General features: G+C 61.2%; 48 protein-coding genes and 2 pseudogenes (2 of these 50 only partly in view). 13 read left to right on the top strand and 37 right to left on the bottom strand.

Going from position 1 to position 57,671, the window contains the following annotated elements; translation table 11 throughout:
* The 11 genes from AC3ISG_RS23045 to hutC all read right to left on the bottom strand — a co-directional run.
* On the bottom strand, positions 1 to 368 hold the 5' portion of the coding sequence (locus AC3ISG_RS23045; protein ID WP_489298045.1) for an amino acid permease. It extends 1,027 nt beyond the left edge of the window; the window shows 368 of its 1,395 coding nt (coding positions 1-368); its start codon is at positions 366 to 368; the stop codon falls past the left edge of the window.
* Between the two features lie 102 nt (positions 369 to 470).
* Positions 471 to 2,021 carry a histidine ammonia-lyase gene (gene hutH / locus AC3ISG_RS23040; protein ID WP_489298044.1) on the bottom strand — a complete coding sequence of 517 codons (1,551 nt, stop codon included), beginning with the start codon at positions 2,019 to 2,021 and terminating at the stop codon, positions 471 to 473.
* Entirely contained in the window at positions 2,018 to 3,667 is a 1,650-nt protein-coding gene (gene hutH, locus AC3ISG_RS23035; protein ID WP_122625520.1) for a histidine ammonia-lyase, read from the bottom strand. The genes hutH (AC3ISG_RS23040) and hutH (AC3ISG_RS23035) overlap by 4 nt, the downstream gene beginning before the upstream one ends.
* A gap of 13 nt (positions 3,668 to 3,680) precedes the next feature.
* On the bottom strand, positions 3,681 to 4,556 hold the full coding sequence (locus AC3ISG_RS23030) for a quaternary amine ABC transporter ATP-binding protein (protein ID WP_489298043.1): 876 nt from the start codon (positions 4,554 to 4,556) through the stop codon (positions 3,681 to 3,683).
* Positions 4,553 to 5,404 carry an ABC transporter permease gene (locus tag AC3ISG_RS23025; RefSeq protein ID WP_074890829.1) on the bottom strand — a complete coding sequence of 284 codons (852 nt, stop codon included), beginning with the start codon at positions 5,402 to 5,404 and terminating at the stop codon, positions 4,553 to 4,555. Before AC3ISG_RS23025 ends, AC3ISG_RS23030 begins: the two co-directional genes overlap by 4 nt.
* A gap of 193 nt (positions 5,405 to 5,597) precedes the next feature.
* Entirely contained in the window at positions 5,598 to 6,563 is a 966-nt protein-coding gene (locus tag AC3ISG_RS23020) for an ABC transporter substrate-binding protein (protein WP_122533969.1), read from the bottom strand.
* Positions 6,564 to 6,702: 139 nt separating this feature from the next.
* On the bottom strand, positions 6,703 to 8,172 hold the full coding sequence (locus tag AC3ISG_RS23015; protein WP_489298042.1) for a purine-cytosine permease family protein: 1,470 nt from the start codon (positions 8,170 to 8,172) through the stop codon (positions 6,703 to 6,705).
* Between the two features lie 180 nt (positions 8,173 to 8,352).
* The gene (gene hutU / locus AC3ISG_RS23010; RefSeq protein ID WP_489298041.1) at positions 8,353 to 10,047 is read right to left on the bottom strand and encodes a urocanate hydratase; all 1,695 of its coding nucleotides are present in this window, start codon (positions 10,045 to 10,047) and stop codon (positions 8,353 to 8,355) included.
* 480 nt (positions 10,048 to 10,527) lie between these two features.
* Positions 10,528 to 11,706: a Na+/H+ antiporter NhaA gene (gene nhaA, locus AC3ISG_RS23005; RefSeq protein ID WP_489298040.1), complete on the bottom strand. Its 1,179-nt coding sequence runs from the start codon at positions 11,704 to 11,706 to the stop codon at positions 10,528 to 10,530.
* A gap of 55 nt (positions 11,707 to 11,761) precedes the next feature.
* The gene (locus AC3ISG_RS23000; protein ID WP_122625523.1) at positions 11,762 to 12,355 is read right to left on the bottom strand and encodes a HutD family protein; all 594 of its coding nucleotides are present in this window, start codon (positions 12,353 to 12,355) and stop codon (positions 11,762 to 11,764) included.
* The gene (gene hutC, locus AC3ISG_RS22995; RefSeq protein ID WP_163023033.1) at positions 12,352 to 13,062 is read right to left on the bottom strand and encodes a histidine utilization transcriptional repressor HutC; all 711 of its coding nucleotides are present in this window, start codon (positions 13,060 to 13,062) and stop codon (positions 12,352 to 12,354) included. Before hutC ends, AC3ISG_RS23000 begins: the two co-directional genes overlap by 4 nt.
* A 190-nt stretch (positions 13,063 to 13,252) precedes the next feature.
* On the opposite strand from hutC, the gene AC3ISG_RS22990 reads away from it, so the two are divergent.
* Complete coding sequence (locus AC3ISG_RS22990) at positions 13,253 to 14,617, top strand: formimidoylglutamate deiminase (protein ID WP_489298039.1); 1,365 nt, start codon at positions 13,253 to 13,255, stop codon at positions 14,615 to 14,617.
* 128 nt (positions 14,618 to 14,745) lie between these two features.
* Here AC3ISG_RS22990 and AC3ISG_RS22985 read toward each other — a convergent pair whose 3' ends face one another.
* Positions 14,746 to 15,243: a lipocalin family protein gene (locus AC3ISG_RS22985; protein ID WP_489299579.1), complete on the bottom strand. Its 498-nt coding sequence runs from the start codon at positions 15,241 to 15,243 to the stop codon at positions 14,746 to 14,748.
* Positions 15,244 to 15,329: 86 nt separating this feature from the next.
* On the bottom strand, positions 15,330 to 15,584 hold the full coding sequence (bamE, locus tag AC3ISG_RS22980; RefSeq protein WP_122533960.1) for an outer membrane protein assembly factor BamE domain-containing protein: 255 nt from the start codon (positions 15,582 to 15,584) through the stop codon (positions 15,330 to 15,332).
* Positions 15,585 to 15,805: 221 nt separating this feature from the next.
* Here bamE and AC3ISG_RS22975 point away from each other — a divergent pair, with 221 nt between their 5' ends.
* Positions 15,806 to 16,078: a type II toxin-antitoxin system Phd/YefM family antitoxin gene (locus AC3ISG_RS22975; RefSeq protein WP_065986686.1), complete on the top strand. Its 273-nt coding sequence runs from the start codon at positions 15,806 to 15,808 to the stop codon at positions 16,076 to 16,078.
* Positions 16,075 to 16,407, top strand: coding sequence for a type II toxin-antitoxin system RelE/ParE family toxin (locus tag AC3ISG_RS22970; protein ID WP_122533959.1), 333 nt, complete (start codon positions 16,075 to 16,077; stop codon positions 16,405 to 16,407). The genes AC3ISG_RS22975 and AC3ISG_RS22970 overlap by 4 nt, the downstream gene beginning before the upstream one ends.
* A gap of 113 nt (positions 16,408 to 16,520) precedes the next feature.
* Here the strand turns inward: AC3ISG_RS22970 and AC3ISG_RS22965 are convergent, their stop codons facing one another.
* The 3 genes from AC3ISG_RS22965 to AC3ISG_RS22955 all read right to left on the bottom strand — a co-directional run bounded on the left by AC3ISG_RS22965 (position 16,521) and on the right by AC3ISG_RS22955 (position 22,151).
* Entirely contained in the window at positions 16,521 to 17,531 is a 1,011-nt protein-coding gene (locus AC3ISG_RS22965; protein WP_037016107.1) for a class 1 fructose-bisphosphatase, read from the bottom strand.
* Between the two features lie 367 nt (positions 17,532 to 17,898).
* Complete coding sequence (locus AC3ISG_RS22960) at positions 17,899 to 19,299, bottom strand: DUF3999 domain-containing protein (RefSeq protein WP_489298038.1); 1,401 nt, start codon at positions 19,297 to 19,299, stop codon at positions 17,899 to 17,901.
* Complete coding sequence (locus AC3ISG_RS22955) at positions 19,296 to 22,151, bottom strand: DUF2339 domain-containing protein (protein WP_489298037.1); 2,856 nt, start codon at positions 22,149 to 22,151, stop codon at positions 19,296 to 19,298. The genes AC3ISG_RS22960 and AC3ISG_RS22955 overlap by 4 nt, the downstream gene beginning before the upstream one ends.
* Positions 22,152 to 22,584: 433 nt before the next feature.
* On the opposite strand from AC3ISG_RS22955, the gene AC3ISG_RS22950 reads away from it, so the two are divergent.
* A protein-coding gene (locus AC3ISG_RS22950; RefSeq protein ID WP_272635426.1) for an IS3 family transposase occupies positions 22,585 to 23,732 on the top strand; the annotation gives its coding sequence in 2 pieces (ribosomal slippage) (positions 22,585 to 22,840 and positions 22,840 to 23,732; 1,149 coding nt in all).
* A 190-nt stretch (positions 23,733 to 23,922) separates the two neighbouring features.
* Here AC3ISG_RS22950 and AC3ISG_RS22945 read toward each other — a convergent pair.
* A complete protein-coding gene (locus AC3ISG_RS22945) occupies positions 23,923 to 26,406 on the bottom strand; it encodes a glycogen/starch/alpha-glucan phosphorylase (protein ID WP_122533956.1) in 2,484 nt (827 codons plus the stop codon).
* A gap of 377 nt (positions 26,407 to 26,783) precedes the next feature.
* On the opposite strand from AC3ISG_RS22945, the gene pip reads away from it, so the two are divergent.
* The 4 genes from pip to mdoH all read left to right on the top strand — a co-directional run bounded on the left by pip (position 26,784) and on the right by mdoH (position 33,021).
* Positions 26,784 to 27,755, top strand: a complete 972-nt coding sequence (pip, locus tag AC3ISG_RS22940) for a prolyl aminopeptidase (protein WP_122533954.1) — start codon at positions 26,784 to 26,786, stop codon at positions 27,753 to 27,755.
* Positions 27,756 to 28,193, top strand: a complete 438-nt coding sequence (gene dtd, locus AC3ISG_RS22935) for a D-aminoacyl-tRNA deacylase (RefSeq protein ID WP_122533953.1) — start codon at positions 27,756 to 27,758, stop codon at positions 28,191 to 28,193.
* 264 nt (positions 28,194 to 28,457) lie between these two features.
* Positions 28,458 to 30,431, top strand: a complete 1,974-nt coding sequence (locus AC3ISG_RS22930; protein ID WP_122533952.1) for a glucan biosynthesis protein G — start codon at positions 28,458 to 28,460, stop codon at positions 30,429 to 30,431.
* Positions 30,424 to 33,021, top strand: a complete 2,598-nt coding sequence (mdoH, locus tag AC3ISG_RS22925; protein WP_122533951.1) for a glucans biosynthesis glucosyltransferase MdoH — start codon at positions 30,424 to 30,426, stop codon at positions 33,019 to 33,021. Before AC3ISG_RS22930 ends, mdoH begins: the two co-directional genes overlap by 8 nt.
* A 199-nt stretch (positions 33,022 to 33,220) precedes the next feature.
* Here the strand turns inward: mdoH and AC3ISG_RS22920 are convergent, their stop codons facing one another.
* The 13 genes and pseudogenes from AC3ISG_RS22920 to ubiE form a co-directional block, all read right to left on the bottom strand.
* Positions 33,221 to 34,087, bottom strand: a complete 867-nt coding sequence (locus AC3ISG_RS22920) for a methyl-accepting chemotaxis protein (protein ID WP_489299578.1) — start codon at positions 34,085 to 34,087, stop codon at positions 33,221 to 33,223.
* A pseudogene (locus AC3ISG_RS22915) lies at positions 34,079 to 35,038 on the bottom strand (methyl-accepting chemotaxis protein); the annotation flags it as partial. The gene AC3ISG_RS22920 and the pseudogene AC3ISG_RS22915, both read right to left, overlap by 9 nt.
* A 309-nt stretch (positions 35,039 to 35,347) precedes the next feature.
* Entirely contained in the window at positions 35,348 to 36,052 is a 705-nt protein-coding gene (locus AC3ISG_RS22910) for a methyl-accepting chemotaxis protein (RefSeq protein WP_489299577.1), read from the bottom strand.
* 198 nt (positions 36,053 to 36,250) lie between these two features.
* Positions 36,251 to 37,111 (bottom strand): annotated as a pseudogene (locus AC3ISG_RS22905) (methyl-accepting chemotaxis protein); the annotation flags it as partial.
* Positions 37,112 to 37,743: 632 nt separating this feature from the next.
* Positions 37,744 to 38,451 (bottom strand): 16S rRNA (uracil(1498)-N(3))-methyltransferase, encoded by a 708-nt coding sequence (locus AC3ISG_RS22900; protein WP_272633269.1) that lies wholly within the window; start codon positions 38,449 to 38,451, stop codon positions 37,744 to 37,746.
* The gene (tatC, locus tag AC3ISG_RS22895) at positions 38,448 to 39,242 is read right to left on the bottom strand and encodes a twin-arginine translocase subunit TatC (RefSeq protein WP_065986665.1); all 795 of its coding nucleotides are present in this window, start codon (positions 39,240 to 39,242) and stop codon (positions 38,448 to 38,450) included. The genes AC3ISG_RS22900 and tatC overlap by 4 nt, the downstream gene beginning before the upstream one ends.
* Entirely contained in the window at positions 39,239 to 39,820 is a 582-nt protein-coding gene (gene tatB, locus AC3ISG_RS22890) for a Sec-independent protein translocase protein TatB (RefSeq protein ID WP_489298036.1), read from the bottom strand. Before tatB ends, tatC begins: the two co-directional genes overlap by 4 nt.
* Before the next feature lie 10 nt (positions 39,821 to 39,830).
* The gene (locus AC3ISG_RS22885) at positions 39,831 to 40,115 is read right to left on the bottom strand and encodes a twin-arginine translocase TatA/TatE family subunit (protein WP_122533945.1); all 285 of its coding nucleotides are present in this window, start codon (positions 40,113 to 40,115) and stop codon (positions 39,831 to 39,833) included.
* Between the two features lie 42 nt (positions 40,116 to 40,157).
* A complete protein-coding gene (locus AC3ISG_RS22880; protein ID WP_065986654.1) occupies positions 40,158 to 40,490 on the bottom strand; it encodes a phosphoribosyl-ATP diphosphatase in 333 nt (110 codons plus the stop codon).
* A 2-nt stretch (positions 40,491 to 40,492) separates the two neighbouring features.
* Positions 40,493 to 40,885, bottom strand: a complete 393-nt coding sequence (hisI, locus tag AC3ISG_RS22875; RefSeq protein WP_122533944.1) for a phosphoribosyl-AMP cyclohydrolase — start codon at positions 40,883 to 40,885, stop codon at positions 40,493 to 40,495.
* Between the two features lie 56 nt (positions 40,886 to 40,941).
* Positions 40,942 to 42,561, bottom strand: a complete 1,620-nt coding sequence (gene ubiB / locus AC3ISG_RS22870) for a ubiquinone biosynthesis regulatory protein kinase UbiB (RefSeq protein WP_122533943.1) — start codon at positions 42,559 to 42,561, stop codon at positions 40,942 to 40,944.
* Positions 42,558 to 43,181, bottom strand: a complete 624-nt coding sequence (locus AC3ISG_RS22865) for an SCP2 sterol-binding domain-containing protein (protein WP_122625535.1) — start codon at positions 43,179 to 43,181, stop codon at positions 42,558 to 42,560. Before AC3ISG_RS22865 ends, ubiB begins: the two co-directional genes overlap by 4 nt.
* Positions 43,181 to 43,951, bottom strand: coding sequence for a bifunctional demethylmenaquinone methyltransferase/2-methoxy-6-polyprenyl-1,4-benzoquinol methylase UbiE (gene ubiE / locus AC3ISG_RS22860; protein ID WP_122534362.1), 771 nt, complete (start codon positions 43,949 to 43,951; stop codon positions 43,181 to 43,183). The genes AC3ISG_RS22865 and ubiE overlap by 1 nt, the downstream gene beginning before the upstream one ends.
* Positions 43,952 to 44,092: 141 nt before the next feature.
* Here ubiE and AC3ISG_RS22855 point away from each other — a divergent pair, with 141 nt between their 5' ends.
* On the top strand, positions 44,093 to 44,371 hold the full coding sequence (locus tag AC3ISG_RS22855; protein ID WP_122533941.1) for a polyhydroxyalkanoic acid system family protein: 279 nt from the start codon (positions 44,093 to 44,095) through the stop codon (positions 44,369 to 44,371).
* A 15-nt stretch (positions 44,372 to 44,386) separates the two neighbouring features.
* Here AC3ISG_RS22855 and AC3ISG_RS22850 read toward each other — a convergent pair whose 3' ends face one another.
* The 6 genes from AC3ISG_RS22850 to AC3ISG_RS22825 form a co-directional block, all read right to left on the bottom strand.
* Positions 44,387 to 44,764, bottom strand: coding sequence for a gamma-butyrobetaine hydroxylase family protein (locus AC3ISG_RS22850; protein WP_074890794.1), 378 nt, complete (start codon positions 44,762 to 44,764; stop codon positions 44,387 to 44,389).
* A gap of 113 nt (positions 44,765 to 44,877) precedes the next feature.
* The gene (hslU, locus tag AC3ISG_RS22845; RefSeq protein ID WP_122533939.1) at positions 44,878 to 46,215 is read right to left on the bottom strand and encodes an ATP-dependent protease ATPase subunit HslU; all 1,338 of its coding nucleotides are present in this window, start codon (positions 46,213 to 46,215) and stop codon (positions 44,878 to 44,880) included.
* 69 nt (positions 46,216 to 46,284) lie between these two features.
* Complete coding sequence (hslV, locus tag AC3ISG_RS22840; protein WP_065986638.1) at positions 46,285 to 46,815, bottom strand: ATP-dependent protease subunit HslV; 531 nt, start codon at positions 46,813 to 46,815, stop codon at positions 46,285 to 46,287.
* A 275-nt stretch (positions 46,816 to 47,090) separates the two neighbouring features.
* Positions 47,091 to 47,780: an SPOR domain-containing protein gene (locus AC3ISG_RS22835; protein ID WP_108119117.1), complete on the bottom strand. Its 690-nt coding sequence runs from the start codon at positions 47,778 to 47,780 to the stop codon at positions 47,091 to 47,093.
* Between the two features lies 1 nt (position 47,781).
* Positions 47,782 to 49,527, bottom strand: coding sequence for an arginine--tRNA ligase (argS, locus tag AC3ISG_RS22830; RefSeq protein WP_272633256.1), 1,746 nt, complete (start codon positions 49,525 to 49,527; stop codon positions 47,782 to 47,784).
* Positions 49,528 to 49,647: 120 nt separating this feature from the next.
* Positions 49,648 to 51,867, bottom strand: coding sequence for a primosomal protein N' (locus tag AC3ISG_RS22825; RefSeq protein WP_489298035.1), 2,220 nt, complete (start codon positions 51,865 to 51,867; stop codon positions 49,648 to 49,650).
* Between the two features lie 168 nt (positions 51,868 to 52,035).
* Between AC3ISG_RS22825 and rpmE the strand changes: the two genes are divergently transcribed.
* The 3 genes from rpmE to AC3ISG_RS22810 all read left to right on the top strand — a co-directional run bounded on the left by rpmE (position 52,036) and on the right by AC3ISG_RS22810 (position 54,540).
* Positions 52,036 to 52,266, top strand: a complete 231-nt coding sequence (gene rpmE, locus AC3ISG_RS22820; RefSeq protein ID WP_122533935.1) for a 50S ribosomal protein L31 — start codon at positions 52,036 to 52,038, stop codon at positions 52,264 to 52,266.
* Positions 52,267 to 52,289: 23 nt separating this feature from the next.
* Entirely contained in the window at positions 52,290 to 53,093 is an 804-nt protein-coding gene (locus AC3ISG_RS22815; protein ID WP_489298034.1) for a thermonuclease family protein, read from the top strand.
* 178 nt (positions 53,094 to 53,271) lie between these two features.
* Positions 53,272 to 54,540: a malic enzyme-like NAD(P)-binding protein gene (locus tag AC3ISG_RS22810; protein ID WP_122533933.1), complete on the top strand. Its 1,269-nt coding sequence runs from the start codon at positions 53,272 to 53,274 to the stop codon at positions 54,538 to 54,540.
* Between the two features lie 137 nt (positions 54,541 to 54,677).
* On the opposite strand, the gene AC3ISG_RS22805 is transcribed toward AC3ISG_RS22810, so the two are convergent.
* Positions 54,678 to 57,152: a penicillin-binding protein 1A gene (locus AC3ISG_RS22805; protein ID WP_420793058.1), complete on the bottom strand. Its 2,475-nt coding sequence runs from the start codon at positions 57,150 to 57,152 to the stop codon at positions 54,678 to 54,680.
* A 209-nt stretch (positions 57,153 to 57,361) separates the two neighbouring features.
* Here AC3ISG_RS22805 and AC3ISG_RS22800 point away from each other — a divergent pair, with 209 nt between their 5' ends.
* Positions 57,362 to 57,671 carry the 5' end (the start) of a pilus assembly protein PilM gene (locus tag AC3ISG_RS22800; protein ID WP_074890782.1) on the top strand. 755 nt of this gene lie beyond the right edge of the window, so 310 of the gene's 1,065 nt are visible here — the first part of the coding sequence; the start codon lies at positions 57,362 to 57,364; its stop codon lies beyond the right edge, outside the window.

Below are 57,671 nucleotides of genomic sequence, written 5' to 3'. Positions count from 1 at the left end.
ACATCCGGAAACCAGAAGCCCATGTAGATGCCGAACGCGGTGACGTCGGCCAGGCAGACGATGACCATCTCGAACGCATAGGTCCAGCCGAGGACAAACCCTGCAAGCGGACCGAGATACGTGGTGGCGTACTCGCCGAACGAACCGGACACCGGGTTGCGCACCGCCATCTCGCCGAGGGCGCGCATGACCATGTAAACCGCAGCGCCGGCGATGATGTACACCAGCAGAACGGCGGGGCCGGCCAGTTGGATGGCTGACGCGGAACCGTAGAACAACCCGGTGCCAATGGCCGAGCCCAGCGCCATGAAGCGAATGTGACGCGCGCTGAGCCCGCGTTTCAGATCTGTTGCGTTTTGCGATGTCATTTCACACGTTCCTAGTCTTACTTTTTGCTGCGAAATGAGCGGTTGCAGGGGGTAATCCCCCCCCCACTCATTTCAACGACAGGCCATCCTGGCCTGTCCCGATCAGAAGCTCGGCAGCAGGTCAGCAGAAACCAGGTCGCTCAGGCAGTTGGAAGCCAGCAGCTCGATGGCGGCCTCGATATCAGGGGCGAAGAAGCGGTCTTTCTCGTAGAACGGGACTTTGCCGCGCAGCGTGGTGCGGGCGATTTCCAGTTTTTCGGAGGTCTTCAGACCGTTGCGCAAGTCCAGACCCTGACACGCAGCCAGCCATTCTACAGCCAGCACGCCGCGAGTGTTCTCCGCCATTTCCCACAGACGCTTGCCGGCGGCCGGCGCCATCGACACGTGGTCTTCCTGGTTGGCGGAGGTTGGCAGGCTGTCGACGCTGTGCGGGTGGGACAGCGCCTTGTTTTCACTGGCCAGCGCCGCGGCCGTCACCTGGGCAATCATGAAGCCGGAATTCACGCCGCCGTTGGCCACCAGGAACGGCGGCAGTTGCGACATGTGCTTGTCCATCATCAGCGAGATGCGACGCTCGCTCAGCGAGCCGATTTCGGCGATGGCCAAGGCGATGTTGTCGGCCGCCATGGCGACCGGTTCGGCGTGGAAGTTGCCGCCGGAAATCACTTCGCCTTCGGCCGCGAACACCAGCGGGTTGTCCGACACCGCGTTGGATTCGATCGCCAGCACTTCGGCGGCCTGGCGCAGTTGGGTCAGGCAAGCGCCCATGACTTGGGGCTGGCAGCGCAGGGAGTAGGGGTCCTGAACCTTGTCGCAGTCGCGGTGAGAGTCGGAGACCTGACTGCCGTCGCCGAGCAGATCGCGATAGGCGGCAGCCGAGTCGATCTGGCCGCGCTGACCCCGTGCCGCATGAATGCGCGCGTCGAACGGCGCGCGGGAGCCAAGCACCGCCTCAACAGTCAGCGCGCCGCAGCTCAGGGCGCCGGCGAACAGGTCTTCGGCTTCGAACAGGCCGCGCAGCGCGTAGGCCGTCGACACTTGCGTACCGTTGAGCAGCGCCAAGCCCTCTTTGGCCGCCAGCGTCAGCGGCGTGAGCCCGGCAATCGCCAGTGCTTCCACGGCATTCAGCCATTCGCCCTTGTGGCGCGCCTTGCCTTCGCCCAGCAGCACCAGCGACATGTGCGCCAATGGCGCGAGGTCTCCGGATGCGCCGACCGAACCCTTGAGCGGGATGTGCGGGTAAACCTCGGCGTTAATCAGCGCGATCAGCGCGTCGATGACCTGACGACGAATCCCTGAAAAACCGCGGCTCAGGCTGTTGACCTTGAGCACCATGATCAGGCGCACCAGCTCATCGCTGATCGGCCCGCCAACGCCCGCAGCGTGAGACAGCACCAGCGAACGCTGCAGGTTCTCGAGGTCGGCGCTGGCGATGCGCGTCGACGCCAGCAGGCCGAAACCGGTGTTGATGCCGTAGGCGGTGCGGTTCTCCGCGAGGATCTGCTCGACGCAGGCCACGCTGTCTTCGATCTGCCGATTGGCGCTGGCGTCGAGGGTCAGCGTAACCGGCCGCTGATAAATCGCGCGCAACTGGGCGAGGCTCAATTGGCCGGGGATCAGATTCAGCGGGGTCGCCTGTTGGGTGTCGGTCACGATGCTGCTACTCCTGAATGAATATCGGTCGTCTGCGCTGAACCGGCTCCTGCCTGTCCTGCGCGGGGGGCGCTTGCGCTGCGACCGTTGTTGTCGGTGTCGGGGTGAGCCTGCGCCGCGTAATCGCGGCAGCGCTGGAATACGGTTTCCAATGATTCTTCGTTCTTCAGCAGGGTCACGCTGCTGGCGATGTCCGGGGCCAGCCAGCGGTCTTCGTCATAGGCCGGCACGCGCTCGCGCAGCAGACGCCACGCCGCTTCGGTGCCGACGCCAAAGCGCGGGCCCTTGAAAAACTCGAACGCCTGGGCGGCCAGTAAATACTCGATCGCGAGAATTTGCGTTACGTTCTCCAGCACCTTGTGCAGCTTCAAGGCGGCGCTGGTGCCCATGCTCAGATGATCCTCCTGCAGGCCGGACGTCACGTAGTTATCAATGACCGCCGGTTGTGCCAGCTGGCGGTTTTCCGCGCACAGCGAGGCGGCGACGTATTGGGTGATCATCATCCCGGAATTGACCCCAGGCTGGCTGACCAGAAACGCCGGAAGCCCGCTGACCGTCGGGTTGATCAACCGGTCCAGCCGTCGCTCGGCAATCGAGCCCAGTTCGGCCATGGCGATCGCCAGCAAGTCAGCGGCCATCGCCACGGACTGGCCGTGGGGGTTGGCTTGGGAAACCACGCGATACGCGTCGGGAGTGCCCAGCAGCAGCGGGTTGTCTGTGGCGGAGTTGAGCTCGATCTCGATCTGCCTTGTGGCGTGGGCCAACTGGTCGCGGGTGGCGCCGTGGACCTGCGGGATCGAGCGGATGCTCAAAGCGTCCTGGGTGCGGATACCCTGACTGTTGGCGAGCACTTCACTGCCTGCGAGCAGGCCGCGCAGGTTTTTGCCGACCTGCTGCATGCCGGGGTGTGGCTTGAGCGCGATGATGGCTTCGTCGAAAGCGTCGAGCTGGCCGCGCAGGCCCTCGAAGGTCATGGCGCTGATCACGTCAGCCCACTGCATCAGGCGATTCACGTCGGCAACGGCCAGACAACTGAGGCCGGTCATGCACGGCGTGCCGTTGACCAGACACAACCCGTCTTTAGCGCCCAGCTCCACCGGCGACAGGCCTTCTTCGCTGAGCGCCTGCAACGCCGACATCACCTGCCCGCGGTAACTGACCTGGCCCACGCCGAGCAGCGCGACGCCGATGTGCGCCATGTGGGTGAGATAACCCACCGAACCCTGGGACGGCACTTGTGGGGTGATGCGTCGATTGAGCAGGGCGAGCAAGGCCTCGACCACCTGACGATGAATCCCGGACTTGCCCTGGCTGTAGTTGATGATCGCGGCGCAGGTGATCGCGCGGGTCTGCTCGTCCGGTAACGCCGGGCCAACGCCGCAAGCATGGCTGAGCAGGGTATTGCGCGACAGTCGGCCCAGTTGCTCGCCCGCCAGCGACACATTGCACAAGGCGCCGAGGCCGGTGTTCACGCCATAGGCGCGTTCGCCGCTGGCAACGATGCGCTGCACAATCGCCTGGGCGTTGTCGATCCGCGCCCAGGCGGCTTCCGACAACGAAAGCGTCGCGCCATGACGGGCAACCGCGGTCACATCCCGCCAGCTGAGCGGGCCTTCGCCGATGATGATCTGTTCTGCTCGCGACATGACCACAGCGTCCTTAGAGAGTCGCCACGCGCCGCTGCACGAAACGATCAACGTAATCGTCGGCGGGCGAGTAGAGGATTTCCTTCGGCGTGCCAACCTGAATCAGCCGACCGTCCTTGAGAATCGCAATGCGGTTGCCGATGCGCACGGCTTCGTCGAGGTCGTGCGTGATGAACACGATGGTTTTCTTCAGGCTCGATTGCAGCTCCAGTAACTGGTCCTGCATCTCCGCGCGAATCAGCGGATCGAGTGCGCTGAACGCTTCATCCATCAGGATGATGTCAGTGTCAGCCGCCAATGCCCGGGCCAGACCGACGCGCTGGCGCATGCCGCCGGAAAGCTGATGCGGGTACTTTTTCTCGTAGCCCTTCAGCCCCACCGTGGTGATCCAGTGCTGCGCGCGCTCGGCGCATTGCGTTTTGCTCTCGCCGCGAATGGTCAGCCCGTAGGCGACATTGTCGATCACGGTCTTGTGCGGCAGCAGGCCGAAGCTCTGGAACACCATGCTGATCTTGTGCCGACGGAAGTTGCGCAGCGCTTCCATGTCGTAGGTCAGGATGTTCTCGCCATCGACCAGAATCTCGCCGCTGGTGGGGTCGATCAGACGATTGAAGTGGCGCACCAGGGTCGATTTGCCGGAGCCGGACAGGCCCATGATCACGAAAATCTCGCCGCTGGAGATGGACAGCGACAGGTCGTTCACGCCGACCACGCAGCCGGTCTGCGCCAGAACCTGATCCTTGCTCTGATTCTGCTGGACCATCGCCAGTGCATCCTTGGCGCGGTTGCCGAAGATTTTGTACACGTTCTTGACGACGATTTTGCCGTCCGGGCTCACCGCACTGTCTGGGCCGCCCGAGTTCGCTGGATTAATTATCTCGACGCTCATTTATTCGCCTCATGCCGTGGACGGCCGTAGGCCTGCGTAATGCGGTCGATCACGACCGCCAGAATGACAATGGCCAGGCCCGCTTCCAGGCCGCGTCCGACGTTGAGGGTCTGAATGCCGACCAGCACGTCTTCGCCCAGACCGCGGGCACCGATCATCGAGGCGATCACCACCATGGACAGCGCCATCATCGTGGTCTGGTTGATCCCGGCCATGATGCTCGGCAGGGCCAGCGGCAGTTGCACGCCGAACAGTTGCTGCCAGCGGTTGGCGCCGAAGGCGTTGATCGCTTCCATGACCTCGCCGTCGACCTGACGAATGCCCAGGTCGGTCAAACGAATCAGCGGCGGCGCGGCGTAGATGACGGTGGCGAAAATCGCCGGGACTTTGCCCAGACCAAACAGCATCAGCACCGGAATCAGGTACACGAAGCTGGGCATGGTCTGCATGATGTCCAGCAGCGGCATCAACACCGAACGCAGGCGATTGCTGCGCGCCGACAGAATGCCGAGCGGTATGCCGATGATCACCGAGATCAGCGTGGCGACCAGCATCAGCGCCAGGGTCTGCATCAGCTTGTCCCATAGGCCCACGGCACCGACCAGAAACAGCAGGCCGACGATGACCACCGTAGTGGTGATCTTGCGGGTCGCGTGCCAGGCGATCAGGCCGACGATGGCCAGCAACAGCCACCACGGCGCAACGCGCAGCAGGCCTTCGAGTTTGACGATGGCCCACAGCAGCGTGTCGGAGATGTGCCGGAACACGTCGCCGTAGTTGGTGACCAGCTTGTCGACCCAGTCATTGACCCAGTCGGCGATGGAGAACGTGAAGCTTTCGGGGAACATATCGTTATCTCATTCAAATACGGGGTGCAGGTAATGCCTGGTGTCGGTGGTTGGCGGCGAATCTGTGGGAGCGAGCTTGCTCGCGAAGTGCTTACATTCACCGCATCTCGACGCCTGATTAACCGCATTCGCGAGCAAGCGAAGGCCTACAGGTTCGGATGCCGCCAAATCCCACGGCACCCGGATCAAGGTCTTACAGCGAAGCGTCCACCTTCTTCGCCGCATCCTCGCTCACCCACTGATGCCACACTTCCGGGTGTTCCTTGAGGAAGATCTTCGCCAGCTTCGGCGACTCGATGCGCTCCTTGGTCATGCGCGCCAGGTTCTGGTTGAGCAGGTCGATCGGGATATTGACCTTTTCCATCACCGCCACCAGTTCAGGCGCCTGCTCGTGGAACGCCTTGGACAGGCCGACCTTGATCTCGATGGTCTTGTTCACGCCGGCTTTTTCTTCCAGACGCACCATGTCCACCTGGCCCATCAGCGGGGTCGGCGACCAGTAGTAGGCCAGGATCGGCTCGCCACGCTTGTAGCTGGACAGAATCGCCGCATCCAGCGCCGGGCCGGTGCCTGGGCGGAAGTTGGTGTATTTGCTTTCCAGGCCATAGCTTTTCAGCATCTCGCTGTTTTCCAGCTCGCAGGTCCAGCCGGCCGGGCAGTTATAGAAACGGCCTTTCTCCGGTTCTTCGGCGTCCTTGAACAGTGCTGAGTATTTGCCCAGATCGGCGATGGACTTCAGGTCCGGTGCCTTGGCTTCCAGCTTGCGCTTGGCGTCGCCTTCGATCACGTAACGCGGCACGTACCAGCCTTCCACCGCGCCCTTCACCGGCGAGCCGACACCCACCACTTTGCCGGCGGCTTCAGCCTTGTTCCACACTTCGCTGCGGCCTACCCACTCTTCAGCAAACACCTGAATGTCATTGGTGCCCAGGGCGTTTTCCATGGTGATGGAGTTGCCCGGCAGGCTGTCCGTTTCGCAGCCATAGCCCTTGTTCAGCACAACTTGCAGCACGTCGGTCAGCAGCATTGCGCTTTCCCAGTTCAGACCGGCGAATTTCACCGGCTTGCCGGACTCGCACCATCCGGCAGCCTGACTGGCGCCACTGGCGAGCACGCCCGCGGTGAGCAACGTGGATAGCAGGGCCTTTTTCGTGTTCATTGAGTGACGCTCCGGTCTTGTAGTGGATGACGGCAGTAGCGAAAACAGACGGCTTCCAGCCAAGGGGAGAGGCACTTGTCGGCCTCTTCCCGCTTCTCTCTCCAGCATGCCCCCTGCAACAGACGTGCATGACGAACGGTCAGTTCACCTCGACGTGCGCAGGAGCAACGGTGCCGCTTGCAGTAGACGCGTTTCGCTCCGTTGGCAGGATCAAACGATCGGCCACGTTGCCCGGCCACGTCTTCGCCGCCACGTAGTACAGCACAGCCGGCACGATGAGACCGATGATCCATGAGATGTCAGTGTCATCGAGGCTCGCCACCAGTGGGCCGGTGTAGAAATGCGTGGAGATGAACGGCATTTGAATCAGCACGCCCAATACGTATATCCCGATGCCCATCCCGTTCCAGCGGCCATAGCGACCGTTCGGGTCCGACAGCGCCGGGATGTCGTAGCGCTCTTTGGTGATGCAGTAGAAATCCACCAGATTGATCGCGCTCCACGGCGTGAAGAACGCCAGGAGAAACAGGATGAACGCCGAGAAGTCCTTGAGGAACGAGTCCTTGCCCAGCAGCGCCAGGGCCGTGGCGATGCCGACCATGGCGAAGATGTAAGTCAGCCGCAGCGCGCTGGAGATGTGCCTGTTGCCGCGAAAGCCGCTGACGATGGTGGCAATGGACATGAAGCTGCCGTAGGCGTTGAGCGTGGTGATGGTCACCTTGCCGAACGCGATGCTGAAATACAGCGCTGCCGCCACCGCGCCGGTCCCGCCGAGGCCGACAATGAACGAGACCTCATGATGGGCAAAGTTCTTGCCGGCCAGTGCCGCGGCGAACACGCCGAAGACCATAGACGCCTGCGCGCCGATCACCGAACCCAGGCCCACCGCCCAGAACGTTTTGCCGGCGGATGTGCTGCGCGGCAGGTAGCGGGAGTAGTCCGCGACATAAGGGCCAAAGGCAATCTGCCAGGACGCCGACAACGAGATCGCCAGCAGGAAGCTGCTCAGCGAGAAATGCTTGTTGCCCAGCAGGGCGCCGACGTCGTTGCCTGCCAGCAGCGCAGCGAACAGGTAAACGAAGGCGATCACGCCGATGAGGCTGGCGACCCGGCCGATCATGTGGATGACCCGGTAGCCGAGAATGGTCAGTACCACGATGGCCGCTGCGAAGATCACCACGCCCTGCCAGTCCGGCACGTTGATCAGCTGCGCCACTGCCTGGCCGGCGAGCAGCGAGCCGCTGGCGGAAAAGCCGATGTACATCAGGCACACCAGCACCAGCGGAATTACCGCGCCGTAAACGCCAAACTGCACCCGGCTGGAAATCATCTGCGGCAGGCCGAGCTTCGGTCCTTGTGCCGCGTGGAGCGCCATGACGCCACCGCCGATGAGCTGACCGATGAACAGCCCGATCAGCGACCAGAACACATCGCCGCCCAGCACCACGGCCAAGGCCCCGGTGACAATCGCGGTGATCTGCAGGTTGGCGCCCAGCCAGAGGGTGAACTGGCTGAACAGACGACCGTGTCGTTCGGCATCAGGGATGTAATCGATCGAACGCCGCTCGATCACGGAAGCAGGTGCAGCACGATCATCTGGAATAGCCATTGCGAAGATCCCCAAGACGGTTTTGGAAGCTCTAGTCGTCAGGCACATTTCTGCGCGGACCTGTGGGAGCGAGCTTGCTCGCGAAGGGGCCGGTACATCCGCAGCATCAACTGCGACTGAGATTCAGTCTTCGCGAGCAAGCTCGCTCCCACAGGGTTTGGCGCAATGGCCGCTGAAGTGTCAGTCGATCATCGGCAGGTTCAAACCCTGCTCTTTGGCGCAGTCGATCGCGATCTGATACCCGGCATCGGCATGACGCATCACGCCGGTGGCCGGGTCGTTGTGCAGGACGCGGGCGATGCGCTCGGCGGCTTCATCGGTGCCGTCGCAGACGATGACCATGCCCGAGTGCTGCGAGAAGCCCATGCCGACGCCGCCGCCGTGGTGCAACGAGACCCAGGTCGCGCCGCTCGCGGTGTTGAGCAGGGCGTTGAGCAGTGGCCAGTCAGACACGGCGTCGGAGCCGTCCTGCATCGATTCGGTCTCGCGGTTCGGGCTGGCGACGGAGCCGGAGTCCAGGTGGTCCCGACCGATCACCACCGGCGCCGACAGCTCGCCGCTGCGGACCATTTCGTTGAAGGCCAGGCCCAGCCTGGCGCGCTGACCCAGGCCGACCCAGCAGATGCGTGCCGGCAGACCCTGGAAGCTGATGCGCTCACGGGCCATGTCCAGCCAGTTGTGCAGGTGTGCGTCGTCCGGGATCAGCTCTTTGACTTTGGCGTCGGTCTTGTAGATGTCTTCAGGATTGCCCGACAGCGCGGCCCAGCGGAATGGACCGACGCCACGGCAAAACAGCGGACGAATGTACGCGGGGACGAAACCGGGGAAGTCGAAGGCATGGGTCACGCCGACTTCCTTGGCCATCTGACGGATGTTGTTGCCGTAATCGAACGTCGGCACGCCCATTTTCTGAAACGCCAGCATGGCTTCGACGTGCTCGGCCATGGACTGCTTGGCGGCCTTGACCACTGCGGCAGGCTCAGTGGCGGCGCGCTCGCGGTACTGCTCCCATGTCCAGCCTTTGGGCAGGTAGCCGTTGAGCGGGTCGTGGGCGCTGGTCTGGTCGGTGACCATGTCCGGGCGTACGCCACGGCGGACCATTTCCGGAAGAATCTCGGCGGCGTTGCCGCACAAGGCGATTGAGATCGCCTTGCCTTCGGCGGTGTATTTGGCGATGCGGGCGAGGGCGTCGTCGAGGTCCGTGGCTTGCTCGTCGACATAGCGGGTTTTCAGGCGGAAATCGATGCGGCTCTGCTGGCATTCGATGTTCAGCGAGCAGGCGCCCGCCATGCCGGCAGCCAGTGGCTGCGCACCGCCCATGCCGCCCAGGCCTGCGGTCAGCACCCAGCGGCCTTTAAGATTGCCGTCGTAATGCTGGCGACCGGCTTCGACGAAGGTTTCGTAAGTGCCTTGAACGATGCCCTGGCTGCCGATGTAGATCCAGCTGCCGGCGGTCATCTGGCCGTACATCGCCAGGCCTTTTGCATCCAGTTCGTTGAAGTGCTCCCAGCTGGCCCAGTGTGGCACCAGGTTGGAGTTGGCGATCAGCACGCGGGGCGCGTTACTGTGAGTCTTGAACACGCCGACCGGTTTGCCGGATTGCACCAGCAGGGTTTCGTCGTCATTCAGGTTCGTCAGGCTTTCGACGATCTTGTCGTAGCATTCCCAGTTACGCGCTGCACGACCGATACCGCCGTAGACCACCAGTTCGTTTGGGTTCTCGGCGACTTCCGGGTCGAGGTTGTTCATCAACATCCGCAATGGCGCCTCGGTCATCCAGCTCTTGGCGGTCAGTTGCGTGCCACGGGCTGCGCGGATTTCTACATCGCGGCGTTTGGTCCATTGCTGAGCAGGGGGGGTGTGGTCAGTAGTCACTTAACAATCCTCGATGATCAATCCGGCCTGGACGCGGGGTCCGTGACGAACGTGGAATAAGGTTCTGCGTGAGTGCTGCCGTTGTGATCCGGACCGGGCTCGATGGCCTCGTGCTGACTCATGCTTACTTGTACATACAAGCATATGCAACCAAGGGGCCAATGTTGGTTTTACAGGCGCAGAAATCCCGTTGGCCCGCGCTGGCCCGGTCGTTCCGAAGATGAGTGAGTCGGGATGTCGAAAGGCGCAGAAGCGGCCACAAGAAGGAAATTGTTACTTTTCGGTGCGCGCGCCCCAGTGCGGTGCGTGGCTAGGGGTAACAGGACCTTGTGCGCTGACACACGACCTGTGGGAGCGAGCTTGCTCGCGAAGAGGCCATTTCAGCCGCAGAGATGTAGCGGATGTACTGCCATCTTCGTGAGCAAGCTCACTCCCACATGATCGGTAGCGCTGGGTATATCAGGGGAGTCTCAGTGCTAATCAGCGCTGAGCCAGCTTGCTGCGCAACAGCCACACCCCGGCAAGCGCCGACGCGATTGAGCCCAGCAATACGCCTACTTTCACTTCATCGATCAGATGCGCCGCGCCCGTGAAAGCCAGGTTGCCGATAAACAGGCTCATGGTGAACCCGATCCCGCAGAGCAGGGCCACGCCATACAACTGCGTCCAGTTGCTGCCTTCCGGCAGTGTCGCCAGACCGGACCGGATTGCCAGTACCGCCGCGAGAAACACGCCGATCTGCTTGCCGACAAACAGGCCCAGCGCCACACCCAGCGGCACCGGGTCGACCAGATTGCCCAGAGTAATGCCCGACAGGGACACGCCCGCATTGGCGAAGCCGAAAATGGGCACCACCGCGAACGCCACCCAGTAGTGCATTTTCTCTTCAAGAAACAGCAGCGGCGAGCGGGCCTCTTCCTTGCGCGTGCCCAACGGAATGCACAACGCCAGGGCTACACCGGCCAGCGTTGCATGCACGCCTGATTGCAGCACGAAGAACCACAACAACAGACCGAGCAGCAGGTACGGCAGCAATCGCTGTACGCCCATGCGGTTCATGATCACCAGCACGGCCAGCGTCGCGAAGGAGGCACCGAGCATCGGCATGTTCAGGCCGCTGCTGTAGAACAGAGCGATGATAGTGACGGCGCCCAGGTCATCGAGAATCGCCAGTGCGGCCAGAAACACCTTTAACGACGTCGGCACCCGCTTGCCCAGCAACGACAGCACGCCGAGAGCGAAGGCGATATCGGTGGCCGCAGGAATCGCCCAGCCGCTGAGAGTTTCGGCGTTGCCCATGTTGATGCCGATATAGATCAGCGCCGGCACCAGCATGCCGCCCGCTGCCGCAAAACCGGGCAGCGCCCGCTGACCCCAATTGGCGAGACCGCCGGCCAATACTTCGCGTTTGATTTCCAGACCGACCATCAGAAAGAAGATCGCCATCAGCCCGTCGTTGATCCACAGCTCGATCGACAACCCGCCCCAGACACTTTGCAGTGCGGCGAAATACGTGGAGGCGAAGGGGGAGTTGGCAACGATGATCGCCGCGAGGGCGGCGCCCATCAGTACAAGGCCGCCTGCTGATTCCGATGCAAGGAAGCTGGCAAGGATGGCGAGGGCTCGTGGGCTTTCTTTGTTGTCGTTGAGCGTCGTCATGATCGTCCCTGTGCTGGCGAAAAAAAAACGCAATCTACCACAGGGACGGCGGGAGTCAGACGCGTGACAGCTCGATCACGCAGACGCGGCTGGCGCGCGGGGCGTAGAGCACCGCTTCCACTAGCGCGCCGGGGGCATTGTCCAATTGTAAGCAGTCATGTTGTTCGAGCAATTGCGGCGGATGCTCGCCGATGTTGGCGGCCATCTGCTCAGCGGTGCTGAACACCAGAAAGACGTCAGCCGAACTGAAAAAACGCTGCGGCTGCATCACGTCGATCCACTGCAGACGCGCGCGGTAGCGGGCTGGCGAGTAGATCAGGTTGAAGTCGCGTATCGGACCGTCGAGCAGCCTGCATGACACCGCGCTGTCGCCGCTGAACGCGAACGGATCGGAGGGCAGCAGTGGCTCGCTGTCTCTGCCATCGATATTCAGCGTCATGCCCGCACCTTGCAGCACCGTGATGATGCGCTGATAACCGGCGAACACTGAAAAGCCACCTGACTCGGCGATGTCGGCGATGGACAGCCGCCAGCCGAAACCTTCCAGGCCTTCTCCGGCGTCGCGGGTGATTTCTTCGGTGCTGCCGCCGCCGTTTTTCCAGGGCATGCGCGGGTAGTCAGCGGCGCGCAGAACAGTCAGTTGAGTCATTTGCTGAAGCGTCCTTCCAGGCGGTGGCGTGAGCCGGGGTGGATCAGGCGTGCGGCGGTTACCGGTTGGCGGCCGGACCAAGTGCGCCGACGCACAAGCAGGCACGGCTCGCCCTTCTCGATCTGCAGCAACCGGCATTCGTCGGGCTCGGCGAGAATCGCCTCGACCACGTGCTCGCCCTCGGTCAGCGGCGCGACCTGGGAAAGGTAGGCGTAGGGCGTTTGTTGGGTGAAGTCCTGCTGCAGGTAATCCGGCGCGACGAGGGCGTTGACGAAGCGGTCTTCGATTTGCACGGGAATATCGTTTTCGAAATGCACGATCAGCGAATGAAACACCCGTTGGCCTTCACGCATGTCCAGCGCCAGCGCGCGTTCGGAGCCGGCAGCTTCTTCGGTCAGAATAATCACCTGGCAAGTGTGGTTATGTCCGCGGGCAGCGATCTCATCGGCGATGTTATGCACTTCGAACAGCGCGGATTGAGTCTTGGGCTCGGCGACGAAAGTGCCGACGCCCTGCATGCGCACCAACAGCCCTTCGGCGGTCATCTCGCGCAGGGCGCGGTTAATGGTCATGCGGCTGAAGCCCAGCTGCGTCACCAGTTCGCTCTCGGACGGCACGCGGTGATGCGGCGGCCAGGTGCCGTTCTGAATCTGCTGGGTGATCATGTGCTTCACCCTGGCGTAGAGCGGCGCCGGACTGTCACCCATCTGGGAAGCCAGCGGCAAATGGGCAGGTGGAGTCGGCACAGAGAAATCCTTGTTATGGCGTTATTCAGGCGAGAGAGGTTACAGCGTTCACGCTAACCATTAACACGTGGGCCGACAAGCGCGGCGCAGTTTACCGGCCGTATAAACGTCTGTATATGTATAGACAATTTCAAGCATGGGGTGCCGAGTCATGTCCGTTTTCTTTGCCGAACGCGCGCTATTGCCCACCGGCTGGGCCACTAACGTACGTTTCGAGGTCAGCGCCGACGGCTTGCTGAGCCAGGTTCAGCCCAATGCCAAACGCGGTGACGCCGAGGTGCTCAACGGGCCGGTCGTGCCGGGCATGCCCAATCTGCACTCCCACGCTTTTCAGCGCGCCATGGCGGGTCTTGCGGAAGTGGCCGGCAATCCCAATGACAGTTTCTGGACCTGGCGCGACCTGATGTATCGCCTCGTCGGGCAGATCAGTCCGCAACAGCTTGGCGTCATCGCGCGGCAGCTGTACATCGAAATGCTCAAGGGCGGCTTCACCTCGGTCGCCGAATTTCACTACGTCCATCAGGACACCACCGGCAAGCCTTACGCCGACCCTGCCGAACTCGCGCTGCAGGTCAGTCAGGCGGCAAGTTCGGTTGGCATCGGCATGACCCTGCTGCCGGTGCTTTACAGCCACTCCGGCTTTGGCGGTCTGACCCCGAACGAAGGGCAGCGCCGGTTCATCAACAGCACCGACAGTTACCTGGATTTGCAGTCCCGTTTGAAGCCGATCATCGGTAAGCAGCCGGCTCAGGCCCTGGGGCTTTGCTTTCACTCGTTGCGCGCCGTGACCCCACAGCAGATCAGCGACGTGACAGCCGCCAGCGACCCCCAATGCCCGATCCACATTCATATCGCCGAGCAGCAGAAGGAAGTCGATGACTGCCTGAGCTGGAGCGGTCGCAGGCCGTTGCAGTGGCTATATGAAAACGTCGAGGTCGATGGGCGCTGGTGCCTGGTGCATGCGACCCATGCCGAGCCGGACGAAGTGGCGTTGATGGCGAAAAGTCGTGCGATCGCGGGACTGTGCCTAACTACCGAAGCGAACCTGGGCGACGGGATTTTCCCGGCGGTGGATTACATCGCTCAGGGCGGGCGCTGGGGCATTGGTTCCGACAGCCATGTGTCGCTGAGCGTGGTCGAAGAATTGCGCTGGCTGGAATACGGCCAGCGTCTGCGCGACCAGCGCCGTAATCGTCTGTACCGGCCTGATCAACCGATGGTCGGACGCACGTTGTACGACGCAGCCTTGGTGGGCGGTGCCCAGGCAATGGGCCAGCCGGTGGGCGTACTGGAGGTGGGTAAACGGGCCGACTGGCTGGTGCTCGATGGCAACGACCCGTATCTGGCGACGGCATCCGATGATGCCATTCTCAATCGCTGGCTGTTCGCCGGGAGTGATCGCCAGATCAAGGACGTGATGGTCAATGGCCGCTGGGTGATCCGCGACGGCCACCACGACGACGAAGCGCAGACCAGCCGCGCGTTTGCTCAGGTGCTGAGGGAATTGCTGGGCTGAAACATGTATGCAGAGGCAAAGGGCCTCTTCGTGAGCAAGCTCGCTCCCACGATTTTTGTGTCCACAGGTAGAACTGCGGCGCTGTCATGCTTCATGAGAGTGAGCTTGCTCACGAATGACCGAACAGGTCAGTCCTTTGCCTTGCCCACCTTCGAATCCGCCACCCGCCAGATCAGCTTGGTGGTGTCGTAACCCTGTTGCTGCGCTTTCATCAGCAGGTCGTTACGCACTGGGTCCGGCACTTGAGGGGTGCGCGACAGCAGCCACAGGAACTTGCGGTTCGGGCTGCCCACCAGCGCTACTTTGTAGTCGGGGCTCACGTACAGCACCCAGTAGTCGCCCTTCGCCACACCCGGGAAGAGGTTCGAGAACCAGTTATCGAACACGACCCACAACTTGTCGGTCTTGCCCTTGATTTGCGGCGAAGCTGTCCCGGTTGCTTCCTCCCACTTGCCTTCAATGGTACGGCAGCGGTTGGTGACGGCAATATTCCCGTCATCCTTCAGCGTGTAGTGCGCTTCGGACTGCGCGCAGTTGCGCTGAAAGAACATCGGCAGTCGCGCCACCTCGTACCACGTGCCCTGGTAGCGCTTGAGGTCGACATGATCGACCGTCTTCGGCGCCATGGATTCAGTTTCAGGCTTCGTCGCACAGGCGCTGATCCACACTGCTGCCAGCGCCACAGCGCCGATTTTCAATGCCTGACGAATATTCATTTAAGGCCCTGCCCGGAAAACAGCACAACCTTGTCGGCGGCGTACTGGACGCTGATGAATGTCTTCGCATCGCCCCACGTGCAGCTGGACATGCCCAGCGCGCCTGAGCATTCGGTCGGGCTGCCAAGCAACTGCTCGACCTGCGCCTTCGACATGCCAGCGGAGATTTTCGAGTAGTTTTCCTGAGTGACCTTGCTGCAGGCCGCCAGCAATACGCAGAACGACAACACCGCGAGAGTGCGCAAAGACATGAGATGAAGCTCCTGAATCGTATGGGGGAGGCAGCGACGCAGCGCCCGGCGATAGCCGCACAGCGCCGACGTGATGCCGCAAGTTTAGAAGAGAAAAGGCGAGGACTGGTTCCGAGGGGCATAGATTTATCCATCGGGCGTGCCGCTCCACCAGACAAACAGCCTCACGGTATGAACCAAATTCAGACTAAAATCGGTTTTTTGGTAGGGGAGTCGGACAGATGAAATTTTCATCGCAAGTCAAACCGATCAGTTATTTGAAAAGTCACACTGCGGAAATCGTAAAAAACATCTCAGAAAGCAGGGAGCCTATGCTGATCACCCAAAATGGTGAGGCAAAGCTTGTGGTGATGGACGTCAAGTCCTACGAAGAGCAAATGGAAACTTTCGCACTGCTGAAAATATTGGCGTTAGGAAGCAGGGAAATCGAGAAGGGCGAGTATGAAAGCGTTGAAGATGTTTTTGATGAGCTAGAAAGGATTGGCAAGGAATGAGTTTGAAGGTCGTCATTCTCAACTCCGCAAAGCAGGATTTGAAAGAGCTCCGCAGTTATGTATTGGCCAGATTCTCTGACTCAGTATGGTCAGATACCTCGATGCAGCTAAAGAAAGCGATGCAGCTGCTGGCCGTTGCCCCATACGCAGGGGCCGTCCCTGAAGAAATCGAGATGCTGAACCTGAATGAATATCGCCAGGTTGTGTCCGGTAAAAACCGCATTATTTATGAGATCAGGCAGGAGCTTGTATTTATTCACGCAATAATTGATGTGCGCCGAGATATGGTCTCGCAGCTGACGAAGCGCCTGCTACACATCAGTCATTAACGTTTTATCGCGGTTCTTTGGTCATGGCTGTTGCGAGATCTGGAATTCAGACTGCGAAATGACATAAATCCGCCAACAAGGGTGATGGCCGCCAAAGGCGGCCATTCAGAACCTTATTCCTTGTGATACGCCGTTGCGCGTTCGACTTCTTCTTTCGAGCCCAGGAACACAGCAACGCGCTGGTGCAGGCCTTCGGGCTGGATGTCGAGGATGCGTTGATGGCCGTCGGTCGACGCGCCGCCAGCTTGCTCAACCAGGAACGACATCGGGTTGGCTTCGTACATCAGGCGCAGCTTGCCCGGCTTAGAAGGCTCGCGGGAATCGCGCGGGTACATGAACAGGCCGCCACGGGTCAGGATACGGTGTACATCAGCAACCATCGCCGCGACCCAGCGCATGTTGTAGTTCTTCTTCAGCGGGCCGTCTTCGCCAGCCAGCAACTCTTCGACATAGCGCTTGACCGGGGCTTCCCAGTGACGCTGATTGGACATGTTGACGGCGAATTCCTGAGTGGACTCCGGGATCTGGATGTCTTCATGGCTGAGGACGAAGCTGCCCATTTCGCGGTCCAGGGTGAAGCCTTTAACGCCGTCACCCAAGGTCAGCACCAGCATGGTCTGCGGGCCGTAGATGGCGTAACCGGCGGCGACTTGCTGGGTGCCTGGCTGCAAAAATGCCTTCTCGTTCAGTGCTTCGTTCTGGCTCAGGTACTCGTTCGGGCAACGCAGCACCGAGAAGATCGTGCCGACCGGCGCGTTGATGTCGATGTTGGACGAGCCGTCCAGTGGGTCGAACACCAGCAGGTAAGCGCCTTTCGGGTATTTGCCGGGGATCTGGTAGGCATTGTCCATTTCTTCGGACGCCATGCCGGCCAAGTGACCGCCCCATTCGTTGGCTTCGAGCAGAATCTCGTTGGACATCACGTCCAGTTTCTTCTGCACTTCACCCTGCACGTTTTCGGTGCCCATGCTGCCGAGTACGCCGCCCAGGGCGCCTTTGGATACCGCGTGGCTGATCTCCTTGCACGCACGCGCCACCACTTCAATCAGAAAGCGCAGATCGGCAGGGGTATTGTTGGTGCGGGTCTGCTCGATCAGATAACGACTCAAGGTAACGCGGGACATGGAGAGCTCCGAAATGGGGGATAAAAACGCGCACAGTCTAGCGTGAGCGGAGATTTAATACTGCCTGTCAGACCGGTTAGGTAGTGATTCAGTTCACGGGCTACATCCTAGTGGGACCGGCTTTAGCCGGGAAGAGGCCAGTGTGAACACCACAAATCTTGCAGCGTGAGGAGCGACGCCTTCCCGGCTGAAGCCGGTCCCACAAGGGATCGCCGTACCCAGTCGCATCGGTTGTACATTAAGCGTAACGCGATCGGGGTGACGAATTGGCTTGCATCGTCTGCAATTTTTTTGATCCCGGATCGATTCAGCGTCATCACCCCGACACCTATTCTTTGGCGCACGAGTTGGCGCGTTGTTTTGCGCGTTATTTGCTACGAGACCCGCGCAGTGTGCCAAGCGCCATCCAGGCCAGAAAAACCACGCCGAGTATCAGCACGGCCCACAAACCGATGCGCTTCATGTCAGGACCACTGGCCTCCACGGGCGCAGCTGCAGCGACTGGCGCGACCGGTGTGGAGGCCATGGACGCACTGCCCAGTGCTGCCAGCTTCTCGGGGCTGACACCGGGAATCAGCGTCGCCAGCGGCAGCGCCGCGCTTTTCACCGTGGCATTGCCAACCGCCAGGCTGTAAGGCGGCGCGCCGCGTCCGAGGAACACCAGTTGTGTGGCGCGTACGGCAAAACTCAGCGCTGGCGCGTCCTTGCCCAGGCCGCCGCCACGGTCATCCACCTCAAGTTTCAGCTGCTGCACGACATTGCCGGGCAGCTCCATTTCGTCCTGCACAACGTCCTGACCGTTCTGGCTGAGCCGATAAAGCAGGCCGTTGTCGATCATCTGCCAAGGCGCGTTGCTGTCACGACGCCCATAAAGCGTGGCGGGCGCGAGGCTGTTGGGTTGCGCAATGTTGATCCGCATACGTTCCAGCGGCAGAGCCACTGGCAATTGCCACACATACACGCCAGGTTTTTCGACGCGACCATTGATGGCCGGTGACCAGCTCAACGGCAGCACGCCGGGTTGCGTGCTGATCAGTTGCACGGCGTTCAGCGTTGGCGCGGAAAGCGGCGATTTCCACAGCAGACGCAGATAGCGGGCGCTGCGCCCCGGCAGATTGACGACGCGCTGCTCAACCAATTCCTCGGCAAATGACAGCCTCGCCACCTGACCCTCGCCCCAGCGCTGCCAATGCTGGAGGTCGTCGCTGGCCTCGATGCTGAACCGCTGAAAACCGTCGCGCTCGCTGCTCCAGTCCAGAATCAGTTGATCCAGCGGCGCGTCGATCGCGCTGGTGTCGAGCAGCCAGCCGCGCAGAATCTCTTCGCCCGCCTCAATCTCGCCCTGGGGCTGAACCTCCACCAGCGTGCCGCTGGGCGTGCGTTCGACGCGGATTTTCGGCTCGGCGTCTTTGGCGCCATCGCTGTTGTACAGCGGGAACCACTTCACCGACACCGGACTGGCGTCGGCCGCACGCTGGGGCGGGCTTTGGGTGATTGCGTAGGGCTGGGCCTGGCCGTCCGCATTGAAAACCCGCACGTCGTTGAGACTGCTCTGGCGCGCGTTCAACTGCACGCCAAGGGGCAATTCCAGCCGATACCAAGGCCCTTCACCGGTGACGGTCAGCGGCGCGTGGGTGGTGAAATTATCCGGCAGATCCTCGGCCTGACTGAGCGTTGCCGCGCACAGCAGCGAGCCCAGTAACGGGGCGAGCAGGGCGGCCTTGACGATGAACTGACGACTCAACTGAGCACTCCTTACGCGCTTCATTTCGATGCCCGGTCCGCAACATCCGTATCGGTCAAACCCTGGTCTCGGGCCGGATGCCGGGGCGGCAGGGGGGCGAAATATCCCACCACCAGCAACAGAACGCCAACGCCGATAAAGGAAATGATTCGCTCCAGACCGCCACGATTGCTCAGCTCGACGAAGAACAGTTTGGCGACGACGACCCCGATCAACGCGGCGCCGGCAATCCACAGGTCCCGGCGGGCGCGCAGGTGGCCGCCGATCATCAGTGCCAGGGCCATCAGCGTCCAGACGATGGAAAGCCCGGCCTGCACACGCATCGATTCGAACAGCGCGTCGGGGTACCAGGCCACGCCGGCCCAGTGATGCGCCGTGCGCAGGACCATGGCGGTGATCAGTGCGAACAGCGATGCGCCAGCAATGACCAGCGCCGTTTTTTGAGCACGCCCCTCGCTGACGCCCAATTGCGGGAGGTGCTGGCGAGTCCAGCTGACGATGCCGGTCAGCGTGATCAGCAAGCCCAGTTCCAGCGGGTTCAGCAGCGGAAGATAGGGCAGGGGATCGGCAGCGCCTTCGCTGAACCCGTTCGCCAGCCAGAACCAGCCGAGCATCAATGCCGCCAGCGGCGCGGCAGCCCAGACACGGTACTCGCGCGGGTACGCCCTGACAGGCCAGGGCCACGTGCGGGGTGCGGTCATCGCCAGCAAGTACAGGCTCGGCAGCAACGCCCAGCCCAGCCAGCGCCAGGCGTTGTATGCGTCCGACAGCACCAGTAATCCATAACGAAGCTGCAATGAAAGCACGCCGATGATCAGCCAGCAGCCGATCACATGGGCTGCACTGCGCAAGCGCGGGAGCAGCAGTTTGTCGAGCCGATTCAGCGACCACAGATGAACCGCAAACACCGCGATCCAGCCCAGCCAGCCCCAATCGGCAGCAGGGTTGTAGTAGGAACTGAAACTCATCAGCGCGAGCAACACCGCGCTCATCGGCGTCAGCAGCGTGGACAGTTGGGCAATTCCGGTCCAGTTCAGGCGCAGGGCTGCCATGGTCCATAGCCCAGCGCTAACGGCGCCCAGCACCAGCAATGTCGAGAACACGTTCGGGCCTGCTACGTAGTCAGTCATGATGAACAGCGCTACGGACCACCAAAGCGTTCCCCACATCAGCAACGCAGGTTGCAATACACGCTTGCTTGGCGACAGACGTAAAGTCCCGATGCGCTCCACGGAGAACGCGCTGACCAGACCAGCGAGTGCGATGATCAGCGGTGTCCAGAAATCCCCCTGATTGAACGTCGGCACATACCAGCGACCGATCACGCCCAGGAACGCGATCCCGGCGCCCAGTTGCAGCAGCAAGCCGAAACCCCGCGCCAGCAAGCGGTTCTGGCGCATGCCGAGCCAGAACACGGCCGCGCCTTCGACGGCCCAGGCCACCGTCGTCCATTGCGCGCTCAGGCCAAGGGGAATCGCCAGGGTGCCGAACACAACGCCCAGTGACAGGCACGTTTCGACCAGCAGCAATGCCCGACCCGGTGCGCGCCCGGTCAGAAGTCGAGCGATGCCCATGTACAGCAAGCCAAGCGCCAGTGCGCTCAATGCAGCGCCGAATTCAATGTGTCGAACGAGGGCGTATTGCAGGCCGAAACCGACGATAGGCGTGCCAAACAACAGGCTGCCATCGACGTAGTGGGTGTGGCGCGCGGACCAGCGCAGGGTGGCTTCCCGGCTGTCGTCGTCGGGCCCCGCGGCGTGTTCTCGCAGCTTGCGTCGGGCGAACAGCAGGCCGATGGCCAGGTACATCAGGAAGAACAGAATCAGGAACGGTTCGGTACTCCAGAACAGCTCGGGCGTGTAAGCGTCCATGCCCCAGGCGAAACCGATCCCGAACGTGCCGATGAAGCCGATCAGGTTAAGCGGGCGCCAGGCCTTGAACCACGCGATGGCGAAGATGCCTGCGTTGAGCAGGGCGAAATAACTGAACAGCGCGACATGGCTGCCCTCGCCGGAGGACGTCAGCAGCGGTGCGGCAAATCCACCCAGCGCCGCGACGCAGGCGAGGGCCAGGGAATTTTGCGTGACGGCAAGGATGGCCGAAAACACGGTGACCGCGACCAGCAGGCTGAACGCCATCCCCGGCGCCAGCAGGGTGTGGACTTTCATGGCGGCGAATACGGTCAGGTACAGCACCGCGACGCCGGTCCCCTGCAGCATTAGGGCGAAGGATGCATTGCGTTGCCGTAGCCACCAACCCAGACCTAACAGCGCCAACGCTGCCAAAGCGACGCCGGCATAGCGGGCCTCGATCGGAACGACCATGCCTTCGGTGGCATAGCGCAGCAGAAACGCCAGACCGAGAAACAGCAACACCACGCCGACCCGCAGCACGGTGTTGCCACCCAGCAGCCAGTTCTGGGCGCGGAGCAAGGCGCTGTCGAACAGATTGGGCTGGGCGGAAGCGGGCGCAGAAGCGGGCTCATAACTCGGGGCTGCAGGGGCTGGCGGCTGCTGAGGCCGACGCCATTCCGAATCGCTGACATCCGAGGCCGCGGGCTCGAGGTCCGGAAGGTCCCACAGCAGTTCCGGGCCGTCGTCTGCGATGGGCTGAACATTCAACGGCGCCGACACGGGCGCATCCGGCAATTGTGCGGCGGCGGAGTCCAACTGGCTAAGGCGTTGCTGGACGGCGTTGAGATCCAGCCGGGTCTTGGCAAGTTCGGCTTTCTGCGCGGCCGTTTCGCGTGACAACGCAGTCAGCCGGAGGCTCAAGCCCGCGGCCAGGCCGACAACCGCACCGACAGCGCCGCCCAACAGCGACTCATCAAGAAGCGCCCCGATTACCAGACCGGCCAGCAGAAGAATCCATTGCACGCGACGACGTCCCTTTTCGGCCGATTCACGGCGATGGCGAAAAGTATATCGGGCGTCAGGAAAGGGGAAACATTTTGTGTCGGGGAGGAAAGCTGGGTTTAAGAGGGCGGTGAAGGGGGGCGGCGTTTTTTGGTGAGTGAAAATAAGTCTTCGCGAGCAAGCTCGCTCCCACAGAGTTTGGGTTGACTCGGAAATCTCTGGCGCGCTGCTGGAATGGTGGGAGTGAGCTTGCTCACGAAGAGGCCGGTACATCCGCTAAATCATCAGCGAGTGAAACATCTTATTCGCGAGCAAGCTCGCCCCCACAGGATCGAGGTGAGATCAGGATCTTGGCCGCGCTGCTGGAATGGTGGGAGTGAGCTTGCTCACGATGAGCTGGCCTAATGACCCCGGACACCTCAATGGGGGAAACTGTACCCATTGAGGAACGATCATGACCAAGAAATACAGAAAGTTCGATGCAGCCTTCAAGCTTGATGTCTGCAAGCTCATCGTCGACCAGGGCCAGAGCGTGAATTCGGTCTGTCTTGACATGAATCTGAGTGATACGGCAGTGCGGCGTTGGGTTGAGCAATACAAGGCCGAGCTGTTGGGCGGGCCGGGTATTGGCAATCCATTGACCAGTGAGCAGCAGCGAATTCGTCAGCTGGAGCAGCAGATTCGGCAGCTAAAAATGGATAACGACATCCTAAAAAAAGCTACGGCCTTCTTTGCCCGCGAATTGAAGTGATCCATCAACTGGCTCACCAATTACATCGCAAGGCCTACCCGGTGGCTCATATCTGCCGGGTTTTGCGGATCAGTCGTTCCGGGTTCTATGAAGCTCGCCAGCGTTGCCAGAAACCCAAGCCCATCTGCACTGCAGCGGCCATGGTCAAGGCGACATTCGAGTCCAATGAACACTGTTACGGTAGCCGGCGTTTGCTGGGCGCGCTGCGCGATGAAGGTGTTTCCATCGGTCGTTTCAAGGTTCGTCGCCTCATGAAACAACAAGGTCTGCGCCCGATCTGGAAGCGAAAGTTTATCCACACAACCGACAGTAAACACAATTTGCCGGTTGCTGAAAACCTGCTCAACCGCCAGTTCAACCCCAAGGCAATCAATCAGTCATGGGTCGCGGACATCACCTACATACGCACACGAAGCGGTTGGGTCTATCTGGCTGCGGTTATGGACCTGTTTTCACGCAAAATCGTCGGCTGGGCCATGGCACCCCATATGCGCGCCGAGCTGGTGACCAGCGCAATGCAACTGGCCATTGCTCAGAGGGAGCCTGAACCAGGCCTGATTGCCCACTCGGACAGAGGCAGCCAGTACGCGGGAGCTGCCTATCAATCGCTGCTGACTCGCAACGGGATGCGTTGCAGCATGAGCCGAAAAGGTAATTGCTGGGACAATGCAGTGATGGAGCGCTTCTTCCTGAACCTGAAGATGGAGCGCACCTGGAGAAAGGATTATGCCAACCACGGCGAAGCCATAAAGGACATCACGGATTACATCGTGCGGTTCTATAACGAAGGGCGACTGCACTCGACTTTGGGCAACATGACGCCCAATCAGTACGAGCGGCAAGCGGCCTGACACTCACCGATTGAGGTGTCCGGAAAAAGTTGACCACTTCACGAAAAGGTCGGTACATCCGCCAGATCATCAGCGGCTGAACTGCCTTATTCGCGAGCAAGCTCGCTCCTACAGGATGTGCATCTGCTTTGAAGCCGAGCGGTGTGGGCGAGGTGATCGTTTCGGGGAGAAACGATCACCTCACACGCCTTTAATCCAGAGCGTTCCAGATTTCGGTCGCGTACTCGCGGATGGTCCGGTCCGACGAGAACCAGCCCATGCGCGCGGTGTTGAGCACCGCAGAGCGCCACCACTCTTTCGAATCGTGCCAGCGCGCTTCGACCTTCGCCTGCGCGTGCCAGTACGACTCGAAGTCAGCGCAGACGAAGAAGCGGTCGTAGTTGATCAACTGATCGATCAACCCGGCATAGCGATACGGATCATCCGGCGAGAACACCCCGCCCCGAATCGCTTGCAGCACGTCATTCAAACGCCCGGATGCGGCGATGTCCTGATGCGCGTTGAACTCACCGGCATGCTTGCGCGCTTCGACTTCCTGCGCGGTCATGCCGAAGATGAACATGTGCTCCAGGCCGACCTGCTCGCTCATCTCCACGTTGGCGCCGTCGAGTGTGCCGATGGTCAGTGCGCCGTTGAGGCCGAACTTCATGTTGCTGGTGCCGGACGCTTCCAGACCCGCCGTGGAAATCTGCTCCGACAGATCCGCCGCCGGAATGATGCTTTCCGCCAGGCTGACGTTGTAGTTGGGCATGAACACCACTTTCAAACGGCCGCGCAACGTCGGGTCGTTGTTGACCGTGCGTGCGATGTCGTTGGTCAGCTTGATGATCAGCTTGGCCGAGTGATAACTGGCCGCCGCCTTGCCGCCGAAGATCTTCACGCGCGGCACCCAATCGGTGCTCGGGTCGGCACGCATGGCCTGATACAGCGCCACGGTGTGGAACAGGTTCAGCAACTGACGCTTGTATTCGTGGATGCGTTTGACCTGCACGTCAAACATCGCCTCGGGGTTAACCGAGATGCCCATGCGTTCCTGAATGATCGAGGCCAGGGCTTGCTTGCTTTGCAGGCGCTGAGCAGCGAATTCCTGCTGGAATCGTGCGTCGTCCGCCAGCGGCTCCAGTTTCAGCAGTGCGGTCTCGTGGTTGTCGAGCACTTGCTCGCCCAGCTCGTTGACCAGCATGGACGTCAGCTGCGGATTGGACTGGAACAGCCAGCGGCGGAAGGTGATGCCGTTGGTTTTGTTGTTGATGCGGTCCGGGTGCAGCTTGTGCAGATGGGCGAAAACGGTCTTGCGCATCAGCTGCGTGTGCAGGGCCGACACACCGTTCACGCTGTGCGAACCCAGGAATGCCAAGTTACCCATGCGCACGCGACGGCCGTTGTCTTCTTCGATCAGCGACACGGCGCGCAGCAGGTCGAACAGGCCAGGGTCGTCTTTGAAGTCCTGGCGAACCTTGTCGATGTGCTGGGCGTTGATCATGTAAATGATCTGCATGTGGCGCGGCAACATGCGCTCCATCAGGCCGACGGACCAGGTTTCGAGCGCTTCCGGCAGCAGCGTGTGGTTGGTGTACGCCAAGGTGCCGACGGTGATGCGCCAGGCCTCGTCCCATTCCACGTCATGCAAGTCGATCAGAACGCGCATCAGCTCCGCCACGGCGATCGACGGGTGCGTGTCGTTCATCTGGATGGCCACGTGTTCCGGCAGGCTGCTGATGCTGTAGCCCATGTTCTTGTGGCGGCGCAGCAAATCCTGCAGCGACGCCGAAACGAAGAAGAATTCCTGGCGCAGGCGCAGTTCCTGGCCGGCTTCGGTGCTGTCGTTTGGATACAGCACGCGGGAAATACTTTCTGCCCGCACCACTTCCGCCACCGCACCGACGTGGTCGCCGGCGTTGAAGCGTTCCAGGTGCAGATCTTCCACCGCACGGGCCCGCCACAGGCGCAGCGTGTTGACCGCTTTGCCGCGCCAGCCCACAACCGGGGTGTCGTACGCGATCGCGCGGACGGTTTCACCTGCGGTCCAGACCTGGCGGGTTTCGCCCGAGGCATCCAGTACAGGTGCGCCGGCTGCATCAAGCTGGGGCTGCACGCTGCCGCCGAAACCGATCTGGTAAATCACTTCCGGACGTTCGAATTCCCACGGGTTACCGAAGTCCAGCCAGTTCTCGGTCTGCTCCTGCTGCCAGCCATCGACGATGGCCTGACGGAAGAGACCGTGTTCGTAACGAATGCCATAACCGTGACCGGCAATGCCAAGGGTCGACATACTTTCCATGAAGCACGCAGCCAGACGACCGAGGCCGCCGTTGCCCAGTGCAGCATCAGGCTCCAGCGAGCGAATCTGCTCCAGGTCGACGTTCAGGCCCTTCAACGCTTCGCGCGCGGTTTCGAGAATGCCCAGATTGCTCAGGCTGTCGAACATCAGACGGCCGATCAGGAACTCGAGGGAGAGGTAATAGACGCGCTTTTTTTCCTGCCGGTAGACGTAGCGCGTGTGGTTCATCCAGCGCTCGGCCATTTTGTCGCGAGTCGCCAAGGCAATTGCCATGAACCAGTCATGGTCGAAGGCATGGTCGGGGTCTTTACCGACGGCAAACTCGAGTTTGTTCAGCACAGCTTCTCGGAAGGCTGCCACTTCAGCGTCACGAACGTTGGGTTCCGGAGACATCGGGTACGACCTCAAGTTGTTTTGACGATTAAATGGGTGCGTAGACTGTAGGGCGTGTCATTGGTTATTTCCTCCCGGTCGGATGAAAAATACGCGAATGCACGACCCTCGGTTCGACTCGAACAAGCTACCTCGGTTCGCCGTCATTGCACATCGCGACGAATCTCTGGCGCTTTCCCATGATGTGAAGACGGCTTGCATTGATCGTTCCACTCTTGGTCATGCGCCGGCTGTTGCGGGGCAGAGTTGGGCCCATGGGCTCGAACAGGCGAGAAAAGTTGGCTCGAATCAGGCAAGCATGTTCATTCGCCGATTCGGGTTTATGATGCCCCACGGCAGATAGACCGCAGCCCCTGAACCGGACTTTTGGAGCACCTATGCAGACTTTGTACCCGCAGATCAAACCTTACGCCCGGCACGATCTGGCGGTTGAAGAGCCGCATGTGCTGTATGTCGATGAAAGCGGCTCGCCAGACGGCCTGCCCGTCATCTTCATTCACGGCGGGCCGGGTTCGGGATGCGATGCACAGAGCCGCCGCTATTTCGATCCGAATCTCTATCGCATCATCACCTTCGATCAGCGCGGTTGCGGCCGCTCCATCCCCCACGCCAGCCTGGAAAACAACACCACCTGGCACCTGGTCGATGACCTGGAACGCATCCGCACCCACCTGGGCATCGACAAATGGGTCGTGTTCGGTGGCTCGTGGGGTTCGACACTTTCCCTGGCCTACGCGCAGAAGCACCCTGATCGAGTTCATGCACTGATTTTGCGCGGCATCTTTCTCAGCCGGCCCCAGGACATCAAGTGGTTTTATCAGGAAGGCGCCAGCCGCCTGTTCCCGGATTACTGGCAGGACTACATGGCGCCGATTCCGCCGGACGAGCGCCACGACGTGCTCGGCGCGTTCCACAAGCGCCTCACCGGCAGCGACCAGATCGCCCAGATGCACGCCGCCAAGGCATGGTCGACATGGGAAGGGCGCACCGCCACACTGCGTCCGAATCCGCAGGTGGTCGACCGTTTCACCGAGCCCCATCGCGCCCTGTCCATTGCGCGCATCGAATGCCACTACTTCACCAACGGCGCGTTCCTTGAAGAAAACCAGCTGATTCGCGATATGCCGAAAATCGCCCATCTGCCGGGCATCATCGTCCACGGCCGCTACGACATGATCTGCACGCTGGACAATGCCTGGGAACTGCATCAGGCGTGGCCGAACAGTGAGCTGCAGGTTATCCGCGACGCGGGTCACTCGGCGTCCGAGCCGGGTATCACCGACGCATTGGTGCGCGCAGCATCAGAAGTGGCGCGCCGTTTGCTGGATCTGCCACCGGAAGAGGCATAAATGAAAGCGTTGCTTCAGCGTGTCTCCCAGGCGCGCGTTGACGTTGCTGGCGAAACCATTGGCGCGATCGATCAAGGATTAATGGTCCTGATTGGCATCGAGCCTCAAGACACGCCGGCCAGCGCCGACAAGATGTTGCACAAGCTGCTTAACTATCGGGTGTTCAGCGACGCCGACGGCAAGATGAATCTTTCGTTAATCGACGTTAATGGCGGGTTACTGCTGGTCTCTCAGTTCACACTGGCGGCGGATACTAAAAGCGGGATGCGGCCAAGTTTTTCAAAGGCAGCACCCCCGGCTCTCGGCGCCGAGCTGTTTGGCTATCTGGTAACAAAAGCCAAGACGTCTCACGCAACCGTGGAAACGGGCCAGTTTGGTGCGGATATGCAGGTGCACCTGATCAATGATGGCCCCGTGACATTTTTGCTTGAGACCTGAATAGCCTGGTCCGATTGATGGCCCCGGATTTACGCGCTCCAAACGCAATAAATAGTTTGCGTCCCCTGATGCGTTGTAACGCGAGCTACTGGATAATCGCGCGCTACAAGGACGGGCCAAGGCCCGTCAAATCGGTAAAACGCAGACTGCTCCGGCACCGTTTGGGGAATCATTGGCCCTTTTTGGAGTCGGAACAGTGCTCGCCAACCCGGCATTTGAAAGCTGGCCGTTGGTTTCTTCATCTGTTTTCGGCGAGGGTTGCTCGTGATTGTTAGTCCATGTAATGCACCAAAGAACCCGGGCGGACGCTTGCGCAGCGCGCTGCTGGCAGGGTCGGCTTTGTTTTGTCTGTTCGGCGCCAGTCAGCTGTGGGCGTTCGATCTCGACGACGTGGCGACAAAGGCCAAAGATCTGGCCGGACAGAAATTCACCGCGCCGAAGAGCAATCTTCCGGCCGAATTCCGCGACATGAAGTTTGCGGATTACCAAAAGATCCGCTTCCTGCAAGACAAAGCCGAATGGGCCAATGACAAGACCCCGTTCAAGGTGTCGTTCTACCACCAGGGCATGCACTTCGACACCCCGGTCAAAATCAACGAAGTCACTGCCAACTCCGTTAACGAGATCAAGTACGACCCGAGTCGTTTCGATTTCGGCGACGTGAAGTTCGATCCCAAGTCGACCGAAAACCTGGGCTATGCCGGTTTCCGCGTCACTTACCCGATCAACAAAGACGACAAGCAAGACGAAATCATGACCATGCTGGGCGCGAGCTACTTCCGCGTCATCGGTAAAGGTCAGGTTTATGGTCTGTCTGCGCGCGGGATGGCGATCGACACGGCCATGCCGTCGGGTGAGGAATTTCCTCGCTTCACCGAATTCTGGATCGAGAAGCCGAGCCCGGATGACAATCATCTGGTCATCTTCGCGCTGCTCGACTCCCCTCGTGCCACTGGCGCGTACAAGCTGACCCTGCGTCCGGGCACCAACACACTGGTCGATGTCCAGTCGCGCATGTACCTGCGTGACAAGGTCGGCAAGCTCGGCGTAGCGCCGCTGACCAGCATGTTCCTGTTCGGTGCCAATCAGCCGTCTAAAGTCCTCAACTACCGTCGCGAGCTGCACGACTCCAGCGGTCTGTCTATCCAGGCAGCCAATGGCGAGTGGATCTGGCGTCCGCTGAACAACCCTAAACACCTTGCCGTGAGCAGCTTCTCGGTCGAGAACCCGCGCGGTTTCGGTCTTCTGCAGCGTGGCCGCAACTTCAGCCATTACGAAGACCTGGATGACCGCTACGACAAGCGTCCGAGCGCCTGGATCGAGCCGAAGGGCGATTGGGGCAAGGGCACTGTTGATCTGGTAGAGATCCCGACGGCTGACGAAACCAACGACAACATCGTTGCGTTCTGGAAGCCGGAAACCCAGCCAGAGCCGGGTCAGCCGATCGACTTCAACTATCGTCTGCACTGGACCATGGATGAAGACGCCATTCACTCGCCTGATCTGGGTTGGGTCAAGCAGACCCTGCGCTCCACCGGTGACGTGAAGCAATCCAACCTGATTCGTCAGCCGGACGGCAGCGTTGCCTACCTCGTCGACTTCGTTGGTCCGAATCTGGCCAAGCTGGGCGAAGATCCTTCGATCCGCAGTCAGGTCATCACCGATGACAACACCGACCTGGTCGAAAACAATCTGCGTTACAACCCGGTGACCAAAGGCTGGCGTCTGACGCTGCGCCTGAAGGTCAAGGATCCGGGCAAGTCGGTTGAAATGCGTGCCTACCTGCTGCGCGAAACCCCTGCCGAACCGGGCAAGGAGCCAGCGGTGATTACCGCTGACAAGTCGGACAAGAAGCCAGCTGCCAAGGCTGACGCCAAAGCTGTTGTTGCCGCGGCGCCAGTCGTTGCCGCACCGAAGGACGAGAAAGCCGAAATCGTCAAAACCGACGCCTTGAAGGCTGGTGATGCGAAAGACGCGAAAGACATGAAGGACGCCAAAGGCCCTAAAGCCGACAGTAAGGACGCTGCCAAGCCCGCTGACGCCGCCAAGGTTGCCGAAGCCAAGTCCGACGAGGCCTACAAGCCTGAAGCCGCGCTGGGCGACGCCGCCAAAGCCAACAAAGGCGCCAAAGACACCCCGCAGCCAGCGGTCCAGGCTGCACCCACCCAACAGGGGCCGGACATGATTCAACAAATCCTGACCGAAACCTGGAGCTACCAGTTGCCAGCCGATGAGTAATTCACACGCGGTGCCAGAGCCTTTGAATGAGTCTCTCAGCGAGTACCTCGCGCATCTGCCGATGACCGACGCGCAGCGGGCAGAACTTGCCAGCTGTACGTCGTTCGCTGAGCTGCATGAGCGCCTTTCCGCGCAAACCGTCGCTGATCCCGCCGAGGCCTCCCAGGCCTCGGTGGGTCGTCGCCTGACCCTGACGACCGCTGATGAACTGCACGAAGCCGAGATGCTGAGTGTGGACGCCAGTGGCCGCGTTGTCCTGAAAGCGACGCCGCCGATTCGTCGTACCAAAGTCGTGCCGGAACCGTGGCGGACCAACATCCTGCACCGCGGCTGGCGCCGACTGACCGGCAAGACCAATCCGCCGCCGCCCAAGGATGATCTGCCACGTGATCTGCCGAAGGCGCGCTGGCGCACCGTGGGTTCGATCCGTCGCTACATCTTGCTGGTCCTCATGCTGGGCCAGACCATCGTCGCCGGCTTCTACATGAAGGGCATCCTGCCGTATCAAGGCTGGTCGCTGGTTTCATTCGACGAAATCAGTCATCAGACCCTGTGGCAGACCGCTGTGCAGGTCATGCCGTATGCGCTGCAGACCAGCATCCTTCTGTTGTTCGGGATTCTCTTCTGCTGGGTATCGGCCGGTTTCTGGACCGCGCTGATGGGCTTCCTCGAACTGCTCACTGGCCACGACAAGTACCGTATTTCCGGTGCCAGCGCGGGCAATGAGCCGATCGAGGCCGGTGCGCGCACTGCGTTGGTCATGCCGATCTGCAACGAAGACGTGCCTCGCGTATTCGCGGGTTTGCGAGCGACGTTCGAATCGGTCAAGGCCACGGGCGATCTGGATCGCTTCGACTTCTTCATCCTCAGTGACTCCAACGAAACCGACATCTGTGTGGCCGAGCAACAAGCCTGGCTGGACGTGTGCCGTGAAACCGGTGGTTTCGGCAAGATCTTCTATCGTCGTCGCCGCCGTCGCGTTAAGCGCAAGAGCGGTAACCTCGATGACTTCTGCCGTCGCTGGGGCGGTGAATACCGCTACATGGTCGTCCTGGACGCTGACTCGGTCATGAGCGGCGAATGTTTGACCAGCCTCGTGCGTCTGATGGAAGCGACGCCGGACGCCGGTATCATTCAGACCGCGCCACGTGCGTCAGGCATGGACACGTTGTACGCGCGCATGCAGCAGTTCGCGACTCGCGTGTACGGCCCGCTGTTCACGGCCGGCCTGCATTTCTGGCAGTTGGGTGAATCCCACTACTGGGGTCACAACGCGATCATCCGCATGAAACCGTTCATCGAGCACTGCGCCCTGGCGCCGCTGCCCGGGAAGGGTGCGTTTGCCGGTGCGATTCTGTCCCACGACTTCGTTGAAGCTGCGCTCATGCGCCGTGCCGGCTGGGGCGTGTGGATTGCCTACGATCTGCCGGGCAGCTACGAAGAGCTGCCGCCGAACCTGCTGGATGAACTCAAGCGTGACCGTCGCTGGTGCCACGGTAACCTGATGAACTTCCGTCTGTTCCTGGTAAAAGGCATGCACCCGGTGCATCGCGCGGTATTCCTGACCGGCGTGATGTCGTACCTGTCGGCGCCGTTGTGGTTCTTCTTCCTCGTGTTGTCCACAGCGCTACTGGCGGTGAACACGCTGATGGAGCCGACCTACTTCATGGAACCGCGTCAGCTGTATCCGTTGTGGCCGCAGTGGCACCCGGAAAAAGCCGTCGCGCTGTTCTCCACGACGGTCGTGCTGTTGTTCCTGCCGAAGCTGCTCAGCGTGATTCTGATCTGGGCCAAGGGCGCGACCGGTTTTGGTGGTCGCATCAAGGTCACGTTGTCGATGCTGCTGGAGATGCTGTTCTCGATGCTGCTGGCACCGGTGCGCATGATCTTCCACACCCGCTTTGTACTGGCTGCGTTCCTGGGCTGGGCCGCGACGTGGAACTCGCCGCAGCGTGATGATGACTCGACGCCGTGGAGCGAAGCGGTTAAGCGCCACGGGCCGCAGACGCTGCTGGGCTTTTGCTGGGCGTTGCTGGTGGCCTGGCTGAACCCAAGCTTCCTGTGGTGGCTGGTGCCGATCGTGGGTTCGTTGATGCTGTCGATCCCGGTCTCGGTGATTTCCAGCCGCACGAATCTGGGTCTGAAGGCGCGCGACACTAAGCTGTTCCTGATTCCGGAAGAGCACACGCCGCCTCAAGAGCTGGTGTCCACTGATCAGTACACCCACGAAAACCGCTGGCACGCCCTGAACGACGGCTTTGTTCGCGCCGTGGTTGATCCACAGCAGAACGCCCTGGCCTGCGCGCTGGCGACCTCTCGCCATCGCGAAGCCGAGCCGATTGAGTGGATGCGTGTCGAGCGTGTGCGTCATGCGATCAAGGGAGGCCCTGAGCTTCTGAACAACCACGAGCGCCTGCAGTTGCTGAGCGATCCGGTTGCGCTGGCTCGGTTGCACGAGCTGGTCTGGAGCGAAGGCAACTCCGCCTGGCTGAATGCCTGGCGCGCTTCGGTGGAAGCCGACCCCCATGCGCCGCTGCTGCCACTGCAGCCAGCGACCCATGTGAACGACGCGACCCTCGTCAACGCCTGATCCACCCGCTAAACAAAACGCCGCCGAAGAGTGACCTTCGGCGGCGTTTTTGTTTGGGGACCGATGTTGGCGCTTCCCCTGTGGGACCGGCTTTAGCCGGGAAGAGGCCAGTGCGTGCGCTATTAATTCTGCGGTGTGAATGCAGACGCATTCCCGGCTAACGCCAGTCCTACAACTCAACGTCGCAGCCTGTTTCGCCTCAACTCACCCGAAACTTCCCGACCATCTCCTGTAACTGCACCCCAAGCCGCGCCAGTTCGATGCTTGAGGCGGCGGTCTCTTCACTGGATGCCGCGGTTTGCTCGGACACATCCCGCACGTTCAGCACGCTGCGGTTGATCTGCTCGGCCACGCTGCTCTGTTCCTCACCCGCTGCAGCAATCTGCTGGTTCATCGTCTGAATCGTCGAAACCGTGCGTGTGATGTGTCCCAGCGCATTGCCAGCCTGGCGACTCAAATCGACGCTGCTGTCCGTCAGGGTTCGGCTGGCGTCGAGCGTCATCACCACTTGCTGGGTGCCGCTCTGCAGTGCTGCGATGAGCACTTCGATTTCTTCGGTGGATTCCTGCGTGCGCTGGGCCAGGCCACGAACCTCGTCGGCGACGACCGCAAACCCGCGCCCCGCTTCGCCTGCGCGGGCGGCTTCGATCGCGGCGTTCAAGGCGAGCAGATTGGTCTGCTGCGACACCGACTTGATGACGTCGAGCACCCCGCCGATCTTGTCGCTCTCCAGCTTCAGCTTGCCCATGGCTTCGGTTGAGTTATTGACCTCCACCGCAAGGCGCTCGATCTGCGCGATGGCGTCGTTGACCACCTTGTCGCCGTCCCGCGCCTGCTGATCGGCGTGGCGCGCTGCCTCACTGGCTTCTTCGGCATTGCGGGCCACTTCCATGACGGTCGAGGTCATCTGGTTCATCGCCGTGGCGACGCAATCGGTTTCGTCTTTCTGGCTGTTAACGCCCACGCTGGTCTGCTCGGTCACGGCCGACAGCTGTTCTGCGGCACTGGCAATCTGGGTGACGCCGTCGCTGATGCCGCTGATGAGCTGCCGCAGGCTCAGGGTCATCTCCTGCATGCTGCGCTGGAGCATGCCCATTTCGTCGCGACGGCCGATTTCCAGGTCCTGACTCAGATCACCTTTGGCGATGCGCGCAGCGGCACTCAAGGTCAACCGCAGGGGCGCGATGATCTGCTGGGTGATCAGCCAGGCGGCCAGCAGGCCGAGCAGCATCGCCAACCCGGCCACGCCACTGAGCGTCTGCCGCGATTGGGTGGCTTCGGCATCACGCCGCTGGCCTTGCAGCGCAGTGATCTCCCCGGTTGATGCCAGCAGATTGTCGCTGAGCGCCTCCATGGACTCCTGCGCCGCTTCAACCTTGACCTGGAGGTCCTTGAACTGGCCCATGTGCTCGCGGTACTTGAGCAGCGTCTTACGGGCGTTGAGCAATTCACTGACATTGCCATCGGCCTGGTCGGTGGCAATTTGTTCGACTTCCTTCAGCGCTTCGTCGATGGCAGTAATGGCCGCGACTTCGTAGGACTCTTTACCGCTGAACACGTACGCCTGGACTTCGTAACGGGCATTTTGCACCTGCCCGCGCAATTGCTGGATGTTGGTGAACTCCCCGAGGCGCTCGCTGCTGTCCTGCTCCTGACTGACGGCTTTCAGGACCTCGCTTTCCACCAGGCCAATGGACTTGATCGCCTCTTCAGACAGAAGGGCAAGTTGCGCGCGGGAATCTGCCCGTGCGCTCAACAGCTTCGCCAGATCGGCGAACGTGGCTTCGAGCGCTCTGACAGTGTCGCTCTGCCCATTGAGCAACGTGAGGATGTCGGCAGGAGGCGCGTCGGCGCGCAGCACCACCAGATGCGCTTCAATCTCGTTGATGCGGTCGACGACACGCGAGGCGCTGTCAGCAGTGTTTTCGACCCGAAAGACGATGCGCTCGGCGCGCAGGTCCTTGGTCATCGCGTTGAGCTGAGCGATGGAGGTCAATGACTCCGAGCGCTCGATCATGGTGTCGAGCCCATGCCATCCGGTCAGCGTGATGGCCAGGGTCAGAAGCAGAACCAGGCCGAAGCCCAGCGAGAGTTTGAGTTTGACGCTGGTATTGGCCAGCGCCCGATTGATGCCTTGCAGCATGATGCGTCTCCTGCGGATGAGCGATAAACGCGCATCGGCAGGGGAAGCGGAGGCGTGACCTGATCAGGTCGTAGGAGATTTCCGAGGGGCGGAAAGGGGTGACGCGTGTCACAGATTCCGCCCCTGATTGGAGATTTTGCCGGCAAGTCCGTTACTGAAGCGGACGTGGATCAGGCCACTGGATCAGACCCGGAAGCGACCCACCAGCGCTTGCAGGTGGCTGCCCAGGCGCGCCAGTTCGACGCTCGATGCGGCGGTTTCTTCGCTGGCGGCCGAGGTCTGTTCCGACACATCGCGCACGTTGAGCACACTGCGGTTGATCTCTTCGGCGGTAGCGCTTTGCTCCTCGGCCGCAGCGGCGATCTGCTGGTTCATGGATTGAATCGCAGACACGGTGCGGGTGATGCTTTCCAGTGAGGTGCCGGCGCGGCGGGTCAGCTCGACGCTGCTGACGGTAAGCTCGCGGCTGTTGTCCATGATCGTCGCTACTTGCCGGGTGCCGTTCTGCAGGCCTGAAATCAGCTCTTCGATCTCTTCGGTGGATTTCTGCGTGCGCTGCGCCAGGCTGCGCACTTCGTCCGCGACCACGGCAAATCCACGCCCGGCCTCACCAGCCCGCGCGGCCTCAATGGCGGCGTTCAGAGCCAGCAGGTTGGTTTGCTGCGCGACGGATTTGATCACGTCGAGGACGCTGCCGATCTTGTCGCTCTCGCGCTTGAGTTCGGCCATCGCCTCGGTTGAGTGACCCACTTCGGTCGCGAGCCGCTCAATCTGCGCGATGGCCTCGTTGACCACTTTGTCGCCTTCGCGGGCCTGCTGGTCGGCGGCTACGGCGGCCTCGGACGCTTCTTCGGCGTTACGCGCCACCTCCTGCACCGTAGCGGTCATCTCGTGCATAGCCGTCGCCACTTGATCGGTCTCGACCTTCTGGCTGTTGACGCCGGCGCTGGTCTGTTCGGTAACCGCCGACAGCTCTTCGGCGGCGCTGGCGATCTGGGTCACGCCTTCGCCGATGCCGCTGATCAACTGGCGAAGCTCCACGGTCATGCGTTGGATGCTGCCCTGCAACTGACCCAGCTCATCGCGGCGGTCGACGCTCAAGTTGTGGGTCAGATCACCGGACGCCACGCGCTCGACCGCCACAAGCGTCTGGCCCAGCGGCACCGTGATCTGTCGTGTAATGATCCAGGCGGCGAGAACACCGAGGATCAGCGCCACTACCGTAGCGATGCCGAGAGTCGATTGGGCCTGACGGGTGTCTGCATCGCGCTTGGCGTTTTGCGAATTGTTCAATTGTTCGCTGTTGTCCAGCAGCTGCTGGCCCAACTCGGTCATTTTGGCCAGGGCCTGGACGCTGACCAGTTGTGCGTCACGGTACTGGCCGACAGCGTCGCGGTAGCCTTTGAGCGCCAGGTTGGCCTTTTGCAACTGCGGGATGTATTGGGAGGAAACGTCCCCGGCCAGCGTGTTCACTCCGACGATGGCTTCGTCGATGGCGGCGGTGGCGTTCTTCTCGAAATCCGGTTTGCCGCTGAAGGTGTAACCGCGCACCTGGAAGCGTGCCTGCTGAATCTGTTTGCTGACATCCACCGCGCTGTTGAACTGCAGGATGTTGTCGTGCTGGATCAACGCTTCTTCGATCTTTTTGACGACATCCACGGCGGCATCGGCCGTATTTCCCAGATTGGCTCGGCTGGCTTCGCGGGTCTGGATGGCTTTGGTCATGTCGCCAAAGGCGCGGCGGTAATCGCCGGCAGCTTGAGTCTGAGCATCCAGCAGTTTGAGGTCGTCGACACCTTTGACCATGCTCTGCGCGGTTTTCAGGTCGGCGTCGAGCTTGTCCAGCGCGGTCATGACGGCCGTCGCGGCTTCAGCGGTGTATTGGGTTTCATACACCATGCGTGCCGTGCGCAGATCCATCGTCCGCTCACTGATCTGCGAGATCATCCCCAGCTTGTCGCCGCGTTCGATCACCGCCTTCACGCTAGACCACCCCGTCGCTGTGATAAGCAGCGTCAGCAATAGCACCAGGCCGAAACCGATACCCAGTTTGAGGCTGACGCTCATATTTCCAAGGCGTTGGGTAAACCAGCGAGACATGATGATTCCTGCGAATTGTAGTTATGGACGCCTGTGCATCGGCCGATGCGCGCCGAACTGAAGTGTGGAGTGGGGAGGGAGATGGCTTGGGGCAAGGACATTGCCCGTCGTTCTGACACCGCGCAATTCAGACCGCCAACAATGCCCATGTGGGACCGAGCTTGCTCAGGAAGAGGCCGGGACAGTCAGCAACGTTCTCAGGTGAATGAAAGTGAGCCTTCGCGAGCAAGCTCGCTCCCACGGGTTCTTCGTCTGCGGGGAGATCGGTGTCGCCACGTGCTCTGAGCGCGGGTCTGTGTTTTGACACCGCGCTGTCCAGCAGCAAACACAGGACTTGTGGGAGTGAGCTTGCTCACGAAGACTGCATTTCAAGCGCCGGATATTTAGCGGATGTATCGGCCCCTTCGCGAGCAAGCTCGCTCCCACAGGTTTTGCGTCTGCGGGGAAACGGGTGTCCCCATGTTCGATGTGCGCGGGCACTAGAACAACCGGGCGAGCAACGCGGTCACGGCGGTTTCGACGCGCAGGATCCGCGCACCCAACTGGACGGGGTTCAGGCCGGAGGCGTGCAGCAAATCAACTTCGTAGGGAATCCAGCCGCCTTCAGGACCAATGGCCAGGGTGACAGGCTGTTCAACGGCGCGCGGGCAGGCCGGGAAATCACCCGGATGACCGACCAATCCCAACGTTCCTTCAACCACAGCGGGAAGGCGGTCTTCAACGAAGGGCTTGAAGCGTTTTTCGATGACGATCTCCGGCAGCACGCTGTCCCGGGCCTGCTCCAGCCCGAGAATCAACTGCTCGCGAATCGCCGCAGCCTCCAGAAACGGCGTCTGCCAGAAGCTTTTTTCGACGCGGTAACTGTTGACCAGAATGACCCGGGGCACGCCCATCGTCGCCACCGTCTGAAACACCCGCCGCAGCATTTTCGGGCGAGGCAGGGCGAGGATCAGCGTCAAGGGGAGTTTGGCGGGCGGCGCGTGCTCGAAGCTCACCGAAAGCTCGGCTTCCCGAGCCTCCAGTCGCAGCAATTGGGCGCTCCCCAGCAGGCCGTTCACCCGGCCGACCCGCAGGCTGTCGCCCACTTCGCTGCGATGCACTTCCTGCATGTGCTTGAGGCGCCGGTCACGCAGCACCACCCGGTCAGCCGCGATGAAGTCGGCCTCCTCAAGCAACAGCAGGTTCACGGCTGGGTCGCTGGCGGTTGACTCTGTTCGTCTTCGGCTTTTTCGTCGTCTTCATGATCGCCGCGCTTGGTGATCATCGAACTGCACAGCACGCCGATTTCAAACAGCAGCCACATCGGCACAGCCAGCAGGGTCTGCGAAAAGATGTCTGGCGGGGTGAGGATCATGCCGACCACAAAGCAGCCGATCACCACGTATGGACGAATCTTCTTCAGGTATTTGACGTCGACGATGCCGATCCACACCAGCAGCACAACCGCCACCGGAATCTCGAACGCGACGCCAAACGCCAGGAACAGCGTCATGACAAAGTCCAGGTAGCTGGCGATGTCCGTCATCATCGACACGCCTTCCGGGGTGACGCTGGCGAAGAAGTGGAAGATCAACGGGAAGACCAGAAAGTAGGCAAACGCCATCCCGGCGTAGAACAGGATGATGCTGGAGATCAACAGCGGCACTGCCACGCGCTTTTCATGCTTGTACAGGCCCGGCGCAATGAAGCCCCAGATCTGATAAAGAATCACCGGCATCGCCAGGAACAGCGCCACCATCATCGTCAGCTTGAACGGCGTGATGAATGGCGAAGCCACGTCCGTCGCGATCATTGTGGCGCCGTCAGGCAGAAACTTGCGCAGCGGGGCAGAAACGAAGGTGTAGATCTTCTGGGTGAAGTAGAACAGCGCGCCGAAGATCACGAAGATCGCCAGCACGCAGCGCAGCAGGCGTGAGCGCAGTTCTGTCAGGTGCGAGACCAGCGGCATTTGCTGGTCGTTTTCCGGGATTTCGCTCATGGGGCTCGTGGTGGCAGTGACGAATCGTTGGCAGAAGGCGCACTTTGCACCGCGGTCGCAGGGGTGGTGACCGGCGCAGGTGCGGGTGCAGATCCCGGCCCGACCGGCGAAGGTGCAGGCGCAGCAGGCTCGACATGAACGGGCGGCGGTGTGACCGACGCGCTTTCTGCCGGGGCGGCCGGGCCAATGTCGGCGCTCTGGGCCGGCGAGGCCGCACCCATGACCGGCGCCGAGGGTGGCGTTGTCGATGCAGGTGCCGGCGAAACAGGCGTTTCGGCGGCGGGCTCAGTCGGTGCCGGGGTCGCAGGGGCTACCGGCGCAGCTGGCGGCTGCTGCGGCTGCATGATTTTTCGAGCCTCTTCTTCCAGCGAAAGAATGTGCTCGTTGTGCAACTGACGCCGAATCTCGTCAGCGCCGATTTCGCGCTCAACTTCCTGTTTGATCGCATTGAAGCTGCGTTTCAGGCGGCCGATCCAGAGTCCGGCCGTCCGTGCTGCGCCTGGCAAACGCTCGGGGCCCAATACCAGCAGGGCAACGAGGCCGACCAGCAGCAGTTCAGAAAAGCTGATACCAAACATGCGTCACGACCTAGTCTTTGCGGAGGGGGTCTTCGACTCGTTGTGCTTGAGCGTCGATGGTGTGCGGCTGGTGCAGCGGCTGAGTCGGAGGGACAGGCTGCGCGGTCGGCTGTGGCTGAACCGGCGGCGTCACGGTTGGCTCTTCAGGGTGCTTGTCGTCATCATTCATGGCTTTGCGAAAGCCCTTGATCGACTCACCCACGTCGGTCCCCAGGTTCTTGAGTTTCTTGGTGCCGAAGACCAGCACGACAACCACAAGAATGACGATCCAGTGTTTCCAGTCAAAAATGCCCATGACGCGTTCCTCACAAGAAATTTCGGGCCGCAGCCCAGGTGTTTATTCCGCCGAGCGCGACGCTTTCTCGGCGTGGCCGGACAGGCCGAAGCGGCGGTCCAGCTCATCCAGCACGGCTTGCGGGTGTTGACCCAGTTGGGCAAGCATCACCATGCTGTGGAACCATAAATCGGCGGTTTCGTAGACGACATCACTGCAGTCACCGCTGATGGCAGCGTCCTTGGCAGCGATTATGGTTTCGACCGACTCTTCGCCGACCTTCTCCAGAATCTTGTTCAGTCCCTTGTGGTAGAGGCTGGCGACGTAAGACGAGTCGGCAGCCGCGCCTTTGCGTGATTCAAGCACCTCGGCAAGGCGTGACAAGGTATCAGTCATGTTCAGTGTCCTGCTTGGTAAATGGCATCCGGGTCTTTGAGCACCGGGTCCACGGTCTTCCAGGCTGCGTCGTCGTAGACGCGGTAGAAGCAGCTCTCGCGGCCGGTATGGCAAGCGATGCCGCCGATTTGCTCGACCATCAGGATAATGACGTCGGCATCACAGTCCAGGCGCAGTTCATGAAGCTTCTGCACGTGGCCCGATTCTTCGCCCTTTCGCCACAACTTGCCACGCGAACGTGACCAATAGATAGCGCGCTGTTCGCTGGCAGTCAGGCTCAAGGCTTCGCGGTTCATCCAGGCCATCATCAGCACGCGACCGGTCTTGTGGTCCTGCGCGATGGCGGGCACCAGACCGTCCTTGTCCCACTTAATCTCGTCCAGCCAGTCTTTCATCATCGGCTCCGGCCGTTCCAGGGGAGGGTTAGTGTGCCAGCGGCTCGCGCCGATGGCTATCGGCGAACGACCAGATAGACGCCTGCCGCCAGCATCAACAAGGCAGGCCAGGCGCTCAGGCTGTTCAGCGCTGCGCCGGTCTGGGTATGGGTGATCGCCAACAGTACGCCGCCAGCCAGCAGGCCTGCGCCGAGCAGGCGAAGGGCCCAGTGATCGCCATCGCGCCGATAGGGCGGGGGCGGATCATGACGATGGGGCTGCGACAGACGCTCGAGCAAATCCCGGGTCATGTTGGCCAGATGCGGAATCTGTTCGACCTGGGACTGCAGATTGCCGAGCAGAGTTTTCGGGCTGACGCGCTCGCGCATCCAGCGTTCAAGGAACGGCTGCGCGGTCGCCCAGAGATCCAGCTCCGGGTACAGCTGACGGCCGAGGCCTTCGATGTTAAGCAGCGTTTTTTGCAGCAGCACCAATTGCGGCTGCACTTCCATGTTGAAGCGGCGGGCGGTCTGGAACAGGCGCATCAGCACCTGCCCGAAGGAAATGTCCTTCAGGGGCTTCTCGAAGATCGGCTCGCACACCGTGCGGATGGCCGCTTCGAATTCATTCAGCTTGGTCTCGGCCGGCACCCAGCCCGAGTCGATGTGCAGCTGAGCCACGCGGCGGTAGTCGCGCTTGAAGAAGGCAAACAGGTTGCGCGCCAGATAGTCCTGATCCTCAGGCGTCAGGCTGCCGACAATGCCGCAGTCGATGGCGATGTACTGCGGATCCCACGGCGTGACCGTGCTGACGAAAATATTGCCGGGGTGCATGTCGGCGTGGAAAAAACTGTCGCGGAATACCTGAGTGAAAAACAGCTCGACGCCGCGCTCGGCCAGCTTCTTCATGTCGGTGCGCTGATCGGCGAGGGTCGCCAGATCGGTCACTTGCACACCGTAAATGCGCTCCATGACCAACACCTTCGGCCGGCACCAGTCCCAATAGACCTGCGGCACGTACAGCATGGCCGAGCCTTCGAAGTTGCGGCGCAGCTGGCTGGAGTTGGCCGCTTCGCGCAACAGGTCGAGTTCGTCGTAAATGGTTTTTTCGTAATCGGCGACCACGTCCACCGGGTGCAGCAGTCGCGCGTCAGCGGATACCCGCTCGGCGATCTTCGCCAGAATGAACAGCCACGCAAGATCAGAACCAATGATCGGCTTCAAGCCCGGCCGCACCACTTTGACTACCACTTCTTCGCCTGTTTTCAAACGCGCGGCGTGGACTTGAGCGACAGAAGCCGAAGCCAGCGGGGCGACGTCGAAGCGGCTGAAGACTTCGCTGATTTTCGCGCCCAGCTGCGATTCGATCAGCGCGACGGCTTTGGCGGAGTCGAACGGCGGCACGCGGTCCTGCAGCATCATCAGCTCGTCGGCGACGTCTTCAGGCAGCAGATCTCGTCGGGTGGACAGCAACTGCCCGAACTTGATGAAAATCGGCCCCAGGTCCTGCAACGCCAGTCGCAGACGGGCGCCACGGCTCAGTTCGTTCTTGCGCCGCGGCAGCCAGCGCCATGGCAGCACGAAGCGCACGGCCAGCAGCCACCAGGGCAGGGGCAGGGCGAACAACAGGTCATCGAGGCGGTAACGGATTACGACACGCTGGATGCGAAACAGGCGGCGGACGGCAAGCAGGCTCATGCGTTATCGCTGGATTTGAGGGAGTGGGCCAGACGCTCGAAGCGGGCTTCGAGGCGTTCCAGGTCTTGTTTGGTCTGATCCAGTTCGGCGAAGCGGGCTTCGGCCTCGCGTTTGCCGACCAGCGTGCGGGATTCTTCGGCCAGGTATTCGGCCAGGTTGTGGCTGAGGCTGGCTGCGCTGTCGCGGGTCCAGCGTGCGCTGTTGCGCAAGTGCCCGCCGATCAGGGGCGCGGCGACAGGGCCGAGCCAGCGTTGCAGCTCGTACTCCCAGTCGAGGTCGAGATCCTGCAGCACGCCCACCAGCTCAAGCAACACGGCGCTTTCGCCCTCCAGCTCGACTTCCGGGCTGTGCAGCACGGCATTTTTGTCTTTGCTCATCGCCAGGCGCATCAGGCTCGCAGCGGGGGCGCGCAGCGTTACATCAGCACCGCCTTCCCAGTTCGCCGCCAGCATCAGGCCGTCGTCACTGGGCAGCACGTGCAGATGAAACGCAGGGCTGGTGCATTCGATCGCGATGACCTTGCCGCTGAGCCGGTCAAGGCGCGGCAGGGCGGTGCTGTCCATGCGCAGCACGCGATTGATGCCGTGCTCGGCACTGGCGAGCAAGCCGTTGAGCAGCATCAGGGTTTGATGCCCCGGTGCAGCGCGACGATCCCGGAGGTCATGTTGTGGTAGGTCACGCGGTCAAAACCGGCCTGGACCATCATTGACTTCAGGGTTTCCTGGTCGGGGTGCATGCGGATCGACTCTGCCAGATAGCGGTAGCTTTCCGAATCGTTGGTGATCAACTTGCCGGCCAGCGGCATGAAGGCGAACGAGTAGGCGTCGTAGATCTTGGACATGACTTTGCTGGTGGGCTTGGAGAATTCAAGCACCAGCAAACGCCCACCCGGCTTGAGCACGCGCAGCATGGAGCGGATGGCGTCTTCTTTGTGGGTCACGTTGCGCAGGCCGAAGGCGATGGTCACGCAGTCGAAGTAGTTGTCGGGGAACGGCAGCTTTTCAGCGTCGGCCTGAACAAACTTGATGTTGCCAGCCACGCCGCGATCCAGCAGACGGTCACGACCGACTTTGAGCATCGAAGCGTTGATGTCGGCCAGCACGACTTCGCCGGTCGGACCTACAAGATGGGAGAACTTCTTCGCCAAGTCGCCGGTGCCGCCTGCGATGTCGAGCACGCGGTTGCCGCTGCGAACGCCGGACAGTTCGATGGTGAAGCGCTTCCAGAGGCGATGCATGCCGCCGGACAACACGTCGTTCATCAGGTCATATTTGGCCGCTACGGAGTGAAATACCTCGGCGACTTTCTCGGCCTTCTGGCTTTCCGGTACGTTTTTGTAACCGAAGTGGGTGATGGGTTCGGCATCGCTGCCTTTGCGCGGATCATTCATATCGCTGTCACCGGAATAAAGTGGCGCCATTCTAATCGTCGAGGCTGGCTTTGTCTTGACAAGGCTCACGGCCAACAGTTTCTTCGGTCCGGGCCGCTGGTATAGTGCGCCGACGATTTAAGCCGAAGCAGGAGCCCGTCAGTGGCCAGAATTACCGTGGAACGTCAGCACACGCTGGGAAAGGAAAAGGCCCGCGAGAAGGCTGAGATCATGCTGCAGAAGCTGTCCGACAAGTACGGCATCGAGCACGAGTGGGCAGGCGACACCGTTGCCCTGGAAGGCAAGGGCGCCAAGGGCACTGTCGCAGTCGAGGATGAGTGGGTGCGGGTGAACATCGACCTCAACTTCTTCCTCTCCGCCATGAGCGGTTCGATTCAGTCGGAAGTTGAACGGCAGCTGGACAAGGTACTCACTGCCTGACGCTTGTAGAGACGGCTAGAGCATCAGCTTGATGACTTGCTCGGAGGGGTCGCGGGATTTGCCGGCGGCCTTGAGCTCGGCCAGGTACTCCTCCCATAGCTGGGCCTGGCGTTGCGCCAGTTGCTCCAGGTATTCCCAGGTAAACAGCCCGCTGTCATGACCGTCGTCGAAGGTCAGCTTCAGCGCGTACTGGCCGGCGGGTTCGACCTTGGTGAGCCCGACGCCCAGCTTGCCGAACTGCAGAATCGGATTGCCATGCCCCTGCACTTCCGCCGACGGCGAGTGCACCCGCAGAAATTCCGCCGGCAAGCGGTACTCCTCATCCGGCCCGTATTTCAGGCTGAGGACTTTCGAGGCTTTGTGTAGCTGGATGGCGGTGGGGATGCGGGTCATAGAGGTAATCTCAGCTACAAGCTACAAGCTACAAGCTACAAGCTCCAAGCGAAGCAGATTCGTGCAGCCAGTGAAATCTGCTTGCAGCTTGAAGCTAACCGCTTGCAGCTGCTTTAAAGGATATAGCGCGACAGATCTTCGTCTTCCGCCAGCTCACCCAAGTGACTGTTCACGTATTCAGCGTCGATCTGAATCGTCCCGCCATCCTGCGCGCCTGCCAAGTCACCGGCACTGAAAGAAACCTCTTCCAGCAACCGCTCAAGCAGCGTGTGCAAGCGACGCGCACCGATGTTCTCGGTCTTCTCGTTGACCTGCCAGGCGATCTCGGCCAGACGCTTGATGCCATCCGGCAGAAACGCAATGTTCAGGCCTTCGGTCTTCAACAGCTCGCGGTATTGCTCGGTCAGCGACGCATGGGGCTCGGTCAGGATGCGTTCGAAATCCTGCGGGCTCAGCGCTTTGAGCTCGACCCGAATCGGCAGGCGACCCTGCAGCTCAGGCACCAGATCGCTCGGCTTGCTCAGGTGGAACGCGCCGGACGCGATGAACAGGATGTGATCGGTTTTGACCATGCCCAGCTTGGTGTTGACGGTGCAGCCTTCGATCAGCGGCAGCAGGTCGCGCTGAACGCCTTCGCGGGACACATCGGCGCCGCCGACATTGCCTCGCTTGGCCACTTTGTCGATCTCGTCGATGAACACGATGCCGTGCTGCTCAACCGCTTCCAGCGCTTTGGCTTTCAGCTCTTCGTCGTTGACCAGGCGGCCCGCTTCTTCGTCGCGAACCATCTTCAGCGCGTCTTTGACTTTCAGCTTGCGGCTCTTCTTCTTGCCCTTGCCCATATTGGCAAACAGGCTTTGCAGCTGGTTGGTCATCTCTTCCATGCCCGGCGGCGCGGAAATGTCGACGCCGCCCATTTCAGCGACCTCGATCTCGATTTCCTTATCGTCCAGTTGGCCTTCGCGCAGGCGCTTGCGGAACAGCTGACGGGTGTTGGAGTCGCTGCCCGACGTCGCGTCTTCGTTGAAGCCCGCGCGTGCCGGTGGCAGCAGGGCGTCGAGAATGCGGTCTTCGGCGGCGTCTTCGGCGCGGTGGCGAACCTTGGTGATTTCCTGTTCGCGCAGCAGCTTCATTGCAGCGTCGGCCAGATCACGGATGATCGACTCGACGTCGCGACCCACGTAGCCGACTTCGGTGAACTTGGTCGCTTCGACCTTGATGAACGGCGCGTTGGCGAGCTTGGCCAGACGACGGGCGATTTCGGTCTTGCCGACGCCGGTCGGGCCGATCATCAGGATGTTCTTGGGAGTGACTTCAACGCGCAGCTCTTCGGGGAGCTGCATCCGGCGCCAGCGGTTACGCAGCGCAATAGCGACGGCGCGTTTGGCATCGTCCTGGCCGATGATATGGCGATTGAGTTCGTGGACGATTTCACGGGGAGTCATGGACATGGCTTTCAACGGTCCTCGGCAGAGTGAAAGTCGGGCAGGCCGCGATGAATGGCGGCCATTACCTGAGGCTTACTCGGCGAGGTCCTGCTCCTCAATGGTGATGTTGTGGTTGGTGAAGACGCAAATGTCGCCAGCAATGTGCAAAGCGGTTTCGGCGATTTCACGGGCGGAGAGTTCGGTCTTCAGCAGCAGTGCGCGGGCCGCAGCCTGGGCAAAGGCGCCGCCGGAACCCATGGCGATCAGGCCGTCCTCGGGCTCAACAACGTCGCCGTTACCGGTAATGATCAGCGAAGCGTCTTTGTTGGCAACGGCCAGCATGGCTTCAAGCCGGCTCAGCGAGCGGTCGGTACGCCATTCTTTTGCCAGCTCTACGGCGGCACGAATGAGGTGGCCCTGGTGTTTTTCCAGCTGGGCTTCGAAGCGTTCGAACAGGGTGAAGGCGTCAGCGGTGGCGCCTGCGAAGCCGGCAATGACCTGGCCGTGGTAAAGGCGCCGGACTTTCTTGGCGTTGCCTTTCATGACGGTATTGCCCAGAGAAACCTGGCCGTCACCGGCCATGACGACTTTGCCTTGGCGGCGCACTGAAACGATGGTGGTCAAGGGGAGAGTCTCCACGCTGCGGGGCGAAAATGCCCTGATGGAAACTCATATGGGGGTGGGGGCGGGTATTTCAACCGTTGAGTGGGTTGAGGGATGAAAGGCGGTGGGTAAGGTTGCTTCCAGTTTGTGTAGGAGTGAGCTTGCTCGCGATGGCGGTGAATCAGGCACCATTATGTTGGATGTGCCAACGTCATCGCGAGCAAGCTCACTCCTACAGCTGATCGCCCCCGCCTGTAGCGCGACCGATCGTTGGTCCTGCGGTGGGTGGCAGTGCCCTAGCGAGCCTGACGCTGTTGCAGCAGCAGGTTGCTGAAGCCGCCGCCCGCCAGTTGCTTCTGCGCGATGGTCAGCTGTTCGCGGTTGCTGAACGGGCCAACCAGCACGCGGTACCAGGTTTCATCCTTCACCGTGCCCGATTCCACGGTCGACGTTTGCCCCAGCAGAATGATCTGCGCGCGCACTTTCTCGGCGTCGGCCTGTTTGCGGAACGAGCCCGCTTGCAGGAAGAACGTTGTCACCGCCGCCGGTTTGGTCACCGGAGGTGCTGGTGGCGGGGTCAAACCACTGAGTGCCGCCTGGGCGCGAGCGGTGTCGATCTTCGCGGCCACTTCAGGCGTGACCGGCGTGCTTGGCGCAACGACCGGCGGTGTCTTCTCGGGCACCGCTTCGTTCGGCACGATAACTTCCGACTCAGGCAACAGCGTGTAGAAGTCGTACTTCGGCTTCACCGGCGCGGTCGGGCTGGGCGGCGTCTTGTTTGCTTCGGCGATCTTCGCAGCCTTGGCTTCTGCCTTGACGCGCTTGATGTCGTCGCCACTGCCGGGTTCGAGTTTCATCAGGAACACAACGAAAGCGCCGACGGTCAGGCCGATCGCCATCCACACCCAGCCCGGAATCGGCGTCTTTGCGGGAGCCTGATACCGGCTGGCGCCGCGCTTGGGAGCAGGTTTCTTTTTAACGGCCAACTTACATACGCTCCAGTGTGTCCAGACCCAGCAACTGCAGGCCTTGCTTGAGGGTGCGACCCGTCAGGGCGGCGAGGCGCAGACGGCTTTGCTGTTGTTCAGGGTTTTCCGCGGCCAGGATCGGGCAGTTCTCGTAGAAACTGGAAAACAGACCGGCGAGGTCATACAGATAGGCGCAGAGCACATGGGGCGTGCCCTTTTCAGCGACGGTGTTGACGGTCTCGCCGAACTGCGCCAGACGCGCGGCCAGGTCTTGCTCCTGCGGTGCGTCGAGGATGATCCGGCCCGCGCTCGCGTCGAAGGTTTCGCCCTTTTCTTCGAGCTTGCGGAATACACCGGCCACACGGGTGTAGGCGTACAGCAGATAAGGCGCGGTGTTGCCTTCGAAGCTGAGCATCTGGTCGAAGTTGAAGCTGTAGTCACTCGCGCGATGCTTGGACAGGTCGGCATATTTCACCGCGCTGATGCCGACAGCCTTGGCGATCAAGCGCAACTCGTCTTCGGCGACGTCCGGGTTTTTCTCTTTCACCAGCGTGTAGGCGCGCTCTTCGGCTTCGTCGAGCAGGTCGACCAGCTTGACCGTGCCGCCATCGCGGGTCTTGAACGGACGGCCATCGGCGCCGTTCATGGTGCCGAAGCCCATGTGCTCCATCTGCATGCCGTTGGTGACGAAGCCTGCACGGCGGGCCACTTCGAAGACCTGCTGGAAGTGCAGGGCCTGACGCTGATCAACGAAATACAGCGCGCGATCGGCTTTCAGCACGTTGCTGCGATAGCGCACAGCCGCGAGGTCAGTGGTGGCATACAGATAACCGCCGCCGGCCTTTTGCACGATCACCGGCAGCGGCGTGCCTTCGGCGGTTTTGAATTCTTCAAGAAACACACACTGCGCGCCGTTGCTCTCGACCAGCAGTCCGGCCTTCTTCAGGTCGGCGACGACATTGGCGAGGTCGTCGTTGTAGGCGCTCTCGCCCATGACGTCCTTGGGCGTGAGTTTGACGTTCAGGCGCTCGTACACTTCCTGGCAGTGGGACAGCGAGATGTCTTTGAATCGCGTCCACAGGCTCAGGCACTCGGCGTCCCCGGCTTGCAGCTTGACCACAAGCCCACGTGCGCGCTCGGCGAACTCTTCGGACTCGTCGAAACGGCCCTTGGCGGCGCGATAGAAGTTTTCGAGGTCAGCCAGCTCATCGCTGGTCGCCGGGGTTTCCTGCAGATAGGCCAGCAGCATGCCGAACTGAGTGCCCCAATCGCCGACGTGGTTCTGACGGATCACGGTGTCGCCAAGAAACTCAAGGACGCTGGCCACGCCGTCGCCAATGATGGTCGAGCGCAAGTGGCCGACGTGCATCTCTTTGGCCAGATTCGGCGCAGACAGGTCGACCACAACGCGTTGAGCAGGGCCGTTCTTGCGCACGGACAGGGTCGCGTCGGCCAGAGCTTCGTCGAGTCGCGAAGCCAGGGCCTGGGTGTTCTGGAAGAAATTGAGGAAACCGGGGCCGGCGATGTCGACCTGGGTGATCTGCTCGTCCGCGGGCAACGCGGCGACGATTTTCTCGGCCAGGTCACGCGGCTTCATGCCCGCAGGCTTGGCCAGCATCATGGCGATATTGCTGGCGAAGTCGCCGTTTTTCTTGTCCTTGGCGTTCTCCACCTGAATCGCCGGCGTCAACCCTTCCGGCAAGACGCCATCGGTGACGAGTTGGCTCAGAGCTTGTTGAATCAGCTGGCGAATGGTGTCTTTCATGGTGCTCTCTTTCGACCGCAAGCGCGGCCGCGCCTGGATGCGCGGGTGGAAAAACTGGGCATTATCCGTGGCCGGGGCCACCTTGCCAACCGCGCTGGATGCGCGGTCAACCGATGCGAATCAATAAAGGTCCACCGGATCCACGTCCAGCGACCATCTGACCTGGCGCCCGCTGGGCATGTTTTCCAGTGTCAGCAACCAGGTCGCGAGCAGCTTGTGCAGCGGCGCGCGGGCGTTCGCCTGGACCAGCAACTGAGCGCGATAGCGTCCGGCGCGTCGCTCCATCGGCGCCGGAACCGGGCCCAACAGCTCGATGCCGCCCAGGGCCAGGTCCTTCAACAGGCGCTCGGCTTCGGTGCAGGCTTCGTCGAGAAATCCCTCGGCCTGACCCGGCTTGTGCGCTTCGGCGCGCAGCAGTGCCAAGTGCGAGAACGGCGGCAGCCCAGCGGCGCGACGCTCACTCAGCGCCTGCTCGGCAAAGGCGAAATAACCCTGTTCGGTCAGTTGAATCAATAAAGGATGGTCGGCCAGGTGAGTCTGGATGATCACCTTGCCTGGCTCTTCGGCGCGCCCGGCTCTGCCTGCGACCTGCACAATCAATTGCGCCATGCGCTCGCTGGCGCGGAAGTCACCGGAAAACAGCCCGCCATCGGCATCGAGAATCGACACCAGCGTCACGCGCGGGAAGTGATGCCCTTTGGCGAGCATCTGCGTACCCACCAGAATGCACGGCTGGCCTTTCTGGATGGTTGCGAACAGCTGATTCATCGCGTCCTTGCGTGAGGTGCTGTCCCGATCAACGCGCAGCACCGGGTAGTCGGGAAACAGAATCGCCAGCCGCTCCTCGGCACGTTCGGTCCCTGCACCCACCGGGCGCAGATCGACCTTGCCACACGCCGGGCAATTGCGTGGCACGCGCTCGACATGGCCGCAGTGGTGACAGCGCAGCTCGCCCGAGCGCTGGTGAACGGTCATGCGCGCGTCACAGCGAGGGCATTCCGACAACCAGCCACAGTCGTGACACAGCAGCGTAGGGGCAAAGCCGCGCCGGTTGAGGAACACCAACACTTGCTGGCCCGCCGCCAGGGTCTGGCCGATGGCTTGCTGCATGGGGCCTGAAATGCCGCTGTCGAGGGGGCGACTTTTCACATCCAGCCGCAGGAAGCGCGGTTGCTGAGCGCCACCCGCGCGCTGATTCAGACGCAGGAGCGCGTACCGACCGGTGTGGGCGTTGTGCAGGCTTTCCAGCGAAGGCGTCGCCGAGCCGAGCACGATCGGGATGTCCTCCTGATGCGCCCTCACCAGTGCCAGGTCTCGGGCGTGATAGCGCAGGCCCTCCTGCTGTTTATAGGAGCCGTCGTGCTCCTCGTCGATGATGATCAGCCCGGGTTTTTTCATCGGGGTGAACAGCGCCGAACGGGTGCCGATGATGATGTCAGCTTCGCCATCGCGTGCTGCCAGCCAGGCGTCGAGCCGATCCCGATCGTTGACCGCCGAATGCAGCAGCGCAATGCGCGCGTTGAAACGCTGCTCGAAGCGCGCGAGGGTCTGCGGCCCCAAATTGATTTCCGGAATCAACACCAGCGCCTGCTTGCCCGCTTCCAGCGTTTCGCGGATGAGCTGCAGATACACTTCGGTCTTGCCGCTGCCGGTGACCCCCGCCAACAGTGAAGCGTGGAAACTGCCGAAACCCGACCGAATGGCTTCATAGGCGGCCCGTTGCTCGGTGTTGAGCGGCAGTTCCGGCTGCGCCAGCCAGTGCTCGTGCCGCTCGACCGGACCGTGACCGCGGACCTCGACGGTCACCAGTCCTTTGGCGAGCAACAGATTCAGGCTGTCCCGGTTGAGCATCAGCTTGCTCAGCAACTGGTGAGCCACGCCGTGGGGATGCTGGGCCAGGGTGCGCAGCGCTTCCTTTTGCTTCGGCGCCCGGGCGATGCGCGGGTCATCAATGCTGGCGTCCGGAGCGGCGTGCCAGAACCGCTCCTGCCGCGCTTCCGCAGGTTCGCCCTGACGCAGCAGCACTGGCAACGCCCAACTGAGGGTGTCGCCCAGGCTGTGCTGGTAATACTGGGCCGTCCACAGGCACAACTTGAACAGCGCGGGCGGCAGCGGCGGTTCGGCATCCAGCACGGCAATGGCCGGCTTGAGCTTGTCGGCCGGCACTTCACTGTGATCGACGACTTCCACCAGCACGCCGATCATTTCCCGACGACCGAACGGCACGCGCAGGCGCATCCCCGGTTGCAACGCACTGCGCGCCACACCTGCAGGGGCAAGGTAGTCGAACAGGCGACGCAGCGGCGAGGGCAGGGCGAGGCGCAAGATGGCGTCGGGCACGCGGGGGATTTCCTGTTACGGAGTATGACGAAGGGCGCGATCTTAGCAGACGACCGGCGTGAACGTTCCCTTGCGTGATTGGCGTTGTCTGTTAATATGCGCGGCCTAATTCCGTGCGGTATTCAACAATAGTGTTGGGTGGCGGCACGATAGCCTGAGGAAATACCCATGAAAGCTGATATCCATCCAGTTTACGAAGCCATTGACGCAACCTGCAGCTGCGGCAATGTCATCAAAACCCGTTCCACACTGGCCAAGCCTCTGAGCCTGGACGTGTGCAACGAGTGCCACCCGTTCTACACCGGCAAGCAAAAAACTCTGGACGTCGGCGGTCGTGTCGACAAGTTCAAGTCGCGTTTCGGTGCATTCGGTCCTACCAAAGCTCCTGCTGCAGAGTAAGGTTGGCCGTTCTGGAGTCGCCGATGCGTTTCTCCAGGCTGCTTAAGAAGGCGTCCCTCGCGGGCGCCTTTTTTATGTCCGCGATTTGGCTTTCGGCGGCCCAGGCCTTGTGCCCGGCGCCGCCGTCTCTGCCTCTGGTTCAGGTACAGCGAGTGGTGGATGGCGACACGGTGCGCCTGAGCGATGGTCGCAGCGTTCGCATGATTGGCCTGAATACGCCAGAAACCGGCAAAAAGGGTCAGTCCGCCCAGCCGTTTGCCGAAGCGGCCAAGCGTCGATTGCAGACGTTGGTGGATGCCAGTGGTGGGCAGGTCAGGCTGCGCGTCGGTGAAGAGCCGACCGATCACTACGGTCGCACCCTCGCCAACGTCTATAGCCGCGATGGCGCCAACCTTGAGGCGCAACTGCTGGCCGAGGGCCTTGGCTATCTCGTCGCCGTCTCCCCGAATGTGGCGCTTGTCAGTTGCCAGCAGGCCGCAGAGAAGTCGGCTCGCCAAGCGGGCCTGGGCCTGTGGCGCAAATCGCCGGTTCAGCCGGCGGAGCAGATCAACGCCGGCGGGTTCGCGTTGGTCAGTGGGCGCGTGACCAGCGTGCAGCGCAATGGCGGCGGTCTGTGGATCGAATTCGGCGATGCGCTGGTGTTGCGCATTGCGCCCAAGCTGCTCGGCCAGTTCGACACTGCTGTGCTGCAGCGCTTGAAGGGTCAGCGAATCGAAGCCCGTGGCTGGGTGGTCGATCGTTCGCGTCGGGGCGGTCTGAAATCAGGCCAACCCCGCTGGATGATGTCGATCACTCACCCTGCAATGTTGGATACATTAAATAAATAAATTGTAGACATATTTGGCGTGGATTGTCGCCGCTAGAGGCCTTGTTTCCTGCGGCTCTACGCTGAAAGTCGTAGATGCGGCCTCTTGACACAGGTGACCCGCCAGTCTTGTTAGGACTTTATGACTTGCGTATGCTCGGCGGTCCGTCTGTCCAACAGCAAAAAAGCGGAATGCCCCCATGTCAGATTTGAAAACTGCCGCTCTCGAATATCACGCTCATCCCCGTCCTGGGAAACTCAGCGTCGAGCTCACCAAAGCCACTGCAACCGCTCGCGATCTGTCGCTGGCCTACAGCCCGGGTGTGGCTGAGCCGGTCCGCGAAATCGGTCGCGATCCGGAGCTTGCCTACAAGTACACCGGCAAAGGCAACCTGGTAGCGGTCATCTCTGATGGCACCGCGATTCTGGGTCTGGGTAACCTCGGACCTCTCGCGTCCAAGCCGGTCATGGAAGGCAAGGGCGTGCTGTTCAAGCGCTTTGCCGGTATCGACGTGTTCGATATCGAAGTCGATTCGGAAAGCCCGCAGGCCTTCATCGACACCGTGCGACGCATCTCCATCACCTTCGGTGGGATCAACCTGGAAGACATCAAGGCACCTGAGTGCTTCGAGATCGAAAAGGCGCTGATCGAGCAGTGCGACATTCCGGTTTTCCACGATGACCAGCACGGCACCGCGATCGTTACCGCAGCCGGCATGATCAACGCGCTGGAAATCGCAGGCAAAACCCTGGAAGCGGCGAAGATCGTCTGCCTGGGCGCTGGCGCTGCAGCCATCTCCTGCATGAAGTTGCTGGTGAGCATGGGCGCGAAGATCGAAAACATCTTCATGATCGACCGCAACGGCGTGGTTCACGACGGGCGTACCGATCTGAACCAGTACAAGGCCCAGTTCGCTCACTCCACCGACAAGCGCACGCTGGCCGATGCTCTGGAAGGCGCTGATGTGTTCGTCGGTCTGTCCGGTCCGAACCTGCTGAGCGCTGAAGGCTTGAAGTCGATGGCAGCCAACCCGATCGTGTTCGCCTGTTCGAACCCGGATCCGGAAATCTCGCCGGAACTGGCTCACGCCACTCGCAGCGACGTAATCATGGCGACCGGCCGTTCGGACTACCCGAACCAGGTCAACAACGTGCTGGGCTTCCCGTTCATCTTCCGCGGTGCACTGGACGTTCGCGCCAAGCGCATCAACGAAGAGATGAAGATCGCCGCGGCCAACGCCCTGCGCGAACTGGCCAAGCTGCCGGTGCCTCAGGAAGTCTGCGACGCCTACGGCGGCATCGCCCTGGAATTCGGTCGTGAGTACATCATTCCGAAACCACTGGACGTGCGCCTGCTGACTATCGTTTCCGATGCCGTTGCAAAGGCAGCCATCGAAAGCGGTGTTGCGACCCTGCCGTATCCAAAGCACTACCCGCTGAAAAGCGTGGATGACGTGTTCAACGGCTGATAACCGCGGCCACAAAAAACCCAGCCAAGTGCTGGGTTTTTTTTTGAGCTGCAAGCTACAAGCTACAAGCAGTGCAAAGATCGCCGCTGCTCTTGCCTTTACTTGTAGCTTGCCGCTTCAAGCTCGCCGCTGCCTCACTAGAACAAATCGATCGGCGCTGATTCGTCCGCCGGCAACGGGCTGCCTGGAGGCGGGCTGCCGCCGAGTTCGTTCACGCTAGGCGGCGTGTCTTCGCTCTTGAACAGCTCGAAGAACGCACCCGGCGTGCTCGGCGTGGCGGAGCGGCCGCTGACCGGATCGATGCGCAGGCTGAGGATGCCGTCTGGTTCGGCTTGAACGTGGGGCGGCTTGTCCTTCAGGGCGGCGCTCATGTACTTCATCCAGATTGGCAGCGCGACCGTGCCACCGAACTCATGGCGACCCAGGCTCTCCGGTTGATCGAAACCGGTCCAGACCGTCGTCACATAATCCGCGTTGTAGCCGGTGAACCATGCGTCCTTCGATTCGTTGGTGGTACCGGTTTTGCCTGCGATATCCGGACGGTTCATCGCCAGAGCGCGGCGACCGGTGCCGCGTTTGATCACGTCCTGCAGCATGCTGTTGAGGATGTAGACCGTGCGACCGTCAACAATCCGTTCCGCCACCACAGGGGCCGGCGCTGCGCCCGAGGCATCCAGCGCGTTTGGCACCACGTTGGCCGTCAGTGGCGGTGTTTCTGGCGCAGCGTACGTCGATGCGCTACTGATGGCCGCTTCGCTGACCGCTTTCGGGTTCGGGTCGTTGGCAGGCACTGTCGGCGGATTGGCGACGAACAGGGTTTTGCCCTCGCGGTCTTCGATCTTCTGGATGAGGTACGGGCTGATCTTGTAACCGCCGTTGGCAAACGCACTCCAGCCGCCGACGATTTCCATCGGCGTCAGGGTTGCAGTACCCAGGGCCAGAGACAGGTTGGGCGGCAAGTCCTGCTTGTTGAAGCCAAAGCGGGTGATGTAGTTGATCGCGGTGTTCACGCCCAGGCTTTGCAGCAGGCGGATCGACACGAGGTTACGCGACTTGTACAGCGCCTCGCGCAGCCGAATCGGACCGAGGAAGGTGCCGGTGTCGTTCTTTGGCCGCCAGACTTTGTCGATGGCCTCGTCGACGAACACGATCGGCGCGTCGTTGACCAGGCTGGCGGCGGTGTAGCCGTTGTCCAGCGCTGCCGAATAGAGGAACGGCTTGAAGCTGGAGCCTGGCTGACGTTTGGCCTGCATCGCGCGGTTGTAGTTACTTTGCTCGAACGCGAAGCCGCCGACCAGCGCACGAATCGCGCCGTTCTGCGGATCCAGCGAAACCAGCGCGCTCTGCGCCACGGGAAGCTGGCTGAACTTGAGCGAGTTGTCCGGCTGACGCTGCAGGCGCACCAGATCGCCGACATGGGCGACATCGCCGGGCTGCTTGGGATTGGCGCCGACGCTGTTGGTGTTCAGGAACGCCTTGGCCCACTTCATGCTGTCCCAGGCGACGGTCTCTTCGTTCTCGCCGTTGCGGGTCAGTACGCGGATGCCGGTCTTGTCGACCTGGGTGACGATGGCCGGCTCCAGACCGCTGATCGGACGCTGCTTGCTCAGCTCCTGCACCCAGCCCTCGCGGGTCAGGCCGGGGAACCGGCTCTCTGGGCCGCGATAGCCATGGCGCTGGTCGTATTCGATCAGGCCGTCCTGCACCGCCTTGTTGGCGTCTTCCTGCAAGCCGCTCGGCACGGTAGTGGTGACGCGGAAGCCTTCTGTGTAGGCTGCGCTGCCATAACGACCCACCATTTCGGCCCGCGCCATTTCAGCGATATACGGCGCATTCACTTCAGGACTTTGAACGTGATAGCTGGCGTTGATCGGCTCGACAAGCGCGGTCTGGTAGGTGTTCTGGTCGATTTTCCCCAGTTTGAACATGCGGCCCAGAATCCAGTCGCGGCGCTCTTTGGCACGCACCGGGTTGGCCAGTGGGTTGAATCGTGACGGCGCCTTGGGCAGGCCGGCGATCATTGCCATTTGCGCAACGCTCAGGTCGCGGATCGATTTGCCGTAGTAGACCTGCGCTGCGGCCTCGATGCCGTAAGCGCGGTTACCCAGGTAGATCTTGTTGACGTACAGCTCGAGAATCTCGTCCTTGGTAAGTTGGCGCTCGATTTGCAAGGCCAAGAGAATCTCGGTGGTTTTGCGCGAAAAACTGCGCTCGCTGGTCAGGAAGTAATTTTTCGCGACCTGCATGGTAATGGTTGAGCCGCCGGACTGAATGTGACCGCTCTTGACCAATTGGCTGGCCGCGCGCATCAGGCTGCTCGGGTCCACGCCATAGTGGTTCTCGAAGTTATCGTCTTCGGCCGACAGCAGCGCGTGGATAAAGTTGGGGGGAATGTCGGCGAAACGGATGGGAGAGCGGCGCATTTCGCCAAACTCTGCAATCAGTTTGCCGTCGCTGCTGAACACGCGCAGCGGGATCTGCAGCTGAATATTGCGCAGGGCATCGACCGAGGGCAGGTTCGGGGCCAGGTAGAGAAAGGCGCCGCTCAGGCCGAGCAGCAGCCCGCAGACGACCGCGACGATGGACCACCAGACGAACTTCAGCAGGCGTATCAAGGCTTTTGGATTTCCAGAAAAAAGAATGAGTTAGACGCAGGCATTTACAAATGAACACGCCTTGAAGCTTTGGTACACGAAAAAAACGCTGGGCATTATAAGCATTTTTCGTCGTCGAGCGTTATTTGCGCTACTGTCAAGTCAGCCGACAGTGGCACTGGACTAGAAATCATCCGTAAGTGACGGAAACGCATAGGGAATCGGTTGTGTTCGAACTCTTCAGTAAGAAGGCCAACACCCTTCTGGGGATCGATATTAGCTCCACCTCGGTCAAGCTCCTGGAGCTAAGTCGTTCCGGCAACCGTTACAAGGTCGAGTCTTATGCGGTCGAGCCACTGCCCGCCAACGCAGTGGTCGAAAAGAACATCGCGGAGCTCGAAGGTGTCGGCAGTGCTTTGACGCGTTTGCTGGTAAAAGCCAAGAGTAACGTCAAAATCGCGGCGGTTGCCGTCGCCGGTTCGGCTGTTATTACCAAGACCATCGAGATGGACGCAGGTCTTTCCGACGACGAGATGG

Source organism: Pseudomonas sp. GL_135 (assembly GCF_057834665.1).
This window is presented reverse-complemented; position numbering and strand designations above follow the sequence as displayed.

Bases quoted from the DNA above. Each gene is read 5' to 3' on its own strand.
- AC3ISG_RS22815 (WP_489298034.1), top strand. From the start codon at position 52,290: ATGCGTTTCTCCAGGCTGCTTAAGAAGGCGTCCCTCGCGGGCGCCTTT.
- ubiB (WP_122533943.1), bottom strand. From the start codon at position 42,561: ATGAGCCTGCTTGCCGTCCGCCGCCTGTTTCGCATCCAGCGTGTCGTA.
- argS (WP_272633256.1), bottom strand. From the start codon at position 49,527: ATGAAAGACACCATTCGCCAGCTGATTCAACAAGCTCTGAGCCAACTC.
- AC3ISG_RS23030 (WP_489298043.1), bottom strand. From the start codon at position 4,556: ATGAGCGTCGAGATAATTAATCCAGCGAACTCGGGCGGCCCAGACAGT.
- dtd (WP_122533953.1), top strand. From the start codon at position 27,756: ATGAAAGCGTTGCTTCAGCGTGTCTCCCAGGCGCGCGTTGACGTTGCT.
- AC3ISG_RS22985 (WP_489299579.1), bottom strand. From the start codon at position 15,243: ATGGCGCCGAAGACGGTCGATCATGTCGACCTCAAGCGCTACCAGGGC.
- AC3ISG_RS22960 (WP_489298038.1), bottom strand. From the start codon at position 19,299: ATGAAGCGCGTAAGGAGTGCTCAGTTGAGTCGTCAGTTCATCGTCAAG.
- AC3ISG_RS22975 (WP_065986686.1), top strand. From the start codon at position 15,806: ATGAAATTTTCATCGCAAGTCAAACCGATCAGTTATTTGAAAAGTCAC.
- mdoH (WP_122533951.1), top strand. From the start codon at position 30,424: ATGAGTAATTCACACGCGGTGCCAGAGCCTTTGAATGAGTCTCTCAGC.
- AC3ISG_RS22850 (WP_074890794.1), bottom strand. From the start codon at position 44,764: ATGACCCGCATCCCCACCGCCATCCAGCTACACAAAGCCTCGAAAGTC.
- pip (WP_122533954.1), top strand. From the start codon at position 26,784: ATGCAGACTTTGTACCCGCAGATCAAACCTTACGCCCGGCACGATCTG.
- AC3ISG_RS22910 (WP_489299577.1), bottom strand. From the start codon at position 36,052: ATGACCGCTACGGTGCAGGAGGTGGCGCGTAACGCCGAAGAAGCGTCC.
- hisI (WP_122533944.1), bottom strand. From the start codon at position 40,885: ATGAAAGACTGGCTGGACGAGATTAAGTGGGACAAGGACGGTCTGGTG.
- AC3ISG_RS23020 (WP_122533969.1), bottom strand. From the start codon at position 6,563: ATGAACACGAAAAAGGCCCTGCTATCCACGTTGCTCACCGCGGGCGTG.
- AC3ISG_RS23000 (WP_122625523.1), bottom strand. From the start codon at position 12,355: ATGACTCAACTGACTGTTCTGCGCGCCGCTGACTACCCGCGCATGCCC.
- rpmE (WP_122533935.1), top strand. From the start codon at position 52,036: ATGAAAGCTGATATCCATCCAGTTTACGAAGCCATTGACGCAACCTGC.
- nhaA (WP_489298040.1), bottom strand. From the start codon at position 11,706: ATGACGACGCTCAACGACAACAAAGAAAGCCCACGAGCCCTCGCCATC.
- AC3ISG_RS22880 (WP_065986654.1), bottom strand. From the start codon at position 40,490: ATGACTGATACCTTGTCACGCCTTGCCGAGGTGCTTGAATCACGCAAA.
- AC3ISG_RS22885 (WP_122533945.1), bottom strand. From the start codon at position 40,115: ATGGGCATTTTTGACTGGAAACACTGGATCGTCATTCTTGTGGTTGTC.
- AC3ISG_RS22810 (WP_122533933.1), top strand. From the start codon at position 53,272: ATGTCAGATTTGAAAACTGCCGCTCTCGAATATCACGCTCATCCCCGT.
- tatC (WP_065986665.1), bottom strand. From the start codon at position 39,242: ATGAGCGAAATCCCGGAAAACGACCAGCAAATGCCGCTGGTCTCGCAC.
- AC3ISG_RS22965 (WP_037016107.1), bottom strand. From the start codon at position 17,531: ATGTCCCGCGTTACCTTGAGTCGTTATCTGATCGAGCAGACCCGCACC.
- hutH (WP_122625520.1), bottom strand. From the start codon at position 3,667: ATGTCGCGAGCAGAACAGATCATCATCGGCGAAGGCCCGCTCAGCTGG.
- hutC (WP_163023033.1), bottom strand. From the start codon at position 13,062: ATGGGTGACAGTCCGGCGCCGCTCTACGCCAGGGTGAAGCACATGATC.
- AC3ISG_RS22920 (WP_489299578.1), bottom strand. From the start codon at position 34,087: ATGACCCTGAGCCTGCGGCAGCTCATCAGCGGCATCAGCGACGGCGTC.
- tatB (WP_489298036.1), bottom strand. From the start codon at position 39,820: ATGTTTGGTATCAGCTTTTCTGAACTGCTGCTGGTCGGCCTCGTTGCC.
- hslU (WP_122533939.1), bottom strand. From the start codon at position 46,215: ATGTCCATGACTCCCCGTGAAATCGTCCACGAACTCAATCGCCATATC.
- AC3ISG_RS22865 (WP_122625535.1), bottom strand. From the start codon at position 43,181: ATGCTGCTCAACGGCTTGCTCGCCAGTGCCGAGCACGGCATCAATCGC.
- AC3ISG_RS23025 (WP_074890829.1), bottom strand. From the start codon at position 5,404: ATGTTCCCCGAAAGCTTCACGTTCTCCATCGCCGACTGGGTCAATGAC.
- AC3ISG_RS22990 (WP_489298039.1), top strand. From the start codon at position 13,253: ATGTCCGTTTTCTTTGCCGAACGCGCGCTATTGCCCACCGGCTGGGCC.
- bamE (WP_122533960.1), bottom strand. From the start codon at position 15,584: ATGTCTTTGCGCACTCTCGCGGTGTTGTCGTTCTGCGTATTGCTGGCG.
- AC3ISG_RS22970 (WP_122533959.1), top strand. From the start codon at position 16,075: ATGAGTTTGAAGGTCGTCATTCTCAACTCCGCAAAGCAGGATTTGAAA.
- AC3ISG_RS22945 (WP_122533956.1), bottom strand. From the start codon at position 26,406: ATGTCTCCGGAACCCAACGTTCGTGACGCTGAAGTGGCAGCCTTCCGA.
- AC3ISG_RS23015 (WP_489298042.1), bottom strand. From the start codon at position 8,172: ATGGCTATTCCAGATGATCGTGCTGCACCTGCTTCCGTGATCGAGCGG.
- ubiE (WP_122534362.1), bottom strand. From the start codon at position 43,951: ATGAATGATCCGCGCAAAGGCAGCGATGCCGAACCCATCACCCACTTC.